At 71.5% G+C, this 57,671-nt stretch carries 29 protein-coding genes and 1 pseudogene (2 of these 30 only partly in view); 15 read left to right on the top strand and 15 right to left on the bottom strand.

Going from position 1 to position 57,671, the window contains the following annotated elements; all coding sequences use genetic code 11:
• The 8 genes from MMA15_RS10585 to MMA15_RS10615 form a co-directional block, all read right to left on the bottom strand.
• On the bottom strand, window positions 1-2,935 hold the 5' end (the start) of the coding sequence (locus MMA15_RS10585) for an SDR family NAD(P)-dependent oxidoreductase (protein WP_241058854.1). Its footprint begins 22,583 nt before the window's first position; 2,935 of the gene's 25,518 nt are visible here — the first part of the coding sequence; its start codon is at window positions 2,933-2,935; its stop codon lies beyond the left edge, outside the window.
• Window positions 2,936-3,020: 85 nt separating this feature from the next.
• The gene (locus MMA15_RS10590) at window positions 3,021-13,238 is read right to left on the bottom strand and encodes an SDR family NAD(P)-dependent oxidoreductase (protein ID WP_241058855.1); all 10,218 of its coding nucleotides are present in this window, start codon (window positions 13,236-13,238) and stop codon (window positions 3,021-3,023) included.
• 15 nt (window positions 13,239-13,253) lie between these two features.
• Entirely contained in the window at window positions 13,254-15,224 is a 1,971-nt protein-coding gene (asnB, locus tag MMA15_RS10595; protein ID WP_241058856.1) for an asparagine synthase (glutamine-hydrolyzing), read from the bottom strand.
• A 4-nt stretch (window positions 15,225-15,228) separates the two neighbouring features.
• On the bottom strand, window positions 15,229-15,501 hold the full coding sequence (locus MMA15_RS10600) for an acyl carrier protein (RefSeq protein ID WP_241058857.1): 273 nt from the start codon (window positions 15,499-15,501) through the stop codon (window positions 15,229-15,231).
• A 157-nt stretch (window positions 15,502-15,658) separates the two neighbouring features.
• Window positions 15,659-16,126, bottom strand: a complete 468-nt coding sequence (locus tag MMA15_RS27865; protein ID WP_308290612.1) for a thioesterase II family protein — start codon at window positions 16,124-16,126, stop codon at window positions 15,659-15,661.
• Window positions 16,014-17,723, bottom strand: coding sequence for an ACP S-malonyltransferase (fabD, locus tag MMA15_RS10605; protein ID WP_308290534.1), 1,710 nt, complete (start codon window positions 17,721-17,723; stop codon window positions 16,014-16,016). Before fabD ends, MMA15_RS27865 begins: the two co-directional genes overlap by 113 nt.
• A gap of 634 nt (window positions 17,724-18,357) precedes the next feature.
• Window positions 18,358-19,377, bottom strand: a complete 1,020-nt coding sequence (locus MMA15_RS10610; RefSeq protein WP_241058858.1) for a hypothetical protein — start codon at window positions 19,375-19,377, stop codon at window positions 18,358-18,360.
• Between the two features lie 415 nt (window positions 19,378-19,792).
• Window positions 19,793-21,100: a PucR family transcriptional regulator gene (locus MMA15_RS10615; RefSeq protein WP_241058859.1), complete on the bottom strand. Its 1,308-nt coding sequence runs from the start codon at window positions 21,098-21,100 to the stop codon at window positions 19,793-19,795.
• Between the two features lie 728 nt (window positions 21,101-21,828).
• Between MMA15_RS10615 and MMA15_RS10620 the strand changes: the two genes are divergently transcribed.
• The 4 genes from MMA15_RS10620 (at window position 21,829) to MMA15_RS10635 (ending at window position 29,368) form a co-directional block, all read left to right on the top strand.
• Window positions 21,829-22,791 (top strand): glycosyltransferase, encoded by a 963-nt coding sequence (locus MMA15_RS10620; protein ID WP_241058860.1) that lies wholly within the window; start codon window positions 21,829-21,831, stop codon window positions 22,789-22,791.
• Complete coding sequence (locus MMA15_RS10625) at window positions 22,788-25,226, top strand: glycosyltransferase family 4 protein (protein ID WP_241058861.1); 2,439 nt, start codon at window positions 22,788-22,790, stop codon at window positions 25,224-25,226. The genes MMA15_RS10620 and MMA15_RS10625 overlap by 4 nt, the downstream gene beginning before the upstream one ends.
• 2 nt (window positions 25,227-25,228) lie before the next feature.
• Complete coding sequence (locus tag MMA15_RS10630) at window positions 25,229-27,892, top strand: glycosyltransferase (RefSeq protein WP_241058862.1); 2,664 nt, start codon at window positions 25,229-25,231, stop codon at window positions 27,890-27,892.
• A 429-nt stretch (window positions 27,893-28,321) separates the two neighbouring features.
• Window positions 28,322-29,368: a hypothetical protein gene (locus tag MMA15_RS10635; RefSeq protein WP_241058863.1), complete on the top strand. Its 1,047-nt coding sequence runs from the start codon at window positions 28,322-28,324 to the stop codon at window positions 29,366-29,368.
• Between the two features lie 200 nt (window positions 29,369-29,568).
• On the opposite strand, the gene MMA15_RS10640 is transcribed toward MMA15_RS10635, so the two are convergent.
• Window positions 29,569-32,340: a phospholipid carrier-dependent glycosyltransferase gene (locus tag MMA15_RS10640; protein ID WP_241058864.1), complete on the bottom strand. Its 2,772-nt coding sequence runs from the start codon at window positions 32,338-32,340 to the stop codon at window positions 29,569-29,571.
• A gap of 274 nt (window positions 32,341-32,614) precedes the next feature.
• Window positions 32,615-33,178 carry a hypothetical protein gene (locus MMA15_RS10645; protein WP_241058865.1) on the bottom strand — a complete coding sequence of 188 codons (564 nt, stop codon included), beginning with the start codon at window positions 33,176-33,178 and terminating at the stop codon, window positions 32,615-32,617.
• A gap of 254 nt (window positions 33,179-33,432) precedes the next feature.
• Between MMA15_RS10645 and MMA15_RS10650 the strand changes: the two genes are divergently transcribed.
• Together MMA15_RS10650 and MMA15_RS10655 are read left to right on the top strand one after the other, a co-directional pair.
• Window positions 33,433-34,107: a hypothetical protein gene (locus MMA15_RS10650; RefSeq protein ID WP_241058866.1), complete on the top strand. Its 675-nt coding sequence runs from the start codon at window positions 33,433-33,435 to the stop codon at window positions 34,105-34,107.
• Between the two features lie 297 nt (window positions 34,108-34,404).
• Window positions 34,405-35,712, top strand: coding sequence for a PucR family transcriptional regulator (locus MMA15_RS10655; protein ID WP_241058867.1), 1,308 nt, complete (start codon window positions 34,405-34,407; stop codon window positions 35,710-35,712).
• A 151-nt stretch (window positions 35,713-35,863) separates the two neighbouring features.
• Here MMA15_RS10655 and MMA15_RS10660 read toward each other — a convergent pair whose 3' ends face one another.
• Window positions 35,864-37,177 (bottom strand): Vgb family protein, encoded by a 1,314-nt coding sequence (locus MMA15_RS10660; RefSeq protein WP_241058868.1) that lies wholly within the window; start codon window positions 37,175-37,177, stop codon window positions 35,864-35,866.
• 402 nt (window positions 37,178-37,579) lie between these two features.
• Between MMA15_RS10660 and MMA15_RS10665 the strand changes: the two genes are divergently transcribed.
• From MMA15_RS10665 to MMA15_RS10685, 5 genes are all read left to right on the top strand, one after another.
• Entirely contained in the window at window positions 37,580-38,848 is a 1,269-nt protein-coding gene (locus tag MMA15_RS10665) for a PP2C family protein-serine/threonine phosphatase (protein WP_241058869.1), read from the top strand.
• 121 nt (window positions 38,849-38,969) lie between these two features.
• Window positions 38,970-41,825, top strand: coding sequence for a SpoIIE family protein phosphatase (locus MMA15_RS10670; RefSeq protein WP_241058870.1), 2,856 nt, complete (start codon window positions 38,970-38,972; stop codon window positions 41,823-41,825).
• A gap of 324 nt (window positions 41,826-42,149) precedes the next feature.
• The gene (locus MMA15_RS10675) at window positions 42,150-43,358 is read left to right on the top strand and encodes a low temperature requirement protein A (protein WP_241058871.1); all 1,209 of its coding nucleotides are present in this window, start codon (window positions 42,150-42,152) and stop codon (window positions 43,356-43,358) included.
• 244 nt (window positions 43,359-43,602) lie between these two features.
• Window positions 43,603-45,468, top strand: a complete 1,866-nt coding sequence (locus MMA15_RS10680; RefSeq protein ID WP_241058872.1) for a sugar-binding protein — start codon at window positions 43,603-43,605, stop codon at window positions 45,466-45,468.
• Between the two features lie 434 nt (window positions 45,469-45,902).
• Window positions 45,903-49,466, top strand: a complete 3,564-nt coding sequence (locus MMA15_RS10685) for an NACHT domain-containing protein (protein ID WP_241058873.1) — start codon at window positions 45,903-45,905, stop codon at window positions 49,464-49,466.
• An 83-nt stretch (window positions 49,467-49,549) separates the two neighbouring features.
• On the opposite strand, the gene MMA15_RS10690 is transcribed toward MMA15_RS10685, so the two are convergent.
• Window positions 49,550-49,690 carry a hypothetical protein gene (locus MMA15_RS10690; RefSeq protein ID WP_241058874.1) on the bottom strand — a complete coding sequence of 47 codons (141 nt, stop codon included), beginning with the start codon at window positions 49,688-49,690 and terminating at the stop codon, window positions 49,550-49,552.
• 46 nt (window positions 49,691-49,736) lie between these two features.
• Window positions 49,737-49,961 carry a hypothetical protein gene (locus MMA15_RS10695; protein ID WP_241058875.1) on the bottom strand — a complete coding sequence of 75 codons (225 nt, stop codon included), beginning with the start codon at window positions 49,959-49,961 and terminating at the stop codon, window positions 49,737-49,739.
• A 134-nt stretch (window positions 49,962-50,095) separates the two neighbouring features.
• On the opposite strand from MMA15_RS10695, the pseudogene MMA15_RS10700 reads away from it, so the two are divergent.
• From MMA15_RS10700 to MMA15_RS10710, 3 genes and pseudogenes are all read left to right on the top strand, one after another.
• Window positions 50,096-50,943: pseudogene (locus MMA15_RS10700) on the top strand (helix-turn-helix domain-containing protein).
• A gap of 5 nt (window positions 50,944-50,948) precedes the next feature.
• Complete coding sequence (locus tag MMA15_RS10705; RefSeq protein ID WP_241058876.1) at window positions 50,949-51,134, top strand: DUF397 domain-containing protein; 186 nt, start codon at window positions 50,949-50,951, stop codon at window positions 51,132-51,134.
• Between the two features lie 138 nt (window positions 51,135-51,272).
• Complete coding sequence (locus MMA15_RS10710) at window positions 51,273-51,842, top strand: M23 family metallopeptidase (RefSeq protein ID WP_241058877.1); 570 nt, start codon at window positions 51,273-51,275, stop codon at window positions 51,840-51,842.
• 197 nt (window positions 51,843-52,039) lie between these two features.
• Here MMA15_RS10710 and MMA15_RS10715 read toward each other — a convergent pair whose 3' ends face one another.
• Together MMA15_RS10715 and MMA15_RS10720 are read right to left on the bottom strand one after the other, a co-directional pair.
• Window positions 52,040-54,928 (bottom strand): AfsR/SARP family transcriptional regulator, encoded by a 2,889-nt coding sequence (locus MMA15_RS10715; RefSeq protein ID WP_241058878.1) that lies wholly within the window; start codon window positions 54,926-54,928, stop codon window positions 52,040-52,042.
• Between the two features lie 201 nt (window positions 54,929-55,129).
• Complete coding sequence (locus MMA15_RS10720) at window positions 55,130-55,546, bottom strand: hypothetical protein (protein ID WP_241058879.1); 417 nt, start codon at window positions 55,544-55,546, stop codon at window positions 55,130-55,132.
• 162 nt (window positions 55,547-55,708) lie between these two features.
• Between MMA15_RS10720 and car the strand changes: the two genes are divergently transcribed.
• Window positions 55,709-57,671, top strand: the 5' portion of a protein-coding gene (gene car / locus MMA15_RS10725; RefSeq protein ID WP_241058880.1) for a carboxylic acid reductase. The gene runs 1,769 nt beyond the window's last position; the window shows 1,963 of its 3,732 coding nt (coding positions 1-1,963); it begins with the start codon at window positions 55,709-55,711; its stop codon lies beyond the right edge, outside the window.

Genomic DNA, 57,671 nt, shown 5'->3' on the forward strand with positions numbered 1-57,671 from the left:
ATGGCGCCGCCGATGTCTGGAGCGCGAAGGGCACGGAGCCGAAGTCGATGTCGGGGTTGGGGGTTTCCGCGTGCAGCGTCGGCGCCAGCTCGCCGTGCCGTAGCTGAAGCACGACCTTCGTGAGGCCCGCGATGCCCGCGGCGGCCTCCAGATGTCCGATGTTGGACTTCACCGAACTGAGCGCGCACGGCGGCGACTTCTCCGCCCGGTCCGCGAACGCCTGCGTGAGGCCGTCGATCTCTACGGGGTCGCCCAGCGCGGTGCCCGTGCCGTGCGCCTCGATGCAGGAGACGTCGGAGGCGGACAGGCCCGCGCGGTCCAGCGCCTCGCGTATCAGCTCCGCCTGTGCGCGCGGATTGGGCACGGTGTAGCCGTTGGTGCGTCCGCCGTGGTTGACGGCCGAGCCGAGGATCACGGCGTGCACGGGGTCGCCGTCGGCTTCCGCCCTCGACAGGGGCTTCAGCAGCACCGTGCCCACGCCCTCGCCCGGTACGAAGCCGTCGCCGCCCGCGCCGAAGCTGCGGCAGCGGCCTCCGTCGGCGAGCATCCGCGAACGGCACAGCTCCACATAGTTCGACGGGTGCAGATAGAGGTTGACGCCGCCCGCGATGGCCAGTTCGCACGCGCCGTGCCGCAGGTGCTCACACGCCTCGTGGACGGCCGTCAGGGACGCCGAGCACATGGTGTCGACGGGCATGCTGGGGCCACGCAGATCGAGCAGGTAGGAGACGCGGTTGGCCAGCGAGCCGAACGAGGTGCGGGGTGAGGCGGGCGGCGCACCGTCCGCCGCACGCTGCCCGTGCGAGTGCCGGTGCCGGTCGAAGCCGGTCTTGGTGATCCCGGCGAACACCCCTACGCGGGAGCCGTGTTGCTCGGCGAGGCGCCGCCGCGTGTAGCCCGCGTCCTCCAGCACGGACCACGCGCTCTCGACGAACAGCCGCTCCTGCGGGTCCATGTCGGCGGCCTCACGCGGGGCGACCCCGAAGAACAGCGCGTCGAACCGTGCGAACCCGTCCAGGAACGCGCCCCACTTGCTGTAACTCGCGCCCTCCCGCACCGCACGCTCCACGTCCGGCTCGAAGAAGCCGTCCAGGGACCAGCGTTCGGCGGGGATCTCCGTGACGCTGTCCCGGCCCGTACGCAGGTTCTCCCAGAAGGCGTCGAGGGTGGTGGCGTCGGGGTAGCGGCCGTGCAGACCGATGACGGCGATGGGCTCGTCGGCGTCGTGGGTGCGGCGTGCGGGCGCCCTGCGCGGTACGCGAGGCGGCGTCGTTGCCCGGGGCTTGCGTTCGGCGTCGGAACGCTGCCGTGCCGGTGCCGACGCGGCAGGTGGCGCCGATGCGGACGAGGCTTCGGCGAGCCAGCGGCGGCAGCCCTGCGGGTCGTGGTCGGCAAGGTGCCCGGCCAGGTCGTGGAGCGTCGGGTACTGGTACAGCAGCGTCTTGGGCAGCGCCCCGAACCAGCGGGCGAAGCGCCGGTTGAGCCGGGTGACGGCGAGCGAGTCGATGCCGAAGCCGTCCAGCGGCGCGGCGGCGTCCAGCTCGGCCGCCTCCAGCCGCACGGTCTCGGCGACGAGCTGCTTCAGCAGGGGCAGCACGCGGGCACGCAGCTCCCCGGCAGGGGTCTCGGCGGCACCCTGCGGCCCGACGGGCGGTTCCACAGCGGCAGTTCCCTCTTCTTTCCCGCCGTCGCCGCGGGACCCGGGTGCGTCTGCGTCGTCCGCGTCCCTCACCAGGACATGCGATGTGCCGAGGGCGAGCGCGCCGTGCAGTGCCGTGAGCGCCGTGTCCGTCGTCAGCGGGCGGCCGAACCGCTCGGTGACCGAGGGCAGTTCCTCGTCCGGCACGGTCATCCCGCCGTCCCGCCACAGCGGCCAGCCGACGGACAGGCTCACGCCGTGGCGCTCGCCCGCGTCGGTCAGCGCGGCGCGACGGGTCTGATAGGCGTCGAGGAAGCCGTTGGCGGCGGCGTAACCGGCCTGACCGGGGTTGCCCAGCGCCCCGGCGCCGGAGGAGAAGGCCACCAGGAAGTCCAGCGGCAGATCGCGTGTGGCCTCGTCGAGGTTGACCAGACCGGCCGTCTTCGGTGCCAGTACGCGCTGTGTGTCCTGGTGGGAGGCGCGGATCACGTAGTCGTCGTGAAGCAGCCCCGCCGCGTGCACGACTCCGTCGAGCCTGCCGTGGGTGCGTACGACGCCGTCGACGAGCGCGGCCACCGCCGCCGGGTCGGCGACGTCGACGCGGCGGTACTCGTACTCGCCGTCCCGCCGCGCCGCCCCCGTCTTCTCCCCCGGTGCGCTACGTCCGCATACGACGGTCACGGCGCCGGGTGCGTGCCTGCGTACGTCGGCGGCGAGCAGCCGTCCCAGACCACCTGCGCCGCCGCTGATCAGATAGACGCCGCCGGGCCGCCACACGGGCGCGGGCCCCTGCGCGGGTTCGGCGGCGGTCCAGTGCCGCACCTGCCGCCGGGTGCCGCTGCGCCGCACATGGTCCGCCCGCTCCGCCGCCTCCTCGTCCAGAACGCGGGCCAGCTCCGAACCGCCGGGCAGTTCGTCGAACTCGACGAGCTGGCCGTGGAGTCGAGGCTCCTCCTGCGCGGCGGTACGCAGCATGCCGAGCAGGCCCGCATAGCCGTACGGCGTGGCCTCACGGCAGACGAGCTGCACGCGGCACGGCCCCGCCGACGGGCGGCCCATCAGCCGCTGTAGTTCGGCGAGCAGCCGGGTCGCCGCGTGCTCATAGGCCACGGCGGGCCCGTCGTCCCGGCTCTCTACGCGGGCGACGGAGAGGTGGGGTGAGCGGCGGCGAAGTTCGGCCAGGTCCGCGTCCGCGACGTCGCAGAGGACGGCCAGCCGCCTGACCCCCGCCGGTGCTGCCTGCCCGCGCGCGGGCTCGTCTCGCCACGCGGGCACACGCAGGATGTTTCGACTCACTGTGGGATCCGTTCCTGGTCACGGGGCGGCAGTGCCGCTCGCTGCGAAGAGGGGACAGGGAAGGCAGAGGGGACGACGGGAGGCATCAGACCCGGCCGAGTTCGTCCGGGTCGGCGCTGCCGTCGAGCACGGCGTCGAGCACCGCGGCGTAGGCACCGGCATCGAAGACGGCGGCGGGAGGCCCGGCTTCGGGGGCGTCGGCGGCGAACTGCCCGCCGGGGGCTGCCACTTCGGGACCTGCGCCGTCGGGCGGCGAGTCTCCGGGTCGCGAGTCTTCAGGCCGCGAGTCTTCGGGGTCCGTGCCGGAAGCAGCGGCATCGGAGGGCGGCAGCGATCCGGTGCCGTCCACCGGCACCCAGTAGCGCCTGCGCGCGAAGGGATACACGGGAAGCCGCACGGTGCGGCGCTCCCCCGCCGGGTGCAGCGACCGCCAGTCGACGAGCGCTCCTTCGCACCACAGCTCGGTGGCCTCGTCGAGCCGACCCTCCCCCAGCGCACGGGTCACCCGCGGGTCCTGCGCCCCGTCGCGCCGTACCCCCGCGCCGCGTGAGCGCCTCAGCGTGCCGGTGTGCCAGCCGCCGGGCTCCTCGCCCTTGAGGAAGCGGTCCAGTACGTCGAGCACGCCCCCGGTGTCCTCGGCCACGAAGCCGAGGCGCGACTCCATCGCCTCCCTGCCGTTCTGGAGGGTGAAGGCCAGATCCGCCAACTCGGGCGCACTGTCGTCCGCATGCCGCCGCCGCAGGAAGTCCCTGAGGCGCTCGGCCGAGATCCGCAGCCGCTCGCCGTCGCGGGCGGAGAGGACCACGGCCTGCGGCCCGTGCACGCGTCGCGCCGAGAACGGCGAACCGTACGGCGGCGCGGCCTCCAGCACGACGTGGGCGTTGGCCCCGCCGAAGCCGAAGCTGCTCACGCCCGCACGCAGCGGCCACGGCCGCCCGTCGGCATCGAGCCGCGGCTCCCAGCGGCGCACCTCGCGCACCACCTCGAACTCGCCGCCGGACAGGGGCAGATGGGGGTTGAGCCGGTCGCAGTGCAGGGTGGGCGGAAGTTCGCCGTGGCGCATGGCCAGCAGCACCTTGACGACTCCGGCCAGCCCGGCCGCGGACTCCGCGTGCCCGATGTTCGTCTTCACCGAGCCCAGGGCGACGGGTGCGGTGCCGCTCTCCGTACGCCCCGTACGGCCCGTGCGACCCGTGCGACCGTGGCCCGTGCGTCCGTGTGCCGAACGCAGCGCGCGGTAGGCGCTGTCGAGGGCGCCGATCTCCACCGGGTCGCCCAGGCTGGTGCCGGTGCCGTGTGCCTCGACGTAGCCGACGCTGTCGGGGTCGGTGCCGCGCATGGCGTCCTGGATGAGCGCCGTCTGCGCGTTGGCGTTGGGCGCGGTGAGCGAACCGGCGCGGCCGCCGTGGTTCTCGGCGCTGCCGCGTACGACGCCCCAGATCGTGTCGCCGTCGGCCACCGCCTTCGCCAGCGGCTTCAGCAGCACCACGGCGACGCCCTCGGAACGTACGTAGCCGTCCGCGTCGGCGGAGAATGTCTTGCAGCGGCCGTCGGGGCTGAGCATGCCCGCCATGTGCGTCGCGGCGAAGGTGTCGATGCTCAGCAGCAGATTGACGCCCCCCGCCAGGGCCATGTCGCAGCGGCCCGCCCTGATGCTCTCGACCGCGCGGTGCAGCGCGACCAGCGAGCTGGAGCAGGCGGTGTCGACCGGTTCGCTGGGGCCGTGCACGTCGAGGACGAAGGAGATCCGGTTGGCCAGCATCGAGTGGGCGTTGCCGGTGGCGGTGAAGCCGTCGGGCGCCACTCCGCTGGCGTTGAGCAGATGGTGGTAGTCGTGGCCGGAGACGCCGAACCAGACGCCGGTGTTCTCCGGCAGCCGTGCGGGGGCGTAGCCCCCGTCCTCCAGCGCCGCCCATACGGTCTCCAGCGCCAGCCGGTGCTGGGGGTCCATCAGTTCGGCCTCCAGCCGGGACAGGCTGAAGAAGTCCGCGTCGAACTGATCGACGTCGTCGAGGCGACCGGCGAATTTCGGGAAGTCCGAGCGGGCCACGACTTCGGCGTAGTGCCCGTCGAAGCGGTCGCCGGGGTAGTCGCCGACCAGGTCGTCCCCGGCGCGCAGCCGCTGCCAGAACGCGTCGACGTCCGGCGCCCCGGGGAACTTCCCCGCCACGCCGACGACGGCCACGGCCCCTCCGAACTCCGCGTCGGCCCCCGGCTCCGGCCCTGCCTCTGCCGCTACGGGCTCAGGCCCACGCAGGGGCGACGCCTCCAGGCGCCCGCTCCCGACTTCGGCACCGGCTTCGTCTTCGGCGCCGCGCAGGGCGCGGGCCGTGCCCTCCGCGTCGTACTGGTCGCGAAGGTGCTCGGCGAGGCTGCGGATGTCGGGGCACTCGAAGAAGACGACCGGGCTGATGTCCGTGCCGAGAAGGCCGTTGACCTCCGCGGCCAGCCGCGCCAGCGCGATGGACTCGAAGCCGTATGCGTGAAAGTGGGTGTCGGCGTCGATCTCGTCCAGTTCGAACTTGAGCAGATCGGCGACCGTCTCCCGCAGTACCGCGATGAGCGCGCTCCCGGACTCCCCGTCTTCCGGTTCCGCGTTCTGTGCGAACTTCCGTGCCGATGGCGTCAGTTCAGGTGCCGGTGCCGCAACGGCCGCCGTCCGCACCGCCCCTGGCAGGGCGATCCGCGCCTGTGCCGCGCCGCCGTCCAGCGACCTCGGCAGCGCCCCGGCGGTGAACTCCGCGTCCTCGACCGCGCCCAGCACCCTTCCGTCCCCGTCCAGGAACGTCACACGGAACACCGACGCCCCCGTGCGTTCCAGTACGAGTACGCGGGTGCCGGCGAACCGCTCGCCGTGCACGGAGGCGACGCGCACGGCCGTGGCCTCCGCATGGCCCGTCGCGTGCTGCACGCCCTGCACCAGCCCGGCGAGCACCCATGCGGGGATGAGCACGTTGCGCTTGTGCGGGTCCTGGCACATGGGCGGTTCGGCGACATGTACGAGCAGCCGCCGCTCCCCGGCCTCCGTCACACCGGTGACGCTGCGCGCATACGGGCGGGCGTCGATGCCCGCGTCAGCGAGCGAGGCGTAGAAGGTGTCGCCGTCGAGCGTCACTGCCGCGCGGGGCGCCGGCCCCGACTCGCCGTCGGCGACGAGCCGTTGGTCCCCGGAGGTCACCTCTCCCGCGTCGGCCTCCACCCCGGCGGAGAAGTGCAGCGTGCCCCGCGCGGCGTGCCACAGCTCCACGCGGTGGGAGCCGTCGCCCGACGCGGCGAGCCGCCACTCGAAGACCTCCGTGGCGTCGGCGGGCGAGGGGAGTCGCGCCCACCGTGCGTCGCGCAGGCGCAGCGCCCCGTCCAGACCGGCCAGCCGGGCGAACGCCAGCGCGCCGTCCACCAGGGCCACGGTCGCGAAGCGGCGTGTGCGGCCCGACGTATAGACGTAGTCGAGGAGTTCGTCACCGGTCAGCTCAAGGGCGAAGCGCACCCCGTGCAGATCGGAGCGGTTGACGCCGACCCAGGGGTGTGACCGCCGCGTGAAGGCCAGGGGCCGCAGCACGCTGGGAGCGTCGTCGAACCCGGGGTACCAGCAGCGCACCTTCTCGAAGGGATACGCGGGCAGCGACACCTTCGCCGGGCGGGTCCCCTGCGGCCACAGCCGGTCCCAGTCCAGCGAGGCCCCGGCGACCCAGTGCGCGGCCAGCGCCTCCAAGTCCCTGTCGGCGAGGGCCCGTTCGACGTCTGCGGCCTCGACCCTGCGCCGCTGCTTCAGCGTGCTCTCGGTGAAGCGCACCTCGTCGGGGAGCGCCGCGGGGCGAGCCGTGAAGTCGACGGCCGCCAGCGCGGCGATACGGGCCTCCGCGTCGGCGGTGTCACGCGCCACGAAGGCGACCCGGCACGGCAGTTCGTTCTTGCCGGTCTGGAGGGTGTAGGCGAGGGCGTTCAGCCCCGGTGCCTCCTGCGCTACGTAGCGGCGGGCGTCCCGCAGCACCTTGGACATGGCCTGCGGGGTCATCGCGGAGAAGACCAGAAGCTGCGAACCGCCCCTGTCTTCGGCCGAGTTCACGGCGCCGTCGAACTCCTCGACGACCACGTGCACGTTGATGCCGCCCGCGCCGATCGAGGTGACTCCAGCGCGCCGCGGCACCTCTTCGCCGCGTACCGACGGCCGCCGCCACTCGGCTCGTTCACGCTGCACCACGAAGGGCGTGGACGCGAAGTCGATCGCTGGGCTGAGGGTTTCGGAGTGCAGCGAAGGCGCAAGCGTCCGGTGCTGAAGCTGTAGCAGCACCTTCGTCAGGCCGACGATGCCCGAACCGGACAGCAGATGCGCCACGTTGGACTTGACGGACCCGATGGCGCAGTAGCCCGTGTCCTCGGTGTCGCGGCCGAACGCGAGGCTCGCGCCCTTGATCTCGATGGGGTCGCCCAGCGACGTGGCCGAGCCGTGGCCCTCCAGATAGCTGACGGTGCGCGCGTCGACGCCCGCGTCGTCCAGCGCCTTCTCTATCGCCCGTGCCTGCTGCTGCGGGCTGGGCACCGTGAAGCCGTTGCGTACACCGGCGTTGGTCATGCCGCTGCCCTTGATGACGCCGTAGACGTGGTCGCCGTCCTCGACGGCCTCGGCGAGCGGCTTGAGCACCAGCGTGCCCACGCCCTCACCGAGGATCGTGCCGTCCGCCCCGAGCCCGTAACTGCGCACCACATCCGCCGACTTGGTGGTGAAGTGCGCCTGCGAGGTGGCGATGAGGTCGTACGGGTGCAGCATCAGGTTGATGCCGCCGACGACGACCATGCGGCACTCGCCGCCGCGCAGCATCCTCAACGCCTGGTGCACGCACGCGGACGACGACGAGCACATGGTGTCGACGAACATCGAAGGCCCGGTGAACCCGTAGTGATACGAGAGCATGTTGGCCATCACGCCGACCTCGCTGCCGCTCGTCGCGGTGCCGCGCATCAGCATGTTCTCGAAGCCGTAGTAGGCGTAGCTGTTGTTCATCGAGCCGACGAGCACGCCGACGTCGCCCTCATAGCGGCGGCGCAGCGTCTCCTTCGAGTAGCCCGCGTCCTCCAGGGCCGTCACTCCCGCCTGGAGGAACAACCGCACTTCGGGCGAGAGCAGTTCGGCGTCGCGCTGGGAGATGCTGAAGTAGCGCGGGTCGAAGGCGTCGACGTCGCGGAGGAACGTGCCGGTGCGCACCGTCGTCTTGCCCTGCACGTCGCGTTCGTCGAAGTAGAGGTCGCTGTGCCGCCAGCGCCACGCGGGGACGGGCTCGAAGCTGTGCCGCCCCTCGCTGAGCAGCTCCCAGAACTCCTCCAGGGTGTCGGCGCCCGGGTAGCGGCCCGCCATGCCGATCACGGCGATGTCGCCGCGTACTGCGGGCTGCCGGCGCGGCGCCGGTCGCGGTGTCACCGTCGCGGCGCCGGTGCGCGGGTGTGCGAGGGCCGTCTCCGACTCGGCCGGTACGGCGGGCACTTCGGGTACGGGAGCGGGGGAGACGGCCGGGGCCTGGGCGACGGCGCGCGATTCGATTTCGGCGGGCACCCCGGAGACGGCGGACGCATCGGAGACGGCTGGGTCATCGGATGCCGCGGGCGCGAAGAGTCCGAGGAGCCTGTCGCGGTGTTCGGCCACGAAGTACTCCGCCACGCCCTTCAGATCGACGTACTCGAAGAAGAGCGTCTTCGGCAGCGACCCGAAGGTGTCCTCCAGCCTGCTCGTCAGATCGACGATGGAGATCGAGTCGATGCCGTACGTCTCCAGCTTCTCCTCGGCATGGATCTGCTCGGGGTCCTGGAGGGTGACCTCGGCGAACTGCTCACGCAGCAAGTCCTGTGTCCTGATGAGGAGTTCGGCGTCGTCCAGCTCGGCACGCGCCTCGCCCGCAGCGCCGGACCGCGGTGACGCGGGGCCGCCCGCTGCCGCCTCGGCGGGCGCAGGCCGCTCCAGCCCCGCGTATACGCGCAGCGCCGGGCGGTCGCCGTAGAGGACCACTCGCCGCACCGGGGAGTCCGTGTGCAGCGCCCGCTCCAGCGCGTCCAGGCCCACGTCGGTCGGCAGCGGCACGGTGCCGGTGCGCTTGCGCAGATAGGCCAGGCTCGCGTCGTCGACGCGCATGCCGCCCTCCGCCCACAGCGGCCAGTCGACGGCACGGGTGGTCAGGCCGTCCGCCTGCCGCCGCGCGGCGAACGCGTCGAGGTAGGCGTTGGCCGCGGCGTAGTCGCCCTGCGCGGCGTTGCCGAACGCGCCCGCCACCGAGCCGAACACCAGCAGGAAGTCCAGACCGGCCGCGCGGGTGGCGGCGTCGACGCATGTGACGCCGTCCACCTTCGGCGCGAGCACGGCCTCGGTGCCCGCGAGCGGCTTGGTCGCCAGATAGCCGTCGTCGAGTACGCCCGCGGCGTGGAACACCCCGTCGATACGGCCGTGTTCGGCCCGCACGGCGGCGACGAGGGCGTTCACGCTCTCCTGATCGGTGACGTCCGCACGGCGATGGATCAGGGTGCCCCGGGTCAGGCGCGCGGCGAGGGCGTCGGCGGCGGGTGCGCCGGGCGACCGGCCGCTGACCACGACCGTCGCACCGTGGCGCAGACACAGCCGCTCGGCCAGCAGCAGGCCGATCCCACCGGCGCCGCCGGTGATCCAGTAGACGCCGCCCTCCTTGAGCAGACTTTTCCCGCCCGCCGCGCGGGCGCCGGGCGGCGGCAGTTCGGCCGTCTCATGGCGCAGCCGGCGGCCGTCGGCGGTGTGGGCGACCTCGGCGTCAGCGGTGTTCCCGCCGTCCGCCGCGGCTGCCGCTGCCGCCTCCGTGCGTACGGTCTGCTCGAAGCGGGCGGTGTCACGCGGGTCGAAGCCGTCGAGCAGCACGGTCGTGCCGTGGAAGGACGGGTTCTCCTGCCGGGCCGTCTTCAGCAGCGCGGCCAGCGGCGCGAAGACCGGGGAGTCCGGTGCGCCCGGAGCGACGAGCAGAACGCGCCGGGAGGAGCCGAGCAGCCGCCGCACATGCGGATAGCAGGCCGCGAACGCCGCCTTCATGGCCTCCGCGTCGGCCGCGTCCTTCGGCACGTCCAGATGCTCGACGTCAACGCCCAGGCGGGCGGCGCTCGTTGAGACGAGGTCCGCGTCGAGCGCGGCGTTCAGCACGGTCAACGGCACGCCGGTCCCCGCCGGTTCGGGGGCGGGGGCGGCTTCGGGAGCGGGAGCCGGGCCGGGAGCGGGTACGGGGGCAGGCGTCCAGACGCCGGTGACCTCAAGGAGTCCGGCCCCAGGCGCGGATGAGGGCGCGGACGTCCCCTCCTCGTTCGTCCCGGCCGTGGACGGCAGCTCCCGCGAGGTGTAGCCGGTGAGACGCACGCACAACCGCCCCTGCTCGTCGAGCAGATCGATGTCGGCCGCACCCGTACGCCCGCCGACGGCGGGCCGCAGCCACGCCCAAGTCGTGTCCGTGGTCGGCGCGTACGCGGTCAGGCCGTCCAGCGCGAACGGCACCGCGGGCGCGGACGGCCTGCGCCAGTCGCCGTCGTCCGTACCGAGTGCGAGGACTGCCAGCAGCGCGCTGTCCAGGACTGCGGGCTGTAGGGCCAGGCCGGTCGACGACTCGGCGGGCAGGCGCAGTTCGGCCAGCAGCGAGCCGGGAGCGGCATGCAGCGCACGCAGTGCACGCAGCGCCGGGCCGTGCTCGATGCCGCTGGCCTGGAGCGCCGCGTATCCCGCGTCGGTGCCGACGCTACGGGTGTGCTGTTCGCGAAGCGCCACGAGGCCGGGGGTGTCCGGAGCGGGAGCGGCGCTGTACTCGACGCGGCCACTGCTGTACGGCGTGCCCTGCGCGTCGGTGATCGCGTAGTCGTAGCCGCCGTCGTCTCCGCTGCCGGACGCGGTCAGCCGCAGCCGGGCGTCGAGTCCGCCGTCGCCGACGCGCAACGGCCGTACCCAGACGGCGTTACGGATGTGCGGGGCAGCGCCGGTACGGGCACCGGCCACGGCGGGCCGCCGTGCGGCCGCCGTCACCGCCTCCAGCGCCACCACGCCGGGGACGATCCGGGCCCCCTCGACCAGGTGGTCGCGTACGAAGGGGTCGGTGGGCTCGAAGCGCAGCGGGAAGGACCAGCCCTCCGCTTTCCCGTACTCGCCTCCGGTCCCCTTCTTCGCTGTCTCGTTCTCCGCTGTCCCGGTCTCCGCCTTCTCGCGAACTCCCTCACCGAGCAGCCCGTCGGCCACGGGCCCGTTCGCCGCCTCGGCTTCCGGTGCCCGTTCCGGTTCCGGCTGCGAGGCCGATCCCCGCTGCGGCTCCCGCTTCCGCAGCGGCTCCCGCTTCGGCTGTGCGTCCGGCCGGAACCAGTGCGGCGTCCGCGCGAACACCTGGCCCGGCAGGTGCACCCGCCGCCCGCCGCTGGGCCACTGCGACCAGTCGACGGGCAGGCCCCTCGTCCAGGCCGAGGCGAACTTCTCCTCCTCGCCCCGCTCCAGCCACCGCGCGACCAGTGCCTCGACGTCGTCGGCGTCCAGGCCGTCTCCGGCCCCGTCCTCCGCCCGGCCGCGCAGAGCGCCCGCCGGCGGCTTCTCCCCCGCGGCGAAGGCCGCGAGTTGCTCCGTCCACTCCTCGACGCTCGCCGCGCGGAAGACGATCCGCTCCCGCATCGGCACCCGCCCCTCGCGCAGCGTGCACGCGATGTCGGCCGTCGTCGGCGCGGAGCCCTCAGCGGTACGGGCACGCGCCCAGTCGGCGAGGGCGCGGCACTGCTCGCGCAGCCGCTCCTCGTCCGCGGCGGAGACCGGCAGCCGCACGGGCTGCCCGGCCTCATCCTCGGCATCCGCGCCTTCCGCCTTCTCGGCTGCCTGGGCCGCCTCGGCCGCCTCCAGTACGACATGGGCGTTGGTGCCGCCGAACCCGAAGGAGCTGACTCCCGCGCGCAGCGTCCCGGCGTCGCCCGGTTCCCAGTCGGTGAGCCGGTCGACCACGTACAGGGGGCTGCCGTCGAGCGTGATGAGCGGGTTGAGGCGGCGGAAGTTGACCGTCGCGGGCAGCTTTCGGTGGCGCATCGCCAGGATCACCTTGAGCATTCCCGCGATGCCCGCGGCGCCCTCCAGATGACCGATGTTGGTCTTCACGGAGCCGATCCCGCAGCGGTGCCCTGACACCTCCGGAGGTCCTGAGGCGTCCCGCTGACCCGACGCCTCCCCCGCCCCGTTCCCGCTCGGCTCCCGCTTCCGGGGGTTCTCCCCGCTCAGCTCAGCGAACGCCTTCTTCAGGCCGCTGATCTCGATGGGGTCCCCCACGGGTGTGCCTGGCCCATGGGTCTCGATGTAGGAGACGGTCCCGGGGTCGATACCGGCGCGCCGGTAGACGCCGGTGATCAGGTCGGCCTGCGCCGCGGGGTTGGTGACCGTGAGCGAACTGGTCCGCCCCCCGTGGTTGCTGCCGACGCCCTTGATCAGCGCGTGTACGGGGTCGCCGTCGCGGCGGGCGTCCGCCGCACGCTTCAGCAGGACGACGCCGCCGCCCTCGCCCCGTACGTAACCGTTGGCCTCGGCGTCGAACGCGCGGCACAGCCCGTCCGGCGAGAGCATGCCCGCCTTGGCGAAGGCGATGAAGTGCCGTGGCGACCAGGCGAGGTTGACGCCTCCGGCCAGCGCGTGGTCGCAGTCCCCGGCTTGCAGTGCCTGGACGGCCTGCTGCACCGCCACCAGCGAACTGGCGCACGCAGTGTCGTTGACGACGCTCGGCCCGCGGAAGTCGAAGTGGTGGGAGACGCGGTTGGCGATGATCGCGTAGGCCGTGCCGGTCGGGTAGTAGGCGTCGACCTCCTCGACTTCCTTCTCGATCAGCTCGGCGTAGTCCCAGTGGCACACGCCCATGAAGACGCCGGTGCGCGAGCCCGCGGCCCGGTCCGCCCGGTAACCGGCGTCCTCCAGCGCGTGCCAGCTCAGCTCCAGCGCCAGCCGCTGCTGCGGGTCCATCGAACGTGCCTCGCGCGGCGACACATGGAAGAACTCGGCGTCGAAGCAGTCGATGTCGTCTACGAAACCGCCCCACACGCTGTTGGTCTTGTTGAACTCACGGCGCGGGTGGCCGAGATGGTCCTCTCTGCGCCAGCGCCGCTCGGGCACCTCGCTGATCAGCGAGCGGCCAGCGGCAAGGTGCTCCCAGAACTCCTCGGGGCCGCGGGACCCGGGCAGCCGCAGGGACAGGCCCACGACAGCGATGTCACCGTCCGCGGGGCCGCCGGCCGGGTCGTGCGCTGGGCCCTCGACCGGGCCGCCCAGGGGACCGTCGGCGTGGACGCCGGCTTCTTCCTTCATCGCGGGATCTCCGTCCTAGGCCGGCAGCGCGGAGCTGCGCCGGTCGACGACGTACAGGGGGACAGCGAGCGGGGCCCGGCGCAGGGCGTTGCCCCGCACGTACCAGTGGTGCAGCCAGACCGTGGAGGCCAGCAGCACGAACGCCTGGTTCTCCTTGGTGCCGATCCGCTCGGGAGGGCTGTCGAAGACCCGGTCGGTGAAGCGCCTCACGAAGCGCGCGTCGAGCACGCCGATGTCGTCGAGGGTGCCGGGGTCGGTCAGCAGGTCGCGGTAGTCGGGACGTGACCGCACGAACGCGGCGCTGTCCGGTGCGCGATAGGGGAACTTGCCCTTGCGGACGATGCGTTCGGGGAGCACGTCCTCGTATGCGCGCTTCAGCAGGTACTTCTCGTCGAAGGGGTCGCCGAAGCGCAGATTGACCGTCGCGGCGCTGCGCACCACCGCCGGGTCGAGGAACGGGCAGCGGTTCTCCACGCCGTGCGCCAGCGCCATCCGCTCGCCCTGGGTGGAGAGCAGATAGCCGCTCAGCAGCGTCTTGAACTCCAGCCACTGCGCCTTCTGCACGGGGGTCAGTTCCGCGAAGCCGGGCTCCTGCGCGACGAGTTGCCTGACCGCGGCGAAGGGGTCGCCCGCGTCCTTGAGCAGCCGTACGGCGAACCTGCCGTTCTGGAACCGCATCTGGTGCGAGAAGAGACCGGGCATGGTCTCCTCCGCGAACTGCCGGTACAGGCCCAGCATCCGGCGGTGCTCGTCCTCGCCGCTGAAGTGGCTCAGATACGGATAGAGCTGCGCCATGCGCTTCATGCGGGTCTCGTCGTCCAGCTCGTGCCACTTCGACAGAAGCTGTACGTCCTTGAACACGCCGTAGCCGAGGAAGGCTTCGTCGGCGCCCTCGCCGCTGAGCACGACCTTGATGCCTTCGCTGCGCACGTGCTGCGCCAGCAGGTACATGGGGACGAACGCGGTGCGGAAGACGGGCACTTCGGCGTGGAGGACGGCCTCGGGGAAGGTCTCGACGACATCGCTGTCGGAGACGCGCACGGTGGAGTGGTGCGTCCCCAAGTGCTTGGTGAGTTCCTCCTGTTCGGCGGACTCGTCGAACTGGGCGTCCTCGAACTCGATGGAGAAGGTGCGCGGCGGCAGTCCGGCCCGCTCCTTGGTGAGGTGCGCGATGATCGAGGAGTCCAGCCCGCCCGAGGCGTAGACGCCGACCTCGACGTCGCTGCGCAGCCGCACGTCCACGGCCGACTCCAGCTCGGCGCGGACCAGTTCGACGGCCTCTTCCTCGGTGGCGGGCGGCGTTCCTCCGGCCAGATCGAGCGCCGCCCAACGGCCGCGCTCGGTCTCCTCGCCACGGATCGTCAGATACTCGCCCATGGGGAGCTGTTCGATGCCGCGGTATCCGCTGTGTGCGGGCAGCGGCGTCCAGGTGGCGAACGCCGAGGCGAGCTGCTGTGCGTCGAAGTCGAACTCGAAACCGGGGTAGGCGAGGAACGCCTTCATCTCGGACGCGAAGAGCCAGGCACCCTCGTGGCGTGCCACGTAGAGCGGCCGTTTGCCGAACCGGTCTCGTGCGAGGTGCAGTTCACCGGTCGAGGTGTCGTAGAGGGCGAACGCGAAGGCCCCGTTGAAGCGTTCGAGGCACGACCGCCCCCAGGTCGCCCAGGCCGTCAGTACGACCTCGGTGTCGGACTCCGTACGGAACGCCACTCCGCGGCGCGTCAACTCGGCCCGCAGTTCCCGGTAGTTGTACAGCTCGCCGTTGTAGCAGAGCCAGTAGCGGCCGTCGGGGGTGCCGATGGGCTGGGACCCCGAGGAGAGGTCGATGATGCTCAGGCGCACCGTGCCCATGGCGGTCCGGTCGTCGAGGAAGCAGCCCGCCTCGTCGGGGCCCCGGTGCTCGATCTGCGCGAGCATGCCGTCGATCAGTTCGCGATAGCCCTGCGCGGGCAGGGGACTTCGGTGGAAACCCGCTATTCCGCACACCGGCTTACCTGCTCTCGGCGGTCTGCCGGCGTGCCGACGCCACGAAGTCGACGATGCCGGACAGCGACGCGGAGACGTTGCCGAGCAGTGCATCCTCGCCGAACTTCACGCCGTACTCCCGCTCGATGTGCGCCATCAGCGAGATGTAGCCGAACGAGTCGAGCACACCCGCCTTGAACAGGTCGGAGTCCTCGGTGATCTCCGAGTCGAACTCGAACATGAACTGCTCTTCCATGTACTTCTTGAGTTCCGCGTACTGCTCGGATTCCTGCTTCATGGCGTACCTCGTCTCGTTACGGGTCTCGTTCGGGCTCGGGAAGCCGGCACGGCGAATGGAAAGGGGTGGCCGGGCCGGATGCGCGTCCTCTTCGACGCCGCGTGTGACGCGTCCTCTTACGGTCGTTCCGTGTGCGGTCGGTTCCGTTCCTTCCGGATCAGCAGGCGGCCAGCCCGGAGGTGATGACGCGTCCGATGCCGGGCCAGTGAGCCCGGATGAAGAAGTGGTCTCCCGCGAAGCGGTGCCGGGTCAGGGGCGCGGTGGTCTCCCGCTGCCATGCTTCGACGTCCGCGTCGGTCAGCCCCTCCGCGTCGCCGGTCATCGCGGTGACGGGGCAGTCCAGCGGCGCGGAGGGCGTGTACGTGCAGGACCCCAGGACGGTGAAGTCGGCACGCAGCACACGCTCGAAGAAGGTCTTGAGGTCCTCGTACTCGAACAACTCGTCCGGGACGCCCCCGAGTTCTCTCAGGTGCTTCCAGAAAGCGTCGGTCGGCAGGTCCGAGGTGTACCGCTCACGGCTGGGCAGCGAAGGGACGGCTGGGCAGCGAAGGGCCGCACTCGCCGGAGACGAACAGGTGCCGCGGCCCCGGCAGGCCCTCCTCGCGCAGCCGCTGCGCGAGCAGATGGACCAGCCGTGCGCCGAGGCTGTGCCCGTAGAGCGCGTACGGTGCGTCGCCCCCGTCGATACGGCCCCGTATCCGCGCCAGCATGTCCTCGACCAGGGGCCCGGGTTCGGTCAGCAGCGGCTCGGAGACCCGCTTGCCTCGGCCGGGCCGCTCCAGCGTGACGACGTCGATACCGGGGCAGTGCTCGGCGAGCCCGGCGTAGGAGCGCTCGTCGCCGCCGGCGTAGGCAGCGCAGAAGAGCAGGGGGCGGGGCCGGGGGCCGGGGCGCGCCTCGGGGGCGGCGGCGGGGGCGGCGACCGGTGCGGCGACGGCAACTCTCGCTGGACGTACGGGAGTCGATACCGCGGACGTCGCGGTCCTGGCGGCGGACTCGGCGGCGGGCTCGGCGGGATCTGCGGAGGCGGCCCGATTCCCGGACACGGACGCGCTCGCAGACACGGCCGGACTTGCCGGCGCCTGGTCGATCTGGTGCAGCATCCGCGTCAGCACGGTGCCGGGCCCGACCTCTCTGCCGTTCGCGGCGGGGGTCCTCGCAAGCGTGCGGCGGACGCTCTCCAGCCATCGCACCGGCCCGTAGATCTGCTCGCTCAGCGTGCCCGCGATGTCGTCGCCGTAGGGCCGCGCGGTCACGTTGGCGATCACCGTCGCCCGCAGGGGGTTGAAGCGGAACCCCTTGAGGAAGGCCCGGAACTCGTCACCGGCGGGCTTCATCAGCCGGGAGTGGAACGCGGCGGACACCTTCAGCCGCACGCTGCGCACCCGGCGCTCCGTGAACATCCGCTCCGCCCGCTCGATCTCCTCGCCGGGCCCCGAAAGCACCGTCTGCGTGGGGGTGTTGACGTTGGCGACGTCGAGCTGCTCCAGGCCCTCCTCGGCGAGCACCTGCCGTAACTCGTCCTCGCCGGGCCCGAGCACGGCCAGCATTCCGCCCTGCCGTGCCTGCGCCATCAGCTCACCGCGCTTGATCACGAGCCGCAGCCCGGTCTCGAAGTCGAAGGCGCCCGCCGCGAGCAGCGCGTTGTACTCGCCCAGGCTGTGCCCGAGCAGACAGCCGCCCTCAGGCGCCCCGTCCTCCACGGACTCCCGGTACGCGAGGGCGTTGACGGTGTAGAGGGCGGGCTGGGTGTAGCGCGTGTCGTCGAGCAGGCCGTCCGGATCGTCCAGGCACAGCCTGCGCAGGTCGTATCCGAGGACGTCGCCGGCCGTGGACACCGTCTCGGGGTACCGATCGAAAAGGGCCTTTCCCATGCCTCTCGTCTGGGAGCCCTGCCCGGGAAAGAGTACGAAACAGTCCAAGCCTTTTGACGTGACCATCGACATACCGAATCCGTACTCCGATAAATGGCTTCGCCGGGGATCAGAAGATTGAACGGGAAGCTCACACGGAATGCGGGAACCGACCGTCGACCAGAACGTAACACGAGGAGTCCGATCCAATTGCAGTTCCGCCCACAAGGAGTGCACCTGAGAGGACGGCGGATCTCGAACGCCTGACGGGAGTGTAGGCGGCAACCCCCGCAACCCGCAATCGCGGATTGTCCGCACGGAACGTCTCAAGGGATGGACAGAATCCCCTTCAACCGGCTCGGGAGCCATGGACTTGTCAACGCGCGGAGAGCCCCGCAGAGACCCCCTCTTCGCAGGTCAGAGAATTGTCATTACAAGGTCTAGCCCAGGAAGGGAGTCTCAGGCGAACCTCAAATCATCCACCGCGACACCGCCCGGCGACCGCAACCCGCAGAAGTGCTCAGGAATGCTCAAAGTCTGAGCCGCCATAAACGACGCCTACGGAAAGGTTAAGAGAGCCTTAAAATTCCGAGGGCGCGCAAAACCACGCACATCGAGAACAGACGGCCCGCACGCCGAACCACCGAACACCCGGACAGATCCCCTGCCGTTCGGGACAGATCCGGCACCTCGACCACGGCTATCCCCGCACAACCCAGACATTTCCCGGCGTGAATACAGAATAGAACTCGACGGTAACCTTAATATTGGCATGAGCACGCCGCAAAATGCTGTCCCGTCGGTTTTCGCGTTGCTCACAAGAATTCCGTGAGCATGACCACAATCCGGCCCTCGCCCGTCCCCGGCGGCAGTGCCGGGGGACCCGGCGGGACGCGCTCCTCCACAACCATGCGCGGCAGTACGGGAGTTCGCACGGGGACGCATGGCGGGCGGGGGCGGCTGCCCGCCGCCCCCGCCCTGTTCACTGTGGTTCTGCCCGGTGCTACTCCGTCATCCTGAAGTCGACCCGGGCGGGATCGGCGCCGCCGACGGTGAACTGGATGCTGGGGATCTCGCCCACGGTGAGGCCCTCCGTGTAGATGGGAGCCTCGACCCGCGCCGACTCGCCCTGGTCCAGGTCGAGATCGACCTCGCACTCCGCCGTGTAGGAGACCTGCTTGACCACGCAGGGGAACGGCTCCTTCGATCCGTTCTCGCGCTGGACCACGACCGTCTGGTCCTTGTAGAACTTCACGCCCTTCGGGCCCGGCTTGAGAGCGACCGTCAGCTTGCCGACGTGCCCGCCGGCGTCGTTGACGACGTCGACGGCGGGCCGCGCGGGTCCGTTGACCTTCGCCGAGTACGGGGTCACGGGCTTCACCGTGGGCTTGACCACCGGCGGCGGAGGCGGCGGCGTGGGCGTGAGTTCACCGGAGAAGTCCCAGCGGGAGCTGGAGTCGGTGGAGGACGTGAGACCCAGCTTCTCCCACGACCCCTGCGAGGTGACGGGGGCGAGATGCTTGCCCGGTTCGTTGCGGGGGCTGATGGTCACGCCCTTGCCGCCCCCGGCTGCGGGCTCCACGATCCAGTCCTGGACGCTGGAGTCGTCACAGCTCCGGAAACTCGTCGGGAATGTGGTGTTGTACGGGCTCGGGACATTGCTCAGGCACCAGTCACGCCCCAGGGAGTCGGCGAGCTTGAGATGGCGGTACTTGCCGCCTTCCTGCGATTCGAGCGTCCAGTTGAGGTTCTTGAACCCCCACCAGATCGCCTTGTCGATCGTGATTCCCGCTCGGCCGGCGCCGGGCACGTCCTGGTAGGCCGCCATCTTCTGGCCGTTCTTCTGGTTGGTGAGCGTGCCGGTCGGCGACGAGGAGCTGTCCGCGGCGGCCGGGGTGCTCCCGAGCGCCAGTGCACCGAGCATGCTCGTGGCCACAGCGAGGGCGGCTACTGCCGTACGGGCGAGTCCTGCGGGCCGTACTGCTCTGCTCTTCGTCCAGCGGCGCTGGTCGATGGTTTCCATGTGTCCGCCTTTCACGGCGAGTTCGTTGTCTGTCGCTGCGCGGCCGGAGTCCGGTCTCCGCGCTCTTCAAGGGGATTCACCGGCGGCGGGCGGCCGATGTGTGACGGCGGGGTTCTTTGGCCAGGTCGGCCTACGTCCGGAACAGGAACGGCACAGTTCCGGGAGAGGCCCGGGAGAGGTAAGGCAGAGGTACGGCAGAGTCCGGACGGGGTGGAGCGTCTCGCCCCCCCGGGGGCCGCGTCCGCTGCCCGGTGCGTACTCCCTCACGGGGCAACTGGCTCCCGGGAACGAAGAGTCGACGTCGTAGATCCCTGAACACACGAAAGAACACGACAGCCGGACCCGGCGCTCTCGTCGCTCCGGGTCCGGCGAGCCGTGCTCCACCGCGCCTCGTCCAGGCAGGCGCCCTCGGGTCTCAGGCGCCGCGCCTCCTGGGAGTCGTCCAGGGAGAGTCCGCGCGACTGAGGATGAGAGCGAACTCCGCCCGCATCCGGTCGAAGGGCTTGTACGGGTCGAGTCCCGTCAACTTCCGGATGGCGCGCAGCCGGTAGGTGCAGGTGTGCCGGTGCACGTACATGCTGCGCGCGGTCGCGGTGACGCAGAGGTTGTGGGCCAGGAAGGCGGCCAGGGTGTCCAGCAGATGGCGACAGCTGCTGTCGGTCACCAGGGGGCCCAGGCAGGCCTTGACGAAGGCGGCCCGGTCGTCCGGCGGCATGTCGAGCGCGGCGATCAGCGGGAGTCCTTGCCGGGTGTCGAAGGGTGCACCGTAGTGGCGTGCGACGACGGCGGCGAGGGCGGCCCGCCGTGCGGCGCGCGAGGTGTCGCCGTCCTCCACCACGACCAGTGCGTACGTACCCAGGACTTCGGGTGAGCGGGGACGTTCCCGTGTGAAGACGCAGACATGGGTCCCGGTCACGGTGATCAGCGCGTCGGGGTTCGCCCCGCGGAACCGCCGCAGGGCCTCCCTCTCCCCGTCGGCGGCCAGGATCACCGCGAGGCACCAGCGGGGCGCCGGGTGCCGCACGCCGGACGACAGCGACGGTGGCGACGGCGCCAGGGGCGGATGCGACAGCGGTCGTTCATGGACGCGGTCGTGGGAGCCGTGGGCGCGGTCGTCGGCGCGCTCGTGTGCCGTGTCGAGAGCCTTGTCGTGGGCTGCGTCGTGGGCCGTGTCGTGGGCCGTGTCGTGGGAGCGGGCCGTGTCGTAACTCCCGTCGTAGACACGGTCGTTGGACGTACGCGACGCCTCACGGCCCGTACCGACCGTGCCGCCGACCCCACCACCGCCCACACCGCCGGCCGCACCCCCGTGCGCTGCCACGCTCGCCGCCGCCGCGGCCTCCATCCCGCGCCTCAGCGCATGTGTCATGGGCTGCGACGAGGTGGCCGGGGATCTGTCCCGGGTGAGCGTACGGACGTAGGCCCGGTGCAGCAGCAGGCTCTCCTCCGCCGACAGGCCCGCGGCCCGGTGAACGTCGAAGCGCTGTTTGAACCTTGAGCGCAGAGCGGTCGCCGGTACGCGGCCACGGGCGACGGTGAGCCACAGCGTCATGTCGTCCACGGCCACCGTGAGGCTCAGCCGGTCTGCGAAGTGCCGTTGGACGAGGGGCTCGGCCAGAAGTCGGCGAGCCAGCGACTCCGCCCGGCGGTCGCGTCCGTCGTCGACGGCACAGCGCGGAGCGGGCGCGGTGACACGGGCGGGGAGGCCGGAGATCTCAGGCAAGGAAGGATGGTGCACGAACACTCCTGGCTATGGGTAATGCCTCGGTTCAGCGCGCCCTTTACGCATGGCGCTGCCGGGCCTTGACTCAAGCGTGGGAGTGGCGCGTTCTCGCCGACAATCGACAACGTGCATAAAGTCGGCGGCGTTTCCCCGGAAGCGGACGCCATGTTGGACAAAGTCGGCCTTGCGGGTGTGGCGTATCGGCAATCGATGATTGCGGGCACGACGATTTGGGAATCCTCCGCGGCCACCGCGAACGCATCCCGCGCTCCGGCGATATCCGCAGGCCAAAGCCGTCAACAGGCCCTGCGCTACGCCGATTTCGAATTGTTGAACATCACCTTGTGCAGTAGTCGGACCGCACTTCACGGGCATCAGGGCAAGGGATTGTACAGCGTGGCCTTAAAAACGGCCGCCGCCTTTCGGGGAGCTTCGATTCCGGGGTCTCGTGTACGGCAGTGGAGCGACGAATCGCCTCCGCCGGTATCCGAATTCGTCCTGGCCATCAGGTGCTCATTGTGCCGAGCACTCTCCCCGTCCCAGCGGGACAGGTCTTCGGCGCCGCCCGGTCCCGGTCACGGCCGTGCACACCGCACGCCGACCGCACTCCCGGCACTCTTCCGCGTGAGGCCGGCGGGAGTGCTCACGTACACGGGCCGGGGCGGCAGACGACCGACCGCGCTGCGGCCGGGGGCGGTTGCGCCACCGACCAAGGAGCGACGCCCAACATGTCACTGCCGTGTTCCCCGGGCACGAGCGAGTCCCCTGCCCGGCCGGCCGGGCCCGCCGAACTGCTCGACCTCGAAGTCATCGTTCCCGCCTACAACGAGGAACACCGCATCGAGGCGACGATACGGGCTCTCACGGGCCATCTTCGGCGGCTGCCGCTGACCAGCGGGGTCCGCGTGGTCGACAACGGCAGCAGCGACCGCACGGCCGAATGCGTCGACCGGCTCGCCGCGTTGGGGCTGCCGGTCACCGTCACCGGCTGTGCGAGTCCCGGCAAGGGAGCGGCAGTCGCACGAGGGGTGCTCACCTCCCGTGCGCGCTGGACGGGCTTCTGCGACGCCGATCTCGCCACTCCCGCCCATGCGTTGGACGACGCGTTGACGCTGCTGCGCGAGGGCTGGCAGGTGGTCGTCGGCTCCCGTCGCTGCGCGGGCGCCCGCATGGTCGTGCGCCAGCCGCTCTCCCGGCGGCTGGGCGGCTGCGGATTCCGCTTCCTGGCACGGGGGCTGGCGGGACCGGTGGCGGACACGCAGTGCGGGTTCAAGTTCTTCGCCACGGCCGCGGTGCTGCCGCTGTTCGCCGACGTGACGTGCACCCGCTTCGCCTTCGACCTCGAAGTGCTGGCACGTGCCCGTGCGCTCGGGCTGAGCACCGTCGAGTTCCCGGTGGCGTGGAGCGACCGGCAGGGGTCTACGTTCCGGCTGGTGAGCGACGGCTGCCGGGCCGCGGTCGACCTGTGGCGGCTGCACCACCGCCTCGCGCGCTCCGCCGAGAAGCGGCACGGCGAGGGACGGAATGAGCCTCGGCACGGCGAGCGGCGGAATGGTGTGCGGCAGTACGGCACCGCTGCGGGAACCCCCGCCGTGGAGTGCGCCCCTGCGCAGCTCGTCCACGCGCAGCCCGTCCCCGCGAAGGCCGTCCCCGCGAAGGCCGCCCCTGCGAAGAAGGGGCGCGCGTCGTGAGCCGCCTGCGGGAGTCCTTCCCCGGAACGGACCGCTGGCGAGGCCGTCATGTGGTGATCGCCAACTGGCGTGACGGCCGTCATCCTCAGGCGGGCGGCGCGGAGTTGTACTGCGAGCGGGTCGCCCGCGAACTACACGACGCCGGAGTCCTCGTCACCTTTCTCACGGCCAGGCCCCGTGGCAGCGCCCGGCGTGAACGCACGCCGTACGGCACGGTCGTCCGTGGCGGCGGGCGCTACACGGTCTATCCGTTCGTGCTGCTGTGGCTGCTGCTGCATCGCCGCGGGGTGCACGGCGTCATCGACTCCCAGAACGGAATCCCCTTCTTCGCGCCCCTGGTGCTGCGCCGCCGCACTCCCGTACTGCTGCTCATCCACCACGTCCATCAGCAGCAGTTCGCGCTGCTCCCCCTCCCCCTCGCCGTGCTGGGCAGATGGCTGGAGGCCACCGGAAGCCGCCTGGTCTACGGGCGGCGGACGGTGTGCGCGGTGTCCCCTTCGTCCCGGGCCGAGATCCGCTCGCGGTTGGGCCTGCGCGGCCCGGTGTATCTCGCGCCTCCGGGGCTTACGCCCGGGACCCCCGGCCCACGGGCGGCTCGTCCCCGCATCGTGTGCGTGAGCAGGCTGGCCCGTCAGAAGCGCCTGGACCGTCTGATCCGTGCCATGCCGCTGCTGCTGCGGCTACAGCCGGGTACGGAGCTGCACATCGTCGGGGACGGGGCGGCGCGGGCCGAACTCCAGCGCCTGGCCGCCGGGTTCGGCGTGGGCCGCTCGGTGGTCCTCCATGGGCGGCTGCCCGCCCGTGCCCGTGACGCCCTGGTGGCGTCGGCGTGGCTGACCGCGCTCCCCTCACCACGCGAAGGCTGGGGCCTGTCGGTCATGGAGGCGGCCGCCCTCGGGGTGCCGACGGTGGCCTATGACGTACCGGGTCTGCGGGACACCGTACGGCCCGGCCGCACCGGCTGGCTGGCCCAGGAGGGCGAGGACGGCGAAGACGGCGAGGACGGCGAGGACGGCCGTGAGGGCAAGGAGGACAAGGAGGACAAGGAGGGCCCGGGGCAGCTTGTGAGGACGCTCGATCAGGCGCTGCGAACGCTGCGCGACCCGGACCAGTACGCACTCTTCTCCACGGCCTGCCGCGAGTGGAGCGCCAGGTTCACCTGGACGGCCACCGCGGCGCACCTGCTGTCCGCGCTGACCGCCGAACGGCTGCGCCTGCGCGGTGACTTCGGCCTGCGGCCCATGAGCGACGCCTGCACCGTGGTGACGCTGCCCCGCGAGATGTTCGACGCGGCGGATGCGAGCGTCCTGCGGCCGACCGATCTGGCGGAGACGGGCGACAGGCAGGCCGCGCTGCTTCTCACCGGGGCCGACGAGCAGGACGCGCGAGGAACGCTCGTACGGATGGGGCTGGACCCGTACGACGACCGGATCGGGGTACGGCTGGCCCGGCACCGGGATCTGCTGGGCTGGCGCGCGCATCCGTCGGCGGGCGACGGCCAGGCCCGCCGGAACCAGGAACGCCGGGTCCCGTACCCCCGGAAGCCGGACGGCCGGGCGCTCGACGGCCCGTCCCCCAGCCGCCGGTCCCCGAACAGCCTTGCCGCCGGGGCGGGTTCGGCCCTGCCCCGCTGGGTGGCCGCAGTGCCCGGGATGTTTCGGCCTCCGGTCGTGGCCGTGGCCTCGGTCGCCGGTGTGCTGTTCGCCGTCGCCGTGGCCGCCGGGGAGCCGTACGCCCTGACCGGAGTGCTTCCCGTCGCGGTCCTCTCCTGCCGCCGCGCCGCGGAACGCGAGGGGGCCGTGTGCCTCATCGCCGTCGTGGTCGCCGCGTGCGGCATGTACGTAGCGATCGCGGCGGGCGACCTGGCCCGCGAACCGTGGGGCCTGTGGAGCCCGGTCCAACGGGCGGGCGCCTTCCCGCAGTTCGTCGTCGGCTGCACCGTGACGACGCTGGGGACGCTGACGGTCCTATGGCTGCTGTGGCGATGCGTACGCCGTCAGGAGGCGGAGACGGCGTTTCCAACGGGCGGTACGGCACCAGGCCGTACAGCACCACCGGGCCGCCCGGCACCGGCCCGCCCGGCACGGAACACGCGGAAGGCTGACCAACTCGCCGCGCCGGACCGTCCGTCGCCCTTCCTGATCACCGCGTGGTGCGCGGCGGGACTGGTCCATCTCGCCTACGCCATGGCCTGCGGCGCCTTCGAAGTGCGGCTTTGCCACACGCAGTCGATCGCCGCGTCTGCCTGTCTGGCTCTCGCCGCGGCACACGCGCTGCGCGGGTTCCACGGCGAGGGCGCCTGCCAGGGCAAACAGGCGATCTCCGGGACCACCGCGACCGACAGGACCACCGCGACCGGCGGGCCGCTCCCCCGCGCCCGCCCCGGCACTCGTCCGGCGTCGCTCTCCAACCGCCCCGAAGAGCAGGCGAGTTGACCATGCCCGCAACACAGACCACGGCCGGCGGCTCCCGGACGAACGCCGACTCCCCGCCGCAGCTCCGGACTTCACGTGCGGCTGCCGCGCTCACCTGCGCCACTCTGCTGGCCGGTGCCGGAAACTACGGCCTTTCCCTGCTCATGGTCCACCTGCTGGCTCCGGCCGAGTACGTCCGATACGCCACGGCCTCCAACGTCCTGCTCGCCGTGGGCACGTTCGCGGGCGCCACGATGCCCGCCCTGGTGACGCGGGAGCTGGCCGACCGTCCCCACGGGCCCGTCCAGCGGGCGCGCGGCGTAAGGCTCTGCCTGCGTACGGCCGGTGTCTACGCACTGATCTGTGCCGCCGGAGCCTGCGCCGCCTGTGCCACCTACGCCGGTCCCGCCCTGACGGCCGCGGTCGCAGCCGCCGCCGTGCTGCTGTGGACCAACGCCACGGGCGCGGGATTGCTGCAAAGCCGCCAGGACTTCGGGCGGCTGGCCGTGCTCTGGCCCGCCGAGGCGGCCGTCCGTGCCGTCGCCTCGCTCGCCTTCCTCTTCGTGGGCCGCAGCAGCGCGGGGGCCGTCGCCGGTATCGCGGCCGGTGCGGCGGCCACCGCCGGTGCGGCCTTCCTGTCCGACCGGCGCCCCCTTCCGTGCCGGACTCCGTCCGCGCCGCACAGGCCACCGCCAGGCCCGGCAGGCGGCGGCCCGGCAACCGGGCGGCGGGCCCCTTGGCGGCGGGCCGCGTCCATCGGCGGCGCCCAGGCCCTGATGTGCCTGCTGCCGTCCCTGGACGTCGTCGTAGCGACCGCCGTGCGTTCCGGAAGCCCCGAACTCGCCCCGTATCAGGCGCTGTTGGTGCTCGCCCGCGTCCCGCTGTACGCGGCGACCGCTCTGGCGGCCGTACTGCTACCGCAGTTGGCCACCACACCGGTCACCACACAGCCCGCGGCATCGGCTTCCACACCGACCGCCCATGAACGCATCGACCGCACACCCGTACACAGAGCCCTTCGGCTCCACTGGGCGGCGGCCCTCACCATCACCGTCGCCGTCGTCACCTGCCCCCGGCCGCTGCTCGCGCTGGTCGTGCCCCCTTCCTACGCCGGCTCCGCGGCGCTGCTGCTGCCGCTGGGCATCGCGGGCGTGGCCGCCGCGACCCTCACCGTGACCGCGACGGTCTTCCTCGCCTGGGGTCCGCTGCGGCAGCAGATCCGGCTGCTCGCCGCCGCCTGCCCGGCCGGTGCCCTGCTGTACGCGGCCACCGCGGGCCAGCCCGTCCGCCTCGCCTGGAGCGCCGCCCTGCTCACCACGGTCACCGCCGCCGCCTCACTCGTCCTGGCCGGACGCCGGATCGCATCGCCGCTGTGGCGAACCGCCGCCGCATGGTGCGCCACGGCCGCCGCCGTCGCCTGCGTCCTTTACGCGCTGCGCGGGCATACGGCGCTGTGGTGCCTCGCCGTCCTGGCCCTCGCCGCCACGGCACCGGCCGCCGTACGGGATCGTCAACCCACCCGTACACAAGGGCCGTTGCGGGTGCTGCACCTCGCCTTCGAGGACCCCCGCAGCCCCGGTGCCGGCGGTGGTTCCGTGCGTACGCACGAGGTCAACCGCCGCCTGGCCTCCTACGGAGTCGAGGTGACCGCCGTCTGCGCACCATGGCCGGGGCCCGGCTGCACCCCCACGGTCCATGACGGCGTCCGCTACCTGCCGCTCCCCGGGCGGCTCGGCCCCCTCAACCGCAGTGGGACGCTCTGCCGACTCGCCTATTTCTGCGCCGTCTTGGCCGGTCTGTGGCGGCTGATCCGCCGGATGGACCCCGACCTGGTCGTAGAGGACTTCGCCGCGCCCTTCTCGTCGGTCTGCGTTCCATGGCTGACGCGGCGGCCCGTCGTAGGAGTGGTGCAGTGGCTCGCCGCCGCCGAGAAGACCGAGCAGTACGGGCTGCCCTTCCATCTCGTCGAACGCCTGGGCCTGCGCTCCCACAGCAGGCTCGTCGCGGTCAGCGAGGGACTCGCCGCCGAGCTGCGGCGCCGCCGCCCCGGCGCCCAAGTCACCGCGCTGCCCAACGGGATCGACCGCGCCGCGTTCACCGCCCCCGCGGGCGCCGCACGCGAACACGTCCTGTATCTCGGACGTCTTGAGACCAGCTCCAAGGGACTCGATCTGCTGCTGCGCGCCTACGCGTCGGCCGCCCCGCGCACCACCTGCGATCTGCTGATCGCGGGCGACGGGCCGGACGCCGAGACCGCACGCTCGCTCGCCCGCAAGCTCGGCGTCGAGGGGCGGACCCGCTGGCTCGGACGCGTCGAAGGGGCCGTCCGTTACGCGCTTCTGGCCGGTGCCCGACTGGTCTGCGTGCCCAGCCGCTACGAGACGTTCGGACTCGTGGCCGCGGAAGCCCTCGCGACGCGTACGCCCGTCCTGGCCTTCGACATTCCGAATGTGCGCGATCTCGTCACCGACGCCGTGGGAGTACGCGTACCCCCCGAGGACGTCCGCGCGTACGGGGACGCCCTGGCGGACCTCGCCGCCGACCCCGCCCGCTGCCGCCGCCTCGGGAGGGCGGGGCCCGCGACGGTCGCGCATCTGGACTGGGACGCCGTGGCACGCGCCCAACTCGCCCTCTACGAACGGGCCGTGGGCCGGGAGCGCAACGAGGACGCCGGCCGGGCACAGTGAGGTGACGTCTCGCCGGGGGCGGCGGTCGTGCCCGGCGCTCCGCGTCGTGCCCGGCACTCCACGCACATCCCGGCCACGCATTCCCAGCACACGCAATTCCGGGGCGAGTTCACTCGGCGAACGGCGGGCCTTTCATCGCACGCTCTTCATCCCACGGCCTAGCTTCCACGCTTTTGATCCCACACCTTTGATCCCACGCTTTTCATTGCGCGACTCTCCGAAGGCCCGGCCTCTGGCCGATCTGTAGAACCTTCGGCTCGCGGCCGGTTCGGGGAATTCGAGGTCGGCGACGAGTCCTGTGTGAGCACCGCCGGACGGCGGTGACGGAACGACACAGGAGGAAGAGCCATGTCCGTCACACCATCGTCATCGACAGACTCGTCGGCGGCTTCCGAACAGCGACCGGATGCCGGTCAGGAGACGAATCTGGTGAAAGATCCCTGGTTCCAGAGCTATCAGGTCGGCTCCGGCTGGGGCACCGACGGCTTTCTCAAGCTCGTCGACTTCGCCAAGGACCGCCATACGTCGCTCACTCACTGGAAGACCGACGCGGCGATCGGCAAGAGGTACCAGGCGATCACCCTCTACACGCAGAACCCCGACACGGCCGCGAATCAAAACGGGAGGATGATCCTGCCTCCCGGAGCGCCTCCCGGGGCCAATGCGCTCGACCTCAACGGCTGGGAGGCCCAGGGATTCGTCGAGCAGGAGATCGCCACCCGTAAGGGAGCGACGTACGAACTGCGGTACTGGCTCGGCTACGACATGTACGGCGGCACCGGCATCGCGCAGATGGGAGCACAGGCCAGCGCCACCGACGCCGAGACCGGCGCACCGCTGGCGGCGAAGATCTCCCGGGTCCAGAAGGGAGGGAAGGCGCCCAACAACGTGAACAACGACCCGCGGTGGCGGCAGGAGAGCGTCGAGTTCACGGCCAGGTCGTCCCTGACGAGGATCCGGGTGCAGGACATGACAGGGCCCGTGTCGGCCACCGACGACCTGGTGCCCGCGTATCAGGGGCTGACGGGCGCGGACGTCACCGGTGTCTCCGTGACGGAGAAGGCGCCCGCCCCGGGGGACTTGGCGGTCGCGTTCACCGCGGTGCCCTTCCTGACGGCGCGTGCGGGCAGCACGGCCGTGGTCGCCGTGGACGTCGCCAACACCGGGAGGGTCCGGATCGGGGAGCAGAGGGTCGTCCTCACTCCCGGGCCCAAGGGCGTGTCCTTCCTGCGGGCGCAGGCCGTCATCGTCAAGCGCGAGGAGGGGGAGACCTCCCACCCGTGCACGGTTACCGAGTATCCGACGGTCAAGGCCGTGTGCCCGGCCGTTCCGCTGAACATCGAACCGGGCCGTACGGTCCGGCTGGAGACGGAGATCAAGACCGGCAGCGACCTGCGGGAGGGCGATCTGCCCTCCGTCCGCTTCCAGGTCGGGGAGCTGGGCTCCGCGCACGGCGAGGTGAAGATCGTGGGCTGACGGCCCCGGAGTCGAACCGAGGGCCCCGGAGCCGAGCCGAAGGCCCCGGAGTCGAGCTGAGGGGCCCCGAAGTTGCCTGACCATGTGGTGACTTGGCCCTGGTGACTTGGCCGCGGCTCGCTTCGCGAGGAGGCCAAACCTGCGCTGCGGCAGCCGGACCGCCTTCCGGCTGCCGCCGGCGGCTCGTCCACGACAGGCGCTCATCGCCGGTCCTTACGCGTAGGCGCGTCGCGTGTATGCGCGTTGGCAGAGCGGCGCAGCTCGTAGATCTCCAACGCCTTTGCGGTGGCGCCCGGTTCGCGGTGTACGAGGCGGGCATAGCGGCCGAGTCCGGCGTACAGGCCCGGTGTGATCGTGGTGTAGCCCTGGGCGATCAGCTCCCTGGAGACCACCAGATAGCCGGGGCGCATACGGGCCAGATCCTCCGGGCCGTCGAAGTCGCGCTGAAGGGCGCGGGGAATGGCCTGGGGCACGGTGTCGTCGGTGGCCGCGATCGTGGCGTCACGGGGGATGTGGCTGTCCACCCAGACACGGGTGCGCCGGTGGGCGTCGTCGGGACTGGTGTGGACACGGGTCCAGGCGCGGGCGTCCAGGCTGAGCGCGAGCGCCGCGAGCAGCAGCGGCAGCGCCGCGGCGATACGGCTCCTGCGGCGTCGGTATCCGCTGCGGCTCCCGCTCCCGCTACGGCTACGGGTACGGCCGGGGAGGACGCCTCCCAGGGTCCGGGCCTGCGGGTAGAGGTGCATGGCCAGACCGAAGGCGAGGGCGCTGAGGATCACCGTCGGATAGAACATCTGCTCCTCGGTGGTGCCCCATACGACGGCGTAGGCGTCGGCGGGATACGAGCAGGCCGCCACGGCCGTGATCAGCGAGCGTGCGGGAGAGCCGGCGAAGAGCCCGGGATGCCGCCGGCGGCACCACAGCAGCCATCCGGTAGCACAGGCGCCGAGCCCGATCAGGCCGTACGGCACGAGGTAGTGGTCGAGGTGGGCGAGCAGCCGCCCGTGCAGGTCGGTGGTGTTGTGCGGGCTGCCGAATCCGGTGATCTGCTTGACGCCCGACGCCCGGAGGATGCCGTCGAGTTTCTGCTCCCGCCACGCGGACCAGCCCCCCGTCGCGGCGGTCACGGCGACATAGCTCCCGTAACCGGCGGCGGTGACGGCGGCCGCCGTCAGCCTCATCCGCCGCACCGCACCGGTGGAGGACAGCCCGAGCACACCGACAGGCAGAAAGGTGATCAGGCAGTACCAGTCCTTGGTGGTGACCGCCACGGCGAACGCCAGGCCCGCCCCCACGGCCGACGCCATACGGGCGCGGCGAACCGGCGGCGTACGGGCGAGGATCAGCAGGCCCACGACGGTGGCGGCCATGGCCTGGGCCTCCAGCATGGCGCGGCTGTCGAAGCGGTTGAGGAACGGGTCGAGGGCGAGGAGAAGCCCCACCGCCCAGGCGACGGCGGGACGCGCCGCCCGGCGCAGCAGCAGGGTCCCGGCAAGCACCGTCACGGCGCCGAGGACCGCGCTGACCGGCCTGAGAGCGAGCACGTCGGTCATCAGATCGCCCTTGTCGCCGATGACTTGGAGTACGCCCGCCAGCACCGCGAAGAACGCGGGCGGGTGCAGGGCGAAGTAGCCGCCGTGGTAGGCCGGTCCTTCGCCGCGTGCGATGCTGCGGCCGACCTCGACGTAGTAGCACTCGTCCACGTGGAGGTCGTAGGCGCTGTCGATGGCGGTCATCCGCAGGACGAAGGCGAAGACGCAGAGGGCGGCGAGACCGACTGCCGCCCGTGGGGCCCGAGTCGGGCGCGGGGGCCGGGGCGGTTCGGCGAGCGGCGCCCTCACGGGGGCGTACTGGTGCCGTCCGAATACGTCCTGCTGCCGTGCGAGCGCTTCGTCGTCGCGGGCGGTACGGATCTCGACGTGCTCGTCGGACGGGTCGATCCCGATGCGTTTCAGTACCTCGTGGGCGCCGTGTTCGCCGGTGCCCGCAAGCAGCAGCGATGAGCGGGGGGTCGAGGCGTCGACGAGGTCGGTGACGTGCAGGGCCGCCAGGTCGGCGTCGTCAAGGGCGGTACGCGGCAGGGTGACCAACGTGCGGGCGTCGCTCGGTAGTCGGTGCGGCGGCCCGTGCGCATGCAGCCGCTGGTGCTCGGCGGCGAGCGCGGCCAGAAGGTGCGCGGCGTTCGCGGGACCCGGCGGCGCCGGATAGATCGGCCCCCGCCAGCCGAGGCTCGCGCGGACCGCGGCGGGGGAAGGCGCGGGGGCAGGAGAGACGGCGTCGCGGGAGCAGGCAGCGTCGCGGGAAGAGGGAGGCAAGACGGTGCACAGCGCGCGCCGCCCGTAGACCAGCCGGACCGCGCACACCTCGACTCGGCGCAGGAGGCCCCCGATTCGGCGCGGCAGGCCCGAGTGCGCCGGGAGGCGAGTGAGCCCGCGCCCATCGATGGTTCGCCGCAGGGACGCCGCAAGTACGAGCAGCGCCACCGGAGTTCGGCGCGGCAGCACGAGGGGACTGAAGAACGGCAGGCCGTTCCGTACGTCGATCACGGCGTCGACGGTGTGACGGTGCCGGGCCAGCCACAGCAACACGAACAGCCATACGGTGAGGCGCCCGCCTCCGCGTACGACCGTGCCGTGCACGGTGGTCTCGCGACGGGCAGCACCACGCGGACGTGCCGTCAGATATGTGACGCGCACTCCCGCGCGATGGAGTTCCCGTGCGGTCTCGGTGCTGTGGAATCCGCCCTGGCCGGTACGCCGGGCGCTGCCGGTCCTCCGGGCACTGCCGGTGCTCCTGGTGCCGCTGCGGTCAGCGTGGTCAGCGCGGTCGGTGTCCCCGCTGCTGCCGGGCGGCGCGGCGCCGTCCGACTCGCCCTGAACAGGCCGCGATCGATACGTCTCCCATCGGTCGCACACGACCACATGGCGCCCACGCCAGTCCTCGGTGGCGGGCAAGGCGCTGTGCAGATTCATCGTCGTACGCCCCTTTTGTGCTCGTCGGCTGGGCTACATCCCACGAGCAGCGGGAGGCGCGATCAATGGCGGGCCCGCATCCATCGACACAGTGGCCGCACTTCTCCTCCGGGTGTTCTCAGCGGCCGTACCGGACCTGTAGCCGCCCGCTCAGCACAAGCGGGCCGACCCGGTACCTGGTCGGCCCGCTCATATCCCGGCCTCGCCGTAAAGCGTTCCTGCGGTCTCGCGGGACGGGCGCGGGACAGCCGCCGTCTTGCCGTCCTGCTCGGACTCAGCGAGCAGCGTCGCCTTCCACCATCGTCACCTCGGCGGTGGTCTCCCCGTGGCCGTCAACCTTCCACTGGGTGCGCGGCAGTTCGCCGGGCTTGAGGTTGTCGGCGGTGTCGACCTCGGTGCGCAGCGTGATCGACTGACCGGGGTGAAGATTCAGTTCGGCGTCACAATGCATCATCTTCCGGTTCTTCTCGTCGAGTTCGCACATCGCCACCCGCTCTCCGTCGCTGTCCTTGAACAGCTCGGTGAACGGCCACGACAGGCCGTCGGAGTCGAGCCTCACGTCGATCGGCAGCGAATCGACGGTGCTGCCGCCGCGATTCGTAATCTTGACCGCCGGGAATCCGGGCTTTCCGGGGACAGCGGTCCTGAACGGCACGCCCTCGACGGAGATGTTCCCGGCCGAGTCGGCCGGGACATCCATGACCTGCGGTCCCTCGGCTGCGAAGGCCGTCCCCCCGCCCGCCGTGATCGCGGCCAAAGCCAGCGCGGCGGTGATTCCGGCCCTGGCGGACTTCCTGCGCATCCCATTTCGCCGACCCCGGCTCTTGACGGTATTCATGGAGCCTCCTTGACCCATGTGGTGCGGCGTCGGCAGTAGTTCCGCCGATGTTCCGCCCGCACCTGCATTGAGAATGTGCACGCGGGGTTTTCAACAACCGGAAAGGACGTGCAAGTTGGCCACGCTGTAGAAGCCCTTCGGAGCGCGCTTCCTGTGTGGTGAGGGCTCGTCGGGGCGCAACGCGGGGCAGGGCGGGCGGAGTTGGATCTGCCCCCTGGTTGCGTGCCGTCCGGGGTGCGGCTTGACTGCCCGCCATGGAGCAACAGAGCGAGCAGGACGGGGCGCACCTGCTCGCGGAGCTGGACGCGACCCCGCTGGCCGAGCTGCGCCGGCGCGCCGCGATCGTCACCGCGCTGTCGGGCGGCCCCGGGACCTTCTCGCAGAAGTCCGTTTCCTACCGGGTGGACGGCGCGACGCGGTTCGCGTGGAACGACAGCGGCGGTCAGTCCGTCAAGTGGTACTTCACCGACGACGGCCGGGCACTGCTGATCGCGTTCGAGCACGAGGGCGAGCTGAACCTCCCCGGGCCGACGGACGAGTTCGCGCTCCAGCGGACCTACTACCGGGGCGTCCCCGACGACCTCCTGCGATACGCCGGGGACCGTACCCGGGCGTACGAGAACATCACACTGACCGACCCCGAGACCGGCGCCACACTCCTGACCGCGACCGGGGTGTGCTGGTACGACGGCGCCCACTGGCACATCGCCGACGGGCTGCTGGCGTACTGCGCGGAGGAGGGCATCGACCTCGACTTCGAGTCGGGGCTCGACATGAGCCCATACGTCCTCGGGCGGGACTTCACCCCGGAGACCTACCTCGACCACTACTACTACCGCGACGAGGGGGACGACCTCCCGGTCGCCGAGCGCGCTGCCGTGCTCGACGCCATCCGTCCCGTCTTCGCCCAGCACCCTCCGTCCCGCTGATGGCCACGCCCGGCCTTACGGAGCTGCCAGGGCGAGCCCCGCGCGCCGCTACCGGACACGCACCGCGGCGTAGGTGGAAATCTCCGGGGATCGGCCCGCTGACGCCGCCCACCACAGCAAGATCATCCAACTTCTGCTGCTTCACCCGATCGGCCCTGACAAGGGCAAACCGGCGTTCGTAGAGTCGAGTTCAAGATCGACTCAGCGGAGACTCAGACCAACAGGTCTGCCTCCAGGGCGCGTTGCCCAGTCCGGACGCGCGCAGCCAACGTCTTGTATCCCCCAAAAGGAGCCGCCATGGCCGCCTTCCGACCCGTGCCCCACCTGGAGTGCGGCGATTCTCCCCCGCGAGCACGGGCCGTACGAAGACTTCAGCGCGAGGCGCCAGTACTGGCCCGGCAACTGCTCGACGGGCCCCATCTACCGGCGTCCGCCGGGCACTTGGCCGTACGCGACGTGGCGGAGGACGTCGCGCTGTGGCTCTCCGTGCTCGCGGGCGACATCACCGGCGCCGACGTCGCCCATCGCTTCCGCCGCCGCGGACGCACACACTCGAGCCGTCACGTACCGCTGGAGGACGCCGTACTGCTACAGCACATCTGTGCACGCCTGATCGACGAGGCCGTCACCGCCGAGATCTCCCGGCGGCACGACAAGGCAGGAGCCTCGGGGACCGGAAACCCGGGCGCGCACGGCGAGTCGGGCGACTGCCCGCGCGACGACCGCTTCGGCCCCTTCGGCCGCGGCGACGGGGACGACGGTGGGCGGCGGCGCGACGACGCACGCGGCGAAGCAGCGGGGCACGACACGGCGGCCCGGCCCGATTTCGACGCCTCCCAGGGGGAGTTCACACGCATCCTGGCCACCGCCACCACCGCCGTCGCCGCCGGGTACCGCGACGCACGCCTCGAACTGCCCTCACCCGTGGACGAGATCGAGCAGACGGTGAAGACGCTGAGCGGCGGCAGCGGTCACGGTGCGGGCACCGCGGACCTGCCCGGGCACATCGCGACGCCGCTGCGCTGGTGCCTGGCCAGCGTCCGGCTCACCGACGCACACCCGGCGTCGCGCCGCTTCCGCGCCGCCAACCCGCACGCGCTCACCGCCGTGACCGACTCCCGCCTGATCTGCTACTCCCGCGAACGCCCCACCGTCCCGGAGGGTTTCCCCGCACACGGCCTCGCCTGCGTCGACGACGACACCGCCCTCGCCGCGCGGCACGCCATCGCCTCCGCGGGACTGGCACACCACTACGGACTCGACCAGGTCAAGGCCCAGCAGGTCCTTCCCGTCATCCGTGCGCTGGAGCAGGACCCGGCACGGCACGAGGCGTTCATCGACTCCTGCCTCGGCCCGCTCCGCACCAGCGACAGGCACCGCCATCTCCTCGACACCCTCCGCGCCTATCTGGCACACGGGCTGCGGACGACTCCGGCCGCGCGCAGCCTGTACGTTCACCGCCACACCTTCACCTACCGGCTCCACAGCATCCGCAGACTGACGGGCCTCGACCTGGCCCACCCCCTGCACCGGCTGCGCGCCGAACTCGCCCTGCTCCTGCTTTCCGTACAACTGGGCGCGGAGGCGGGACGCCGGCTGGGCTGACGGCGGGTCTGTACGGGCTCTGCCGCCGGGTGCGCCAACAGCCGCATCGGCGGCCCGCGTCGGCTCCGCGGGCCGCCGAACGGGCGCCCAGTCGACGGAGCCTGGGCACCTGGGAGGGGGATTTGGCGCAGCAGGGGCCGGGAGCCGGGGGCTACTTCATCAGCCAGTCGGTCTTCGCGCTCTGGTCGGCGATGTGCCAGGTGATGGACGGCATGTCACCGGGCTTGAGGGACTTGTCGGTGTTGACCTCCGTACGAAGCTCGACGCTCTGACCGGGGTCGAGGTTGAGCGGTACGTCCTTGCACAGCGAGGTCCCCGCGTCGCCGTCGACGACATGGCACGGGGTCTCGACGAGGTTGCCGTCGCGGTCCTGGTAGACCACGTTGAAGCCCCATTTCACGCCCTCGGGGCCCAACTTGAGGGTGACGTCCTGGTTGCCGATGCGGGCGTTGCCGGTGTTGGTGACCTTCAGCCGCGGCACCGCCGGCCCGCCCGGCACGGCCGTGATGTGGCTGACGGGGTCGAGGGCGACCTTCGTGTCCTGGGCTTCCAGGTCGGGGAAGTGCCAGACCTGGCCGTCGTTGCGGGCGGCGACGAAGACTCCTCCGGCGCGATCGGAACGGATGGAGACGGCGCTGCCCATCCCGGTGGCGACCTTCTCCGTGGTGCCGTCGGCCAGATCGATGCGGTGCAGTTCGCCGTTCGTCCGGACTCCGTACGCCTGGCCGGAGCCGGTGATGACGACGTCGTGGTAGGCGCCCCCGGGGATCTCCCGCTTCGTGTTGTCGCTGAGGTCCACTTCGTAGAGGTGCCCGCCGGAATCGATCTCGCTGACGTACGCGTGACCCTTGTGGTCCAGGGCCACTCCGTGCATGTAGTAGCTGCCGTCGGCCACCTCGGTGGTCTTCTTCGTGGCCAGGTCGAGGCGGTAGAGCTTGTGCGACCCCTGGGCGGTCGAGATGTAGGCGTTGCCCTTGCCGTCCAGTTCGATGTCGGTCGGGTTGGACAGGGTGGTGACGACGTCGACGTTGCCGGTGGTCAGGTCGATGCGCCGCACCTTGTCGTCGCCCCAAGCCACGTTGTAGGCGGTGTCGTCGTCCGCGAGCACGGTCTTCCAACCGATGCCGGTGGCCACCCTCTTCGTCTCGCCGGTGTCGAGGTTCTTGCGGTAGAGCGTCCCCTCGCCGGACGAATCGGTGATGTAGAGGTTCCTGCCGGTGCTGTCGACGTCGACATCGGTGGCATCGGTGCGGTCGAAGACCTGACGGCACTTCTCCGACGGGCACGACACCGACGTATCGGCCGCCGCCGGGTCCGCGTCCTCCGCCGCGTACGCGGGTGCGGCGCCCCCCAGGGCGATACCGGCGACCGTCATCGCGGCCAGCGCGGTCAGCCCTGGCCGAGCGGCCCGGCCGGCAGCGGCCGGACGACGGGCCCCGGGGCGATTGCGGGTGAACAGCTGCATGTCTTCCTCCAGGCTTCAGCGGCTGCCGCGCGGACGTTCCACACTGCTCGCCACCCGGGACGATGCGCCGCCAACGCCCCCTGGAAGCCGATCGATTGACGATTCGGGACACACAGGCCAAGGACGGGACATGCCACACGCTCCGCGCCCCCGCAGGCGTCCGCCGCAGCGCCCCGCCCCTTCCCCGTGTCCTTCGACTGGCGTAACCCCGGCCACCCCACGCCCCCACGCCCACACCGCCACCACCCGACGCATGAATGCCCTGGCCCGCCCCGTGCCCATGGCCCTGCCCGGCGCCGCCGTACACCGCCCGTACACCACCGTCCCGGCCTCGCCCCCGACGCGTGCGAATCGCGACGCGTCGCCGCCGCGTGCAGTGTGGATATGTCCAGGAGGGTTGCGATGGCGCGAGATGCGGATGAGGGGCCTGTCGGCACCGGAGGCGCCGGCACGGACCGCTCCGAGGGGTTCGGCGAGCGGCTGCTCGGCGATCTGCTGGACCGCGCGCACGAGATGCCGCCCCATCTGATCGCCCCCTTGATCGCGGAAGAGGTCGGCCGCGTGGGCGGCCGCAAGGTGTCGATCCTGCTCCAGGACTACGCACAGCTACTGCTCGTACCGCTGCCGGGCAAGGGCCTCTACGGCGCCGAGACGGAGCCGATCGCCGACTCCCCGGCCGGTTCGGCCTTCCTGCGCGGGGTCCCGGTCGAGATCCGCGAGAAGCACGGCGTGCGGATGTATCTGCCGCTGCTGGACGGCAGCGACCAGGTGGGGGTGCTGGCTCTCACGCTGGACAGCGTGGACGACGACGACCGGCGGCTGCTGGGGCGCCTGTCCGGGCTGGTCGCCGACATGCTGGTCACCAAGAACGGCTACACCGACCAGTTCTTCCAGGCCCGCCGCCGCGAACCGATGAGCCTGGCGGGGGAGATCCAGTGGTCGCTGCTGCCACCGCTGGCGATGTCCGTACCGCAGGCGGAGGTCGCCGGAATCCTGGAGCCGGCCTACGACGTGGCAGGCGACAGCTTCGACTACGCCCTCAACGGGAACATGCTGCACGCGGCGATGCTCGATGCGGTCGGCCATGGCGTCCGCGCCGCGAACATCGCCACCATCGCGTTGGGCGCCTACCGGCATGCGCGGCGCCTCCCCAGCGATCTGCCCGACACGTACTCCGCCATGGACGAGGCGATCAGGGAACTGTTCGGGCCGGAGCACTTCGTCACCGCGCAGATGATGCGGCTGAACATCTCCGACGGCAGCCTCGAATACGTCAACGCCGGTCACCCGTCGCCCCTGTTGGTGCGGGAAGGCCGCGTCCTGGGGAATCTGGAGGCCCCCACCGCCCTGCCCGTGGGTCTGGGCGGCGATCCTCCCGAGATCAGCGAACACCGGCTGCGCCCCGGGGACCGGGTCCTGTGCTTCACCGACGGACTCATCGAGGTGAATCCCCGGGGGGCGGCGCCCGACTTCGACGAGGAACGGTTCGCGGAGCTGGTCGACCGCGTGCATCGTGCGGGCGACGGTCTGCGGGGGACGGTACGGGCCCTGTCACACACGTTGAGGCAGAGCCGCGGCTGGGTGACGGCCGACGACGCGACGCTGTTCATGCTCGAGTGGCGCGGCGGCCAGGACACGAGCGCCGTCGACGAGTTGGAGGGACCACGCTGACCGGCCCGGTACGCGGTGCCCGTGGCAGTACGGCGGGCGCCCTCACGCACACGGCCCCGCCGGCCGGCACGACCGAAGACACCGCTGTCCACGGCACACGCGAGGCAGGCGAGATATAGGCATGGCGGGATTCCTCAGACGTCTCCGGGCCGGGCCCGGGTCGCGCGCCGGCCGGCGGCGGGGGCCGGGCGCCGGGGAGAAGCAGGGCGCCCCAGGCCCTCTTCTGCCGGGCAGACGTCTGTGGTCGGCGCTGAGCGAACGCAGCCTCGCCAGGCAGGTCTTCGTACTCCAGCTCGTCATCGTCCTGCTGCTCGTACTGGCCGCGGTGGCCGCGCTCGTACTCCACGCACGAAACGACAGCGAGCGGGCCGCACGCGACAGGGGGCTCGCCACCGCGCAGGCGTTCGCGCACTCCCCCGGCATGCTGCGCGCGCTGCGCTCCGCCGATCCGACCGGGGTGCTGCAACCCCGCGCGGAGGACGCCAGGAAGCGCTCCCGGGTGGACGGAATCGTCGTGGCGAACCGCGAGGGGGTCCGCTACACCCACCCGAACGAGGACAGGATCGGGAAGAGGATCGTCGCCGACATCACGCGCGCACAGCGGGGACGAGTGCAGGTCGAGGAGGTCGAGGGCACGATCGGCCGGATCGTACGGGTCATCGTCCCGGTGACGGACTCCCGCGGCGACGTCGTCGGCCTGGTCGGCGTCGGGATCAAGGTGGAGACCGTCGGCGCGGGCGACGCGCTGCCGCCCCTGCTGGGCACCGCGGCGGGGGCGCTCGTGCTCGCCGCGGCCGGTACGGCATGGGTCACGCGACGGCTGCGGCGCCAGACGAAGGGCCTCGGGCCCACCGAGATGACCCGCATGTACGAGCACCACGACGCGGTGCTGCACGCGGTGCACGAGGGCGTGGTGATCGTCGACGGCGAGGGACGGCTGCTGCTCGCCAACGACGAGGCCTCCCGGCTGCTGGACCTGCCGCCCGACGCTCGCGGACGGCCCGTACCGGAACTGGGGCTGGAGCCTCGTATCGAGGAGCTGCTGTCCACGGGACGCGTGGCGACCGACGAGATCCTGCCGTCGGGCGACCGGCTGCTGGCGGTCAACAGCCGCCCCACGGGAGAGAGGGGAGGCCCGCCGGGCTCGGTCGCCACGTTCCGCGACTCCACCGAACTGAGCCGTCTCTCCGGCAGGGTCGAGTCGGCCCGGAGACGTCTGCGCCTGCTGTACGACGCGACGGGAGCCATCGGCACCACCCTGGATGTGACCCGCACCGCCGAGGAGCTGGTGCGGGTGGCCGTGCCACGGCTCGCCGACTACGCGACCGTCGACCTGGCCGAGCCCGTGCTGCGCGGCGACGAGCCGGGCCCGTCGTACGGAAGCCCGCAGATGCGCCGCACCGCCTTCGAGGGGATACGGGGCGATCCGCCTCTCATGCCCGTCGGCGAACTGATCACCTTCCTGCCGTCCTCGTCGCAGGCCAGGAGCTTCGCCGAGGAGCGGGCGGTGCTGGAGCCACGGCTGAACGACTCCTTCGGGTGGGCGCTGGACGCCGAACGTGCCGCACGCATCACCCAGGCCGGGATCCACTCGCTCATAGCGGCACCGTTGCGGGCACGGGGCGTGCTCCTCGGCGTGGTCACCCTCTGGCGCTCGGAGAAGCCGGAGCCCTTCGAGGAGGACGATCTCTCCATCGCGGACGAACTGGCCGCCCGCGCCGCCCTGTCCATCGACAACGCCCGCCGCTACACCCGTGAGCACGCCATGGCCGTGACGCTTCAGCGCCGTCTGCTGCCGCGTGCCCTGCCCGACCAGAGCGCCGTGGAGGTCGCCTCGCGCTATCTGCCCGCGGCGGGCGGGGTGAGCGGCGACTGGTTCGACGTCATTCCGCTGCCCGGGGCCCGTGTCGCCCTCGTCATCGGGGACGTCGTCGGCCGCGGTCTGCACGCCGCGGCCACCATGGGGCGGCTGCGCACGGCCGTGCACAACTTCTCCACTCTCGATGTACCGCCGGACGAACTCCTCGCCCATCTCGACGAGTTGGTCGGACGCATCGACCAGGACGCCGTCACCGCCGGCGACGAGGCCGCCATCACCGGGGCCACCTGTCTGTACGCCATCTACGACCCTGTCTCCCGAATATGCGTGATGGCGCGGGCCGGGCATCCCGCGCCGGCGCTCATGAGACCCGACGGGACGGTGGAGTTCCCCGAGGTGCCGGGCGGGCCGCCGCTGGGGATCGGCGGACTGCCCTTCGAGGCGGCCGAGTTGACACTGGAGGAGGGCAGCAGGCTCGTCGTCTACTCGGACGGGCTCATCGAACGACGCGGCCAGGACCTCGACACCTCGCTGCGGGCCCTGCGCCTCGTGCTGGAACGGGCGCGCGGCTCCCCCGAGCAGATCTGCGACGCGGTGATCGACGGCCTGCTCCCGGTGCCGCAGCACGACGACATCGCCCTGCTGGTCGCGCGCACCCACGTGCTGGAGGCGGGCCAGGTCGCCGAGTGGGACGTGGAGTCCGACCCCGCCGCCGTCGCCTCCGTACGTGCCGCGGTGCTCGGGAGACTGACCGAATGGGGCCTGGACGACATCGCGTTCACCACCGAACTCATCCTCAGCGAACTGCTCACCAACGCCATCCAGCACGCCACCTCCCCCGTCCAGGTCCGGCTGCTGCGCGACCGCACGCTGCTCATCTGCGAGGTCTCCGACGGCACCAGCACGTCGCCGCATCTGCGCTACGCGGCGACGACGGACGAGGGCGGGCGCGGGCTGTTCCTCGTCGCGCAACTCGCGGACCGCTGGGGCACCCGCTACACCAAGGAAGGCAAGGTCATCTGGACCGAGCAGGCGCTGCCCGAGAGCGGCGGCCCGGCGGAGGCGTCCCCGGCACCGGTTCCGGCCGCGGCGGGCGGTGACGGCATCGGAGGCGGCCGAGCGGCAGACGTCACCGAGGAGTCGAACGGGCGCCGATGAGCTGAACGCGCTATAGGGCTGGACGGGCCGAAGGGCTGAAACGGGGCCGAAGTCCCTCGGCTCGTACGTCAGTTGAGGCTCCGCGGCGGGTCCGTACGCCGGACGGACCGGGGGCGGCGGAACGCGGCACGGGCACGGACATGGGGACCGCCCGTCTTCCGCGTGCGGTGATCCCTGAGAGCCTGGCCCGAGTACACCGCGTACATCGAGGTCACGACTACACCCGAGCACGGCGAACGCGGCGAGATCATCGGCCGCACCGAGGGAATCGGGCGCACCGAGATCATCGGGCGGATCGAGCGCACATCCGGTCGGAGGGCGGGCATGAGCGAAGGCGACGCGACGGCGGAGCGTACCGGGGCGTTGCTCCGGAGGATGAGCGGACGGGACCCGGGCGAGGATCACCGGGCGGCCACGCCGCTTGAGCTGCTGTTCGACCTGACGTTCGTGGTGGCCGTCGCGCAGGCCGCGGCCCAGCTCCATCACGCCCTCGCCGAGGGGCACTTCGGCTCCGGGCTCGTCGGCTACGCGGCGGTCTTCTTCGCGGTGTGGTGGGCGTGGATGAACTTCACCTGGTTCGCGTCCGCCTACGACACCGACGACGTGCTCTACCGGCTGCTGACACTGGTTCAGATGGCCGGTGTCCTGGTGCTGGCCGCGGGAGTGCCCTCCGCGTTCAAGAACGGCGACTTCGCGGTGGTCGTGGTCGGCTACGTCATCATGCGTGTCGCGATGCTCGCCCAGTGGCTACGGGCCGCCATGGAACACCCGGAGGGGCGCAGCGGCGCACTGCGCTATGCCGCGGGCATCGCCCTCGTACAGGCCGGGTGGATCGCACGGCTCTGGGCCCCGGGTGTATGGGCGCCGACGACCTTCGTGGTGCTGGTCGTGGCCGAACTCGCCGTACCGGCCTGGGCCGAGTACCGCGGAATGGCCACCCGCTGGCATCCCGGCCATATCGCCGAACGCTACGGGCTGTTCACGATCATCGTGCTCGGCGAGGTCATCCTCGCCTCGCTCTCGGGGGTCCAGTCGGCCGTGACCGACCACGGCCTGTCCTCCGACGTCCTTCTGATCGCGCTGGGCGGGCTCCTGCTCGTCTTCATGCTGTGGTGGACGTACTTCACCGGAGGCGAGGTGCGGCTGACCACCCTGCGCACCGCGTTGACCTGGGGCTACGGCCACTATCTCGTCTTCGCCGCGCTGGCCGCGCTCGGCGCCGGACTGCAAGCGGCACTCGACGCCTCCGAGCACCACGCGCATCTGACGGAACGGGCCGCCGGGCTCGCGGTGGCGGTACCGGTGGCGGTCACGCTGCTGCTGCTCGCCGCGCTGCATCGCGTCGCCGGTACGGGCGCGGTGGCGCGCGGCGGTCTGGCGGCGGCCGGTGCGCTGGCGGTGCTCGCCCTGGGCTTCGGCGCTTCCGAACTGAGCCTGGGAGGCGCCGTGCTGGGCATGGGCCTGGCCGTCACCGCGACACTGATCGCCAACACGGCGACGCTCCGGGGCGGGAGGGCGGCGCTTCCACGCTGACGCCCCGCCGCCCCGCCGCCGCACCGCTGCCCCCGGCTCGTACCGGACGGGGAGCGGTCTCCCCGTGCCCGCAGGCGGGTCGGGTCGGGTCGGTGCAGGCAGCACGCAAGACGGTTGCTACGGAGCGGGAGTTGGCGAAGAGTTGTGCGGTGCCCGTGCCGGAGCCGTGCCATGCCCGTACCGGGACCGGCATGGGCCGCGAGCCGGAGAAACCGGGGAAGCTGAAGAAGAGGCGGTTTGCATCGTGGTCGACTCGAACGGGGATTCCGGCGTGAAGGGGCCCTCCAGGCGGCGCGTGGCGGCCGCCATGGCCTCCGGCCTGGTGGGCGCGGTGCATGTGGCGGGCGCGCCCGCCGCGAGCGCCGCCGAACGGCGTCAGTCAGCGGCACGTCCGCCGGCGCGGCGCCACGAACCGGCCCACCACGACGTGCTGTTCGTCAGCGCCCACCCGGACGACGAGGCGGGGAACCTCTCCACGTTCGGCCTGTGGCACGAACGCCGGGGGCTGCGCACGGGCGTCGTCACCGTCACGCGCGGCGAGGGCGGCGGCAACGCGGTGGGCCCCGAGGAGGGCGCGCCGCTGGGCATGCTGCGTGAGGACGAGGAGCGCTCCGCGACGGCGCTCGCGGGCATCGAGAACATCTTCTACCTCGACAAGCCGGACTTCTGGTACACGCTCTCCGCGCCGCTCACCGAGCGCATCTGGCACGAGCAGGACACCCTGGAGCGCATGGTCAGGCTGTTCCGCATGACCACGCCGCACACCGTCGTCACCATGGACCCCCGCCCGTTCAACCAGCACGGCGGCCACCAGATGTCGGCGCGGCTGGCGATCGAGGCCTTCTTCATGGCCGGTGATGTACGGGCGTTCCCCGGCCAGTTGACGTGCGAGGGCCTGAAGCCGTGGCGGCCTCGGCGGCTGCTGTCGCAGAACCGCGCCTTCTCCGATCTGCTCGGCCCTGACGCGCCGAAGGAGCGCCGTACCGACCCGGAGACCGGCCTGCCCGTGATCGGTTTCTGGTCGGGCCACATGTCACGCGAGCACGGCAGGACCTGGGCGCAGGTCGAGCGGGACGCGGCCCGTATGTACCGCACCCAGGGCTGGGCCGCGATGCCGCCCGAGGTGCCGAAGGACCCGGAGAAGCTGGACTCGGACTGGTTCAGCGTGCTCGCGGAGAAGGGCCGTGCCGTACGGGCGCCCGTGCGCGAGCAGGGCGAACTTCGGCCTGTGTACGCCGAGTTCCGCGCCTGGGCCCGCCGGGTCGGGCTGCCCTGGCTGGCCAACGACGCACAGCCCGACTATCCCGCCGCCCCGTCCACCACCGTTCCCGAGGTCGCCGTGGCTCCCGTGCTGAACGGCAAGGAGGGCGACGGCGAGTACCCGGGCCCGAAGCTGCGACTGCGGCACTGGGAGGGCGACGAGGCGACGGACTCCGACTGCTCGGCGACGGCGAAGATGTCCCGGCACGGCGACGATCTGTTCGTCCTGGTCGACGTCGTCGACGACCGTGAGGGGACCCGCCTGGAGAAGGAGGACGCCAAGAGGCACTGGCGTACCGACTCCGTCGAGATCGCACTCGACCCGCGAGGCGACGGCGACGACACCTCGGTCACGTTCAAGACGGGCATCTTCCCCTTCACGGACCCGGACGGGGCGGGCGACGGCGGCCCGGCAGCCGAGCGTGACGCCGACAACCGCCAGGGCCCCGCCGAGAAGACAGCGCCGGGCATGCGCGTCGCCTCCTCGGTCGGCGAACCGTACCGGGGCTACACGGTCGAGGCGAAGATCCCGCTCGGGGAGCTGCCGGCCGCCGCCGACCCCGAGCGGTTCGCGGTGAACATCCTCGTGTACGACTCCGACACGAAGGACAAGACCGGCCAGACCAGGCTCGCCTGGTCGCCGTTCGGCAGCGCGCAGGCCGACACGTATGTGTGGGGCACGGCGCGTCTGGAGGGGTACACGCCCCCGGCAGACCGCCCGACGGACCCCGCGGAGCCGGAGATCCCCACGGAGGCGGCACGCAGCGAGGACTCACCCGCCTCGGTCGCCCAGTCGCGCCGCACCGGCATCCCGCTCGCGGGCGGACCGCTGCCGTGCAAGGGAAGCTGACGGACCTGCGCCACCGGCGGCGTCCCGGAGAAGTCAACTCCCTCCGGAATCGGGGAAGTCGGCGGCTGCGGCACCGGGACAGCCGGGCGCGGCCGTGAGGAGGTCGTTGTCCGGGCCGCCCGCCGGTCCGGGGCTTGGGGCATGGTGCACAGGTCCACGAGGCGCGGCGGTACGTCTGTCGGCACACCCGGCGGTACGGCGACGCCGGGGGCCGGAAGGGCGGCGGCATCGCACCGTCTGCGTTGCGGGGTCCCCGTGCCCGGGGCTCAAGGACCTCTGCCCCGCCGGGCCCGGGCCGGTGGACGCGCTTCCCGGCTTCGGACGACGGCGGCGACGCCTCGGCGTCAGCACCGACCCTCCGGCCGGGCGCGAGTTTCCCTCTAGGGTGGAGAAACTCCAGGAAACGGGACGGGCAAGGAAGTTGGGGGAGATCCATGGCCGGAGGACGTCCGCCGAAGGACGGCGGGCAGCGCCGCTACCCCGAACTGGAGGAGCTGGCCGCCTGGTTCCGGCAGGCGATGGCCGACGCCGGATACGAGACGCCGAACGCGGTCGTCAGGGCCGAGATCGCGCACAAGAACGTCGTGTACGGCATTCACGGCGCGTCCCGCTTCCTCAAGCTGGAGGTGGTACGGGCGCTCGCTGTCGGGCTGCGCCGCGACCCCGCCGAGGTCGAACCGCTGTGGACCAAGGCCAAGGAAGCAGTCGACCGCGCTGCCACCGCCCGCCAGGCCACCGAGGCGCCCCACCTCACGTCCTGGGCCCGACTCCCGCTGCCCGAGCTGGCGTTACGCAACCTCATGGAGGCGCAGAGCCGTGCGGTGGAACGGCTCCCCTACGACAAGCTGGGCGTCGAGGAGCCCCCGCTGTCGGCGGTGTACGTACGGCAGCGGATGCGTGCCTCGGCCCGCTCCGAGGACAACTCCACGCGTGAGGACGCCCGTACCGACGGCGACGGCACTCAGCGGATGGGGGACCCGGGCCGCGGCGGGAATCCGCGGCTGCTGGAGTCGCTGCTGCCCGTGCCGGACGCGCTGGCCCGCTACGAGCACCTGCTCATCACGGCGGAGCCGGGCGCGGGCAAGTCGACGCTCTCCAGCCATCTGGCGTGGACGCTCTCCAGGATCTGGCTGCGGCAGGACAGCAGCCTCAACGCCCCGGTCTCCGAGCCGGTCGTCCCCATCCGCATCGCGGCACGCACCCTCGTCGACCAGAGCGGCTCCTGGAGCGGGGTGCTGTGCCAGGCCGCGCGCCGCAGCCTCGGCCGCAGTCTCGTAGCGGACCCCGATCCGGGCCTGTTCGCGGGGCGGGTGCAGGGGGCACGGTGGCTGGTGCTCGTCGACGGGCTGGACGAGATAGCCGACCGTGACGCGCGCATGGGCGTCATCCGTACGATCGCCCAGCACGCCCGCGCGGGCAGCGACTACCGCTTCGTGGTGACGAGCCGTCCGCTGCCCGAGGCCGAACTGGCCCCGTTGCACGGGGCGTTGATCGGCGCGTACGGCATGGAGCCGTTCGGCGCGGGCGAGTTGCGGGACTTCGCCGGCAAGTGGTTCACGGCGCAGTACGAGGACGACGACGAGCGTGCCCGCGCCGCCGCCGACCGCTTCCTGAAGGAGACCGAGGACACCCGCCTGCGGGAACTCGTACGCAATCCACTGCTGGCGACGATCGCCGCCGTCAACGCCACCGTCGACCGGTCCCGGCCGCTGCCTTCCAGCCGCTCCAGCCTCTACCAGCGCTTCTGCGAGCATCTGCTGCTGCGCGGCACGAGCGCCCCGATGGTCCGCACCGAACTGAACCGCCGCTATCGCGACGACCCCGAGCGCCGCAGCTTCCACCTATGGCTCGACCAGCACAAACGTAAGGTGCTGGGCGTCCTGGGCAGGCGACGTCTGGAGGGCGAAGGGGCGCTGTCGCAGGCGGCGTTGAAGTGGGTGCGGGAGAACGCCGGGGACGGGGGCCTGCCGACGGGCTGGGAGACCGAGGTCAGGGAGTTCCTCCAGGGCACCGGGCTGCTGGTCCCCGAGGACGACGACTTCAGGTTCCTGCACCACTCGTTCGCGGAGTTCATCGCCGCGCAGTCCTACGCCATGGAGATCCCGCCGGAGTTCCCGGACGCGGAGGTCTGGATCCGCCGCGCCCTGAGCGGTGACGAGCGGACGCTCGCGATGTTCGTCTTCTGCCTTTGGTCGGAGCGCGAGGAGTGCGAAGCGGACCGGCTGGCGGAGACCCTGCTGAGCGAGACGTCAGGCCGGGGCCACAGGAGATCCCTGCTCGCCGGGACCCTCCTCGCCGAGGGCGTCCCCCTCGGCGAGGAGAACCGGGCGCTGATCCTCGACCGCCTCGAAGCGATAGCGCGCAACTCAGGGGAGGACGACGCCGAGGAGGCGTTCAAGGTGCTGGGCGCGCTCGGCGGGCTCCCGGGCGTACTCCAGCGGCTCGAACGCATGGCCGCGGCCGAGCACTTGGACCCCATGCTGCGTCTCGACGCCGTCGAGGCGTACAGCCAGGCAGGCGACCGTGAGGTGGCCGAGCGGCTGCTCGGGTCGGCGCTGGGATGGATCTACGGGGCGATCCAGCAGGCCGCCGAGGTGGCCTGCTCCATCAGCGAGGGGGCGCGCGAGGCGGTACGCCAACGGGCCCTGGTCCTCGCGGAGGAGCAGGGAACGACGGACGTCTTCCTGCTGGCGCGTGCGGCGCTCGCCTTGGAGCGTCTTGAACATCCGCGCGAGGCGGCCGAGTCGGCCCGCAGGGTGCTGGAGAGCCCTCGGTCGGACGCGGCATGGCTGAAGCAGGCCGCGGAAGCGTGGCTGAAGGCCCAGCCGTCCGAGGGGGCCACGATCGCGGCACTGGCACTGAAGCGGCCGCCGGCCGACCAGCAGGGCCGGGCGGCGGTGGCCCAGGTCCTGGAGCGACTCGGGGAGCCGGAGGCGGCGGCGGGCATCGCCGGTGAGGTCCTCGCCTCCGGTACGCCCGACGTCGTAGCGCTGGACTCGGCAGCCCGCACGTGGGTCAAAGTCCGCGGCGCGGAGGGCAGTTCGAAGGTGATGGCGGCTTTCGAGGAGAGCAGCGCCGACCTCGGGCACGATCTGGACGCGCCGGCGACTCTGCTGGAGTCCGTCGCCCCGTTCGCGGAGGGCACGATGATCGCGGACTGGGCGCGGGAAGTCCTCGGCGAACACAGATGGGGCGCTTTCGAGGGCGGCAGCGTGGTGTCGGCTTGGCTGACGGCCGAGGGCCCCGCCGCAGCCGGCACGATCATGGAAAGGATCGGGCGGGGACAGCTCCTGGAGAGCTACGCGAGGGCCGAGGTCGCGGAGGCGATGCTCGACGCGGGTGCACGGCAGGAGGCCGCCGAACTCGCCGAGCGGGCACTGCGCACCCCCAACCTGTCCCAGGACCGCTACAAGCAGTCGACTCAGGTGCTGCTGAAGGCAGTTGACGAAGGGGCTGCCGAACTGCTGGAGCGCGTCTGGCGGGAGAACCACCATCTGCACGTCAACGGCGCCTGGCTGCACGGCGTCCTGGACGCCCTCTCCGAACAGGACCAGCGGACACCCGCGACGGGGGCGACGATCTGCCACCTCGCCCGTGAACTCGTCGAACTGGGCAGCGCGAAGAGCAAGGACGTCGTCATCGCACTGGAGGCCCTGGCAGACAACGAGGGCCGCAGCGCGGTCCCGTTCATCGTCCGCACCGCGAAGTCGCACCCCCGCCTCCAGTGGGCGCACCGATGCGACATCGCCTCGGGGCTCGCCGCGATGGGCGAACGCTCACCCGCGCTCGAAGTGTGGCGCCACGTGATCGAACTCCCGTACCCGCCCTCCCAGTTGGAGCTGCGCCTGCTGATGGACCTGGAAACGGCGGGAGCCGTCGAGGAGGCCACGGCCTGGATTCAGGCCCTGATCGCCGACCCCGGCACCTATCCCCCGCGCCGCCTGCGGCTGCGGCAGATGCTGGCGTGGCTGGGGGCGGGAGAGGGGGAACTTCCGTAGGGGGCGGCGAAGTTCGGGCCCGCCCGCGGAGGCGACGGCAGCGCCGGGCACCCGCGCCACTCCGGCCGGGCGGGCCGGTGCCGTCACAGGTAGAGCTGTACGCCGCACTCCGCGCAGCAGATCTTGCCCTTCACCTTCTTCGTGCTGCCCGGATGCGGGCACGGGCGCTTCGGTTCGCGCCGTGCGGTCTCGCCGCCGCGTTTCGGCTTCGTAGCGGAGGTCATCGCTTCCGCCTCCGCCGGCGGCCCGGCGAACTTTCCGAGGCGCGACTCAACGGCCTGCGCCCTTCGCGATGACCGACGCAAGCTCACGAGCCACCGGCGCCGAGCACTCACCCAGACTGACGAGCCCGTACACATCCACACCGCCGCCCACCGGCCGGAAATCCAGCGCCGGAAGCTGAATGCCCGCCCTCCGAAGAGCCGCACCCAACACCTCACGCGCCTCTAGCGCCTCCTCGACCTTCCCGGAAGCCGCCTGCCGATCCTTCGCCATGACCACACCTTCGTAACGTCCCGTCACTTACGGTTATGAGCATGCACGCCCGGGGGACGGTCAGGGCCGGGTGTCTCAACTAGAGCCACAGGTCGGGGCAGTTGCCCCACAAAACCCACGGGAGGGCGCTGAGGATGCCACCACGACGGCCCGTGTCCGGCCGAAGCCAGTCGCCACGAGCCCGCTACGCCAAGGAGTTGGCGGTGCTGCGCCGCGAAAGGGGCGTCTCTCTGCGGGCGTTGGGTGACGCCGTACGCAGCGATCACAGTCACCTCGGGCACATGGAGCACGGCACCACCCTCGGAGTCCCGAACTCGCCCGGGAACTCGACAAGTTCTACGGCACGACCCACCTGATAGTGCTGTGGGAACTGGCGGTGCGCGACCCCTCCCAGTTCCGTGAGCGCTACCGCCGGTACATGACGCTCGAAGCGGAGGCGACCGGGTTTCAGCAGTACGCTCCCGGCATCGTCCCTGGGCTGCTTCAGACACCGGCCTACGCGCGTGCGCTGCTCAGGGCGGCCGGTCCGGTCGACGAGAACGACCTGACCGAGCAGGTGGAAGCCCGAATGGGCAGGCAAGAGGCTCTCAGCCGAGACGAGCCGCCCCAGTTCCGGGCCATCGTCGATGAGGCGGTGCTGCGCCGACCGCTCAGCGAACTCGCCGACTGGCGCGAGCAGTTGAGGCATCTCCGCGCGATGAGCGAGTGGCCCAACGTCACGATCCAAGTCGTCCGGCTGGCCGTCGGCCTGCATGGCCTGACGAACACCGACACCATGTTCCTGTGGCTGCCGGACGGCCGTACCGTGGCGTACGTGGAGACCGGATACTCGGGCGATCTGGCTGAAGAGACGAAGGACGTCGACCGACTTCGGGTGGCCTACGATCAGTTGCGCGACCTCGCGCTGTCCCCGCCCGAGTCCCGCAAGCTGATCAGCCTGTATCTGGAGGAAGTCCCGTGCGAGACCCCCGAGTCCACGTGAGTCCCATGGCCTGGCGCAAGTCCAGCTACAGCAACCAAGACGGAGGCAACTGCGTCGAGGTCGCCGACAACCTTCCGGGCAGCGTGCCCGTACGCGACTCCAAGATTCAGCGCGGCCCCGCACTCCACTTCCAGCCGCGCGCCTGGACGTCCTTCGTCACCGCACTGCGAGCGGGCCGACTCGACGTCTGAGAAAGGAGTGTTCACAGGGCCCGCCTGTGAGCAGTTCCTGCGGTGAGACCGGGCCCCGTCCCGGAATGTATCCCCTTTGTATGCCCGCCTCCTTGAATCGGCCGGTCACCACCGACGACCGACGACAAGGAGAGAGTCATGAAGAGACGCACCCGCTGGCTGCTGGCATCCGGGGGCGGGGTCGCGGCCCTCGTGGTCGCGGCGCCCGTAGTCGTCGCGACGCCCGGCGCGAGTTCGTCGGCCGCTGCCCGGCCCGCGTTCAAGGTGCCGTTCCGGTGCGGTCAGAGCTGGGTCGGGAGCAACTGGGACGGGCACAGCCCGAACCACTCGATCGACTGGAACCACTACGACTCGGGGGGCACACCTGACGACAGGGGCCGCGTCGTGCTCGCGAGCGCGCCCGGCAAGGTCGTCGCCTCCTACTACTCGAAGAGCGACGGCTACGGCAACACGATCGTGATCGGGCACGGCAACGGATGGCAGACGCGCTACGCCCATCTGAAGTCCCGCGGCGTCGCCCGCGGCGACCAGGTGAAGCAGGGACAGCAGATCGGGAAGGTCGGCGCCACCTCCGCGATCTACGACTTCACTCCCCATCTGCACTACGAGCAGATACAGAACGGCGACGTGGTCGTGTCCGTCGTACAGGGCTTCCGCTGGAGCGACTACACGAAGCGCTCGCAGGAGAGCCGCAACAACTGCGGCTGACAAGGCAGTCGGCGCGGCAGTCGATACGGCACTTCGCGGCGCGGGCGCTCGCCGCCGACGCCACGGGGATCGTCACCGGCGACGGCCATGGTGCGGCACGGGGCGTACCAAGGCGGTGGCGCGGCGGTGAGGTCCGTGCCGCAACAGTCGTACGCACGTGCCGGAGTACGGGCACGCCGGGCGCGGGCGCGTCCTCGTCAGCGCAGCGATCTCAGCTTCGCGTCCACGAGTTCCGCCTCGTCCCGGGCGTCGAGGCGGCGCCATGTGGAAAGGGAGCGATGGAAGTAGCGCCGCGCGGTGCGCTCCCGGCCGGTCGTGCGGTGCAGCTCGCCCAGCAGGCAGGCGACGCTGGCCTCCGCGCGGCGGTCCCCGAGCTGCTGCTGCACGGCGAGCGCGCCGACCAGCAGGGCCGACGCCTCACCGGCCTTGCCCTGGCGGAGGCACAGTTCGCCGATGCTCTGCTGGACGTATGCCGCGCAGTGGGTGTCGGCGAGGTCGTCGAAGATGCCGAGAGCCCGCTCCAACTCGCGGTGTGCGCCCTGCGGTTCGCCCCGCAGTTCGTGAAGCACCGCGATGCGGCGGCGTACTTGCGCCTCGCGGTGCCGGTCGCCGACGTCGCACGAGATGGCCAGCGCCTCGTCGAGCCAGGGTGCCGCCGCGTCCGGTTCCTGTCGCTCCAGCCACACCGAGGCGATCGCGTTGTGCGCGACGGCTTCTCCGTGCCGGTCCCCGGCCTTGGCGAAGCAGTGCATCGCGTCCGTGAACTCCGTCAGCGCGGAGTCGAGTCGGCCCACGACCCGGTGCACGGACCCGGCGCCCACCGCGGCGACGGCCTCGCCGTATAGGTGGCCGAGACCGGAGAAGATCGCACGCGAGCGGTCGAACGACGCGAGCGCGTCGTCGTAGCGGTCCTGGTAGAGGTGGAGCTGTCCGAGGTTGCGGAGCAGCGCCGCGGCCCGTACGCCGGAGTGGACCGGCATCGCGTCGAGCACGAGCCGATGTGTCCGCAGCCAGTCGTCGTAGTAGCCGCGCATGTCGAAGAATCCGGCCAGTTCGACGGCGAGGTCCGCCGCGCGGGAGACCTCGCCGTGCCGCAGCGCGGATTCGACGGCGGAGACGAGGATGCGGCGTTCGGTCTCCAGCCACTCGACGGGCTTGTCGCGTACGACGGGGACGATTTCGGCGGCGGGACCCTCCGGCGGGGCGGGTTCGCCGAGCACGCCCAGGAAACGCGTGGGCATCGCCGAGTTCGCCACCCGGGTGAGCGCGATCAGATCGTCGAGAATGCGCAGCCCCCGCGCCCGGCGGGCTGCGGCGGGCTCGCTGTCGGTCAGCTCACGTGCGTAGCAGCGGAGAAGATCGTGCATGCGGTAACGGTGCAGCCCCAGGCTGTCGGTGCCCACGACCTCGACCAGATGCTCGTCGAGCAGCGTCTCCAGCCCCGCCGCGGCTTCGTCGGCGCGGCCCATCGCCAGCGCGATGAGCCAGCCCGCCGCCGCCTCCCCGCCCAGCTCGCCGAAGACGCGGAAGACCTTCGCCGCCGGTTCCGGAAGGTGCCGGTAGCTCAGCTCCGCGCTCGCCCGTACCTCCAACTCGCCTGTCTGGAGCTGGTCCAGACGGCCGCGCTCGTCGTTGAGGAAGTCGGCCAGGGTGGAGACGGTCCAGCCGGCACGGTTCGCCAGCCGCGCACCCGCTATGCGTACGGCCAGCGGCAGCGAGCCGCACCCGGCGAGCACCCGGTCGGTGTCGGCTTCCTGCGTCCGCAGCCGGTCGGGGCCGACGATCGCGCCGAACAGGGCGCGGGCGTCGTCGCGTTCCATCACACCCAGGTCGGAGTGGTACGCGGGCAGTTCCGGCATTCTGCGGCGTGAGCTGACGAGCACCGCCGAGCCTCCGGTGCCGGGAAGCAGCGGGCGTACCTGTGCGCTGCCGGCGGCGTCGTCGAGGACGATCAGGAACCGGCGCTGTGCGAGACGCGAACGGAACAGGGCGGCACGCTCGCCCAGTTCGACGGGGATCGCGCTGTCGATGACTCCGAGGGCGCGCAGCATCTCGGCGAGCACGGCCGAGGGTTCGCGCCGCTGTTCGCCCAGTCCGCCCAGGTCGACGAAGAGTTGCCCGTCCGGGAAGGCTTCGCGCACCCGGTGTGCCACATGCACCACCAGCGTGGACTTTCCGCACCCCGGCGGGCCCGACACCGCGGCCACGACAGGCTGCCGCCCGGCGGTCGACAACAGCCTCTCCAGGGCGGCGATCTCGGCGGCGCGTCCGGTGAAATCCGGTACGTCCATGGGAAGTTGGCAGACCGGTGTGCGTTCCGTGGTGCGGCGGCGGGCGGCGTATCCGTTGACCTCCTCCCCGACGGCGCGCAGGGGCTCGCTGGGCTCGATGCCGAGTTCGACGGCGAGCGTCTGCTCGGCCTCGGCGTAGGCGGACCGCGCCTCGGTGGTACGGCCGGAGTCGCGCAGGGCCTGTACGAGCATCCGCCACAGGTCCTCGCGCAGGGGGTCCTCGGTCAGCCGGGACCGCAGTTCGGCGACCAGCGGCACGAACTCACCCAGGCGCAGCCGGGTTTCGAGGCACTTGTCGACAGCGACCGAGCGCAGCTCCTCGATCCTGGTGATCGCCGGGTCCCATACGACGGTCGGCGGCAGGTCCTGGAGCACGCCGCCGCGCCACAGCCCCAGCGCCGACTCGTAGCTGCGCAGGGCGGCGGCGTCGTCGCCTGCCTCGCACTCGTTTCGGGCACGGTCCAGCCGCTGTTCGAAGAGCAGCAGGTCGACGTCGCCGGAGGCCACGTCGAGGGTGTAGCCGGACGCCTCGGTCTTCAACGCCTCGGTGGGGACGCCCGCTTCGGTCAGCGCTTGCCGGAGGGTACGGACGTAGGTGCGCACGTTGGCGACGGCGGAACGGGGCGCGCCGCCGGGCCAGAGCACCTCGGTCAGCAGATCGACCGAGACGAACCCCCCGGGCTGCAACAGCAGTGTGCCCAGCACCGCCCTGGGCTTGGGCCCGCCGACGCGGACCGGCGCACCACTCGCCCACACCTGGAGCGGTCCCAGGATTCCGAACGCAGGCTCCCCCATCGACGCGCCTCCGCGACAATCCGCAACTGCGGCGCAGCGTACTTGTGTACGCGGGTGCCCGAACAGGGTTTCGTGACGCCGAGCCCTGTCGTGCTCCCTGTTGTGACCCCCTTACGGCGCCTTCCGGCCCGCGTCACGGCCTTGGGCTGCGAACGTCGGCTTCACACGGCGGACGCCGATCGCGTCACGGCCCCGACCGGCTCACGCCCGGGGACCGGACCCACTGCCGGACCCACTGCCGTCGCCTCCGGCGCCGTAGCCGCCCTGCTCCGCCTCCCCGCCCCCGTCGGCGAATCGGCGTGCGAGAGCGCGGTGCTCGTCCGCCGCCGGTTTCGCCTGTTCGGGCGTGATGACCGAGCCGGGCATGCGGCTGAGGCTTTCGACCTGGTCCGCGAAGCGCAGATGCTCACGGCGGGCGTGCTCACGGCAGGGAAGGCAGGTGACGCGGTCCGGGCGGGACGAAGTCATCGCATACGGCACGCTCGTGCCGCATCCGCTGGTGACGACGCTCGGCAGATCGCCGGCCAGGCCGAACGTGGACGCCGTGACACTGCGGACGGCAGCCGCACCGCCGACGACCTTCGACTCGACGTGGATGTGCGGATCGTCTCCGTCCATGTCGCCTCCTCGCCGTACTTCCCCCACACGGTACGCGCCGTCACCGCCCGCTCATGGCCGAGTACGCACCTCGGTAAGCGCACAGGCCATCGCCCGCCCCGCTGTGCGTAGGGTCGCCGCGATGCCCGAACGAAACCGACGTCACGGCGAACAGGAGACGCGATGGCAGTGAAAGCGCAGGCCCAGGGCGAGGACGGCGACGAGGACGCGAGCGGCGTACCGGAACGCTCGCCCGCGGAGCGCCGCGCCGCTCGACTCTACGAGGTGGACCGGCAGTTCAGGGACGCCAAGCCCCTGGACGAGGTGACGGACGCGATCAGGGAACCGGGCATCGGGCTTCCGCGCATCATGGCGACGGTCATGGCGGGCTACGCCGACCGTCCCGCCTTCGCCGAGCGCGTGCAGAAGCTGGTGACCGATCCGGATACCGGCCGCACGGCCCTTGAGCTGCTGCCGGAGTTCCACGCCGTGACCTACCGCGAGGTGCGGTCACGGATACAGGCGCTCGCAAGCGAGTTAGCCTCCGACCCGAAATGCCCTGCCGGTGCGGGGGACTTCGTCTGCACGCTCGGCTTCACCAGCGGTGACTACGCGACCGTCGACCTGGCGTGCGTGCATCTGGGCCTCGTCTCCGTACCGCTGCACGCCGGTGCCGGCGTCGGCGTACTCGGGCCGATCGTCGCGGAGACCGCCCCCCGCATCCTCGCGACGAGTCTCGAACTGCTCGACACCGCCGTCGAGTTGGCCCTCGGCGTGGAGGGAGAGGCCGCCGCCTCGCTGCGCCGTCTCATCGTCTTCGACTGCGAACTCGCCGCCGACGAGCACCGCGAGCGCTATGAGGCGGCGGCGCGGCGGCTGGCGGCGGCCGGTTCGCCCGTCGCCATGGACGTGCTGAACTCCATGCTGGAACGCGGGAGTTCGCTGCCGGACGCGCCGCTGTGCACCTCGGTCGGCGAGGACTCGCTCACGTCGCTGCTTTACACCTCAGGCAGCACCGGCGCGCCCAAGGGCGCCATGTACACCCAGCGGCTGGCCACTTACCTCTGGGGCGCCTCGTGGCGTAAGACCGACACCCCGGTCATCACGCTCAACTACCTCCCGATGAGCCATCTCGCGGGCCGCTACATGCTGTTCAGCACGCTCAGCGCGGGCGGCACGGTCCACTTCACCGCCCGTAGCGACTTGTCGCTTCTCTTCGAGGACATGTCGCTGGTACGGCCCACCGATCTGATGCTGGTGCCGCGAATATCGGAGATGGTCTTCCAGCAGTACCAGTCTGAGGTCGACAGGCGTGTGAGCGGGGGGAGCGGGGGGAGCGGGGGCGGTTCCCGCGCGGCCGTCGAGGCAGAGGTCCGTACGCAGTGGCGGGAGCAGGTGCTCGGCGGCCGTATCGTGCGCGTCATGTGCGGCAGCGCGCCGCTGGACGCCGAGACGGCGGCCTTCCTGGAGGCGTGCCTGGAACTGAAGCCGCTGGACGGCTACGGCGCCACGGAGGCCGGGATGATCACCACCGGCCACAGGCTCGCTCCGCCGGTCATCGACTACAAGCTCGCGGACGTACCGGAGTTGGGCTACTTCGGTACCGACTCCCCTTACCCGCGGGGCGAGTTGCGGGTGAAGACCGAGATGATCATGGCGGGCTACTACAAGCGGCCCGACGCCACCGCCGCGGCCTTCGACGAGGACGGCTACTACAGGACCGGCGACATCATGGCGCTGACCGGCCCCGGCGAGCTGGTCTACGTGGACCGCACCAAGAACGTACTGAAGCTCTCCCAGGGCGAGTTGGTGGCCGTCTCACGGCTGGAGACGGTCTTCGCCGAAAGCCCGCTGATACGGCAGGTCTTCGTATACGGAAGCAGCGAACGCTCCTATCTGCTCGCCGTGGTCGTGCCCACGCCCGACGCGGTCGAGCGGGCGGAGTCCGACGGCCGAACGGGCGCGCTGAAGTCCGCACTCAGCGGGGAGCTACAGCGCACCGCCAAGGAGGCCGGACTCAACTCCTATGAGATCCCACGGGACTTCATCGTGGAGACCGAGCCCTTCAGCATCGCGAACGGACTTCTCACGGACGCGGGCAAGCTGGCACGGCCCATGGCCAAGGCACGCTACGCGCGTCGCCTCG

Origin of the sequence: Streptomyces marispadix, assembly GCF_022524345.1 — a bacterium.
Classification (GTDB): Bacteria; Actinomycetota; Actinomycetes; order Streptomycetales; family Streptomycetaceae; genus Streptomyces; species Streptomyces marispadix.

Coding starts and splice junctions, on each gene's coding strand:
- MMA15_RS10590 (WP_241058855.1), bottom strand. CDS start 13,238: ATGAAGGAAGAAGCCGGCGTCCACGCCGACGGTCCCCTGGGCGGCCCG.
- MMA15_RS10600 (WP_241058857.1), bottom strand. CDS start 15,501: ATGAAGCAGGAATCCGAGCAGTACGCGGAACTCAAGAAGTACATGGAA.
- fabD (WP_308290534.1), bottom strand. CDS start 17,723: ATGGCTCCCGAGCCGGTTGAAGGGGATTCTGTCCATCCCTTGAGACGT.
- MMA15_RS10610 (WP_241058858.1), bottom strand. CDS start 19,377: ATGGAAACCATCGACCAGCGCCGCTGGACGAAGAGCAGAGCAGTACGG.
- MMA15_RS10620 (WP_241058860.1), top strand. CDS start 21,829: ATGTCACTGCCGTGTTCCCCGGGCACGAGCGAGTCCCCTGCCCGGCCG.
- MMA15_RS10630 (WP_241058862.1), top strand. CDS start 25,229: ATGCCCGCAACACAGACCACGGCCGGCGGCTCCCGGACGAACGCCGAC.
- MMA15_RS10640 (WP_241058864.1), bottom strand. CDS start 32,340: ATGAATCTGCACAGCGCCTTGCCCGCCACCGAGGACTGGCGTGGGCGC.
- MMA15_RS10645 (WP_241058865.1), bottom strand. CDS start 33,178: ATGAATACCGTCAAGAGCCGGGGTCGGCGAAATGGGATGCGCAGGAAG.
- MMA15_RS10650 (WP_241058866.1), top strand. CDS start 33,433: ATGGAGCAACAGAGCGAGCAGGACGGGGCGCACCTGCTCGCGGAGCTG.
- MMA15_RS10655 (WP_241058867.1), top strand. CDS start 34,405: ATGGCCGCCTTCCGACCCGTGCCCCACCTGGAGTGCGGCGATTCTCCC.
- MMA15_RS10660 (WP_241058868.1), bottom strand. CDS start 37,177: ATGCAGCTGTTCACCCGCAATCGCCCCGGGGCCCGTCGTCCGGCCGCT.
- MMA15_RS10665 (WP_241058869.1), top strand. CDS start 37,580: ATGGCGCGAGATGCGGATGAGGGGCCTGTCGGCACCGGAGGCGCCGGC.
- MMA15_RS10670 (WP_241058870.1), top strand. CDS start 38,970: ATGGCGGGATTCCTCAGACGTCTCCGGGCCGGGCCCGGGTCGCGCGCC.
- MMA15_RS10675 (WP_241058871.1), top strand. CDS start 42,150: ATGAGCGAAGGCGACGCGACGGCGGAGCGTACCGGGGCGTTGCTCCGG.
- MMA15_RS10685 (WP_241058873.1), top strand. CDS start 45,903: ATGGCCGGAGGACGTCCGCCGAAGGACGGCGGGCAGCGCCGCTACCCC.
- MMA15_RS10690 (WP_241058874.1), bottom strand. CDS start 49,690: ATGACCTCCGCTACGAAGCCGAAACGCGGCGGCGAGACCGCACGGCGC.
- MMA15_RS10695 (WP_241058875.1), bottom strand. CDS start 49,961: ATGGCGAAGGATCGGCAGGCGGCTTCCGGGAAGGTCGAGGAGGCGCTA.
- MMA15_RS10705 (WP_241058876.1), top strand. CDS start 50,949: ATGGCCTGGCGCAAGTCCAGCTACAGCAACCAAGACGGAGGCAACTGC.
- MMA15_RS10710 (WP_241058877.1), top strand. CDS start 51,273: ATGAAGAGACGCACCCGCTGGCTGCTGGCATCCGGGGGCGGGGTCGCG.
- MMA15_RS10715 (WP_241058878.1), bottom strand. CDS start 54,928: ATGGGGGAGCCTGCGTTCGGAATCCTGGGACCGCTCCAGGTGTGGGCG.
- MMA15_RS10720 (WP_241058879.1), bottom strand. CDS start 55,546: ATGGACGGAGACGATCCGCACATCCACGTCGAGTCGAAGGTCGTCGGC.